46 protein-coding genes, 1 tRNA gene and 1 other RNA gene (1 of these 48 cut by a window edge) are annotated in these 57,671 nt (G+C 66.7%); 19 read left to right on the top strand and 29 right to left on the bottom strand.

Annotation, left to right across the window (positions count from 1 at the left end; translation table 11 throughout):
* Positions 1-134: 134 nt before the first annotated feature.
* The 9 genes from FVP33_RS02550 (at position 135) to FVP33_RS02510 (ending at position 12,883) form a co-directional block, all read left to right on the top strand.
* Positions 135-1,775: an alpha-L-fucosidase gene (locus tag FVP33_RS02550; protein ID WP_246142135.1), complete on the top strand. Its 1,641-nt coding sequence runs from the start codon at positions 135-137 to the stop codon at positions 1,773-1,775.
* A gap of 48 nt (positions 1,776-1,823) precedes the next feature.
* A complete protein-coding gene (locus FVP33_RS02545) occupies positions 1,824-2,975 on the top strand; it encodes an ROK family protein (protein ID WP_147782047.1) in 1,152 nt (383 codons plus the stop codon).
* A gap of 110 nt (positions 2,976-3,085) precedes the next feature.
* Positions 3,086-4,384 (top strand): ABC transporter substrate-binding protein, encoded by a 1,299-nt coding sequence (locus FVP33_RS02540; protein ID WP_246142134.1) that lies wholly within the window; start codon positions 3,086-3,088, stop codon positions 4,382-4,384.
* A 42-nt stretch (positions 4,385-4,426) separates the two neighbouring features.
* On the top strand, positions 4,427-5,386 hold the full coding sequence (locus FVP33_RS02535) for a carbohydrate ABC transporter permease (protein ID WP_246142133.1): 960 nt from the start codon (positions 4,427-4,429) through the stop codon (positions 5,384-5,386).
* Positions 5,383-6,264 (top strand): carbohydrate ABC transporter permease, encoded by an 882-nt coding sequence (locus FVP33_RS02530; protein ID WP_147782046.1) that lies wholly within the window; start codon positions 5,383-5,385, stop codon positions 6,262-6,264. Before FVP33_RS02535 ends, FVP33_RS02530 begins: the two co-directional genes overlap by 4 nt.
* Positions 6,261-8,267: a beta-galactosidase gene (locus tag FVP33_RS02525; protein ID WP_147782045.1), complete on the top strand. Its 2,007-nt coding sequence runs from the start codon at positions 6,261-6,263 to the stop codon at positions 8,265-8,267. Before FVP33_RS02530 ends, FVP33_RS02525 begins: the two co-directional genes overlap by 4 nt.
* Before the next feature lie 196 nt (positions 8,268-8,463).
* The gene (locus FVP33_RS02520) at positions 8,464-9,642 is read left to right on the top strand and encodes an ROK family transcriptional regulator (protein ID WP_187270545.1); all 1,179 of its coding nucleotides are present in this window, start codon (positions 8,464-8,466) and stop codon (positions 9,640-9,642) included.
* A 149-nt stretch (positions 9,643-9,791) separates the two neighbouring features.
* The gene (locus tag FVP33_RS02515) at positions 9,792-10,796 is read left to right on the top strand and encodes an aldo/keto reductase (protein ID WP_147782043.1); all 1,005 of its coding nucleotides are present in this window, start codon (positions 9,792-9,794) and stop codon (positions 10,794-10,796) included.
* On the top strand, positions 10,793-12,883 hold the full coding sequence (locus FVP33_RS02510) for a beta-galactosidase (RefSeq protein ID WP_147782042.1): 2,091 nt from the start codon (positions 10,793-10,795) through the stop codon (positions 12,881-12,883). Before FVP33_RS02515 ends, FVP33_RS02510 begins: the two co-directional genes overlap by 4 nt.
* 225 nt (positions 12,884-13,108) lie before the next feature.
* Here FVP33_RS02510 and FVP33_RS02505 read toward each other — a convergent pair whose 3' ends face one another.
* The 5 genes from FVP33_RS02505 to FVP33_RS02485 all read right to left on the bottom strand — a co-directional run bounded on the left by FVP33_RS02505 (position 13,109) and on the right by FVP33_RS02485 (position 18,578).
* Positions 13,109-13,906, bottom strand: coding sequence for a carbohydrate ABC transporter permease (locus FVP33_RS02505; protein ID WP_246142132.1), 798 nt, complete (start codon positions 13,904-13,906; stop codon positions 13,109-13,111).
* Between the two features lie 82 nt (positions 13,907-13,988).
* A complete protein-coding gene (locus FVP33_RS02500; RefSeq protein ID WP_147782040.1) occupies positions 13,989-14,942 on the bottom strand; it encodes a carbohydrate ABC transporter permease in 954 nt (317 codons plus the stop codon).
* A complete protein-coding gene (locus tag FVP33_RS02495; RefSeq protein ID WP_147782039.1) occupies positions 14,939-16,267 on the bottom strand; it encodes an ABC transporter substrate-binding protein in 1,329 nt (442 codons plus the stop codon). Before FVP33_RS02495 ends, FVP33_RS02500 begins: the two co-directional genes overlap by 4 nt.
* A 22-nt stretch (positions 16,268-16,289) precedes the next feature.
* Positions 16,290-17,504, bottom strand: coding sequence for a Gfo/Idh/MocA family protein (locus FVP33_RS02490; protein WP_147782038.1), 1,215 nt, complete (start codon positions 17,502-17,504; stop codon positions 16,290-16,292).
* A 222-nt stretch (positions 17,505-17,726) separates the two neighbouring features.
* A complete protein-coding gene (locus FVP33_RS02485; protein WP_246142131.1) occupies positions 17,727-18,578 on the bottom strand; it encodes a DeoR/GlpR family DNA-binding transcription regulator in 852 nt (283 codons plus the stop codon).
* Positions 18,579-18,682: 104 nt separating this feature from the next.
* Here FVP33_RS02485 and FVP33_RS02480 point away from each other — a divergent pair, with 104 nt between their 5' ends.
* From FVP33_RS02480 to FVP33_RS02460, 5 genes are read left to right on the top strand one after another with little or no spacing between them, the layout of a single operon-like run.
* Positions 18,683-19,564, top strand: a complete 882-nt coding sequence (locus FVP33_RS02480) for an SIS domain-containing protein (RefSeq protein ID WP_147782037.1) — start codon at positions 18,683-18,685, stop codon at positions 19,562-19,564.
* The gene (locus FVP33_RS02475; RefSeq protein ID WP_147782036.1) at positions 19,561-20,448 is read left to right on the top strand and encodes an ROK family protein; all 888 of its coding nucleotides are present in this window, start codon (positions 19,561-19,563) and stop codon (positions 20,446-20,448) included. The genes FVP33_RS02480 and FVP33_RS02475 overlap by 4 nt, the downstream gene beginning before the upstream one ends.
* Before the next feature lie 14 nt (positions 20,449-20,462).
* Entirely contained in the window at positions 20,463-21,608 is a 1,146-nt protein-coding gene (gene nagA, locus FVP33_RS02470) for an N-acetylglucosamine-6-phosphate deacetylase (protein WP_187270544.1), read from the top strand.
* Positions 21,596-22,522: a 1-phosphofructokinase family hexose kinase gene (locus FVP33_RS02465; protein ID WP_147782034.1), complete on the top strand. Its 927-nt coding sequence runs from the start codon at positions 21,596-21,598 to the stop codon at positions 22,520-22,522. The genes nagA and FVP33_RS02465 overlap by 13 nt, the downstream gene beginning before the upstream one ends.
* Positions 22,519-23,361 (top strand): class II fructose-bisphosphate aldolase, encoded by an 843-nt coding sequence (locus FVP33_RS02460; RefSeq protein WP_147782033.1) that lies wholly within the window; start codon positions 22,519-22,521, stop codon positions 23,359-23,361. Before FVP33_RS02465 ends, FVP33_RS02460 begins: the two co-directional genes overlap by 4 nt.
* Before the next feature lie 133 nt (positions 23,362-23,494).
* Here FVP33_RS02460 and FVP33_RS02455 read toward each other — a convergent pair whose 3' ends face one another.
* The 11 genes from FVP33_RS02455 to FVP33_RS02405 all read right to left on the bottom strand — a co-directional run bounded on the left by FVP33_RS02455 (position 23,495) and on the right by FVP33_RS02405 (position 37,007).
* Positions 23,495-24,172, bottom strand: coding sequence for a thymidine kinase (locus FVP33_RS02455; RefSeq protein WP_147782032.1), 678 nt, complete (start codon positions 24,170-24,172; stop codon positions 23,495-23,497).
* A complete protein-coding gene (locus FVP33_RS02450; protein ID WP_147782031.1) occupies positions 24,172-24,846 on the bottom strand; it encodes a response regulator transcription factor in 675 nt (224 codons plus the stop codon). The genes FVP33_RS02455 and FVP33_RS02450 overlap by 1 nt, the downstream gene beginning before the upstream one ends.
* Positions 24,833-25,993, bottom strand: coding sequence for a hypothetical protein (locus FVP33_RS02445; protein WP_147782030.1), 1,161 nt, complete (start codon positions 25,991-25,993; stop codon positions 24,833-24,835). The genes FVP33_RS02450 and FVP33_RS02445 overlap by 14 nt, the downstream gene beginning before the upstream one ends.
* Positions 25,990-27,201: a sensor histidine kinase gene (locus FVP33_RS02440; RefSeq protein ID WP_147782029.1), complete on the bottom strand. Its 1,212-nt coding sequence runs from the start codon at positions 27,199-27,201 to the stop codon at positions 25,990-25,992. The genes FVP33_RS02445 and FVP33_RS02440 overlap by 4 nt, the downstream gene beginning before the upstream one ends.
* 168 nt (positions 27,202-27,369) lie before the next feature.
* Positions 27,370-28,434: an Rv2578c family radical SAM protein gene (locus FVP33_RS02435; protein ID WP_147782028.1), complete on the bottom strand. Its 1,065-nt coding sequence runs from the start codon at positions 28,432-28,434 to the stop codon at positions 27,370-27,372.
* Positions 28,435-29,314: 880 nt separating this feature from the next.
* Positions 29,315-30,829 (bottom strand): malate:quinone oxidoreductase, encoded by a 1,515-nt coding sequence (locus FVP33_RS02430; protein WP_147782027.1) that lies wholly within the window; start codon positions 30,827-30,829, stop codon positions 29,315-29,317.
* Between the two features lie 363 nt (positions 30,830-31,192).
* On the bottom strand, positions 31,193-31,870 hold the full coding sequence (locus FVP33_RS02425) for an SGNH/GDSL hydrolase family protein (protein ID WP_147782026.1): 678 nt from the start codon (positions 31,868-31,870) through the stop codon (positions 31,193-31,195).
* A gap of 41 nt (positions 31,871-31,911) precedes the next feature.
* Positions 31,912-32,964 (bottom strand): aspartate-semialdehyde dehydrogenase, encoded by a 1,053-nt coding sequence (locus tag FVP33_RS02420; RefSeq protein ID WP_147782025.1) that lies wholly within the window; start codon positions 32,962-32,964, stop codon positions 31,912-31,914.
* Positions 32,961-34,226: an aspartate kinase gene (locus FVP33_RS02415; protein WP_147782024.1), complete on the bottom strand. Its 1,266-nt coding sequence runs from the start codon at positions 34,224-34,226 to the stop codon at positions 32,961-32,963. The genes FVP33_RS02420 and FVP33_RS02415 overlap by 4 nt, the downstream gene beginning before the upstream one ends.
* Positions 34,227-34,336: 110 nt before the next feature.
* Positions 34,337-34,936: a recombination mediator RecR gene (gene recR / locus FVP33_RS02410; protein ID WP_147782023.1), complete on the bottom strand. Its 600-nt coding sequence runs from the start codon at positions 34,934-34,936 to the stop codon at positions 34,337-34,339.
* A 1-nt stretch (position 34,937) separates the two neighbouring features.
* On the bottom strand, positions 34,938-37,007 hold the full coding sequence (locus tag FVP33_RS02405; protein ID WP_147782022.1) for a DNA polymerase III subunit gamma and tau: 2,070 nt from the start codon (positions 37,005-37,007) through the stop codon (positions 34,938-34,940).
* A gap of 93 nt (positions 37,008-37,100) precedes the next feature.
* Here FVP33_RS02405 and FVP33_RS02400 point away from each other — a divergent pair, with 93 nt between their 5' ends.
* The 3 genes from FVP33_RS02400 (at position 37,101) to FVP33_RS02390 (ending at position 40,603) form a co-directional block, all read left to right on the top strand.
* Entirely contained in the window at positions 37,101-39,284 is a 2,184-nt protein-coding gene (locus FVP33_RS02400) for an alpha-galactosidase (protein WP_147782021.1), read from the top strand.
* Positions 39,285-39,311: 27 nt separating this feature from the next.
* Complete coding sequence (locus FVP33_RS02395) at positions 39,312-39,959, top strand: SDR family oxidoreductase (protein ID WP_147782020.1); 648 nt, start codon at positions 39,312-39,314, stop codon at positions 39,957-39,959.
* Positions 39,960-40,045: 86 nt separating this feature from the next.
* Positions 40,046-40,603, top strand: a complete 558-nt coding sequence (locus FVP33_RS02390) for a hypothetical protein (protein ID WP_147782019.1) — start codon at positions 40,046-40,048, stop codon at positions 40,601-40,603.
* A 209-nt stretch (positions 40,604-40,812) separates the two neighbouring features.
* Here FVP33_RS02390 and FVP33_RS02385 read toward each other — a convergent pair whose 3' ends face one another.
* From FVP33_RS02385 to ffs, 3 genes are all read right to left on the bottom strand, one after another.
* Positions 40,813-41,937: an acetate/propionate family kinase gene (locus tag FVP33_RS02385; protein ID WP_147782018.1), complete on the bottom strand. Its 1,125-nt coding sequence runs from the start codon at positions 41,935-41,937 to the stop codon at positions 40,813-40,815.
* Positions 41,934-44,069, bottom strand: a complete 2,136-nt coding sequence (gene pta, locus FVP33_RS02380; protein ID WP_147782017.1) for a phosphate acetyltransferase — start codon at positions 44,067-44,069, stop codon at positions 41,934-41,936. The genes FVP33_RS02385 and pta overlap by 4 nt, the downstream gene beginning before the upstream one ends.
* 286 nt (positions 44,070-44,355) lie before the next feature.
* Positions 44,356-44,452, bottom strand: an RNA gene (gene ffs / locus FVP33_RS02375) — signal recognition particle sRNA small type.
* A 134-nt stretch (positions 44,453-44,586) separates the two neighbouring features.
* Between ffs and FVP33_RS02370 the strand changes: the two genes are divergently transcribed.
* Positions 44,587-44,674: transfer RNA gene (locus FVP33_RS02370), tRNA-Ser, on the top strand.
* Between the two features lie 215 nt (positions 44,675-44,889).
* Positions 44,890-45,525 carry a hypothetical protein gene (locus FVP33_RS02365; protein ID WP_147782016.1) on the top strand — a complete coding sequence of 212 codons (636 nt, stop codon included), beginning with the start codon at positions 44,890-44,892 and terminating at the stop codon, positions 45,523-45,525.
* A 20-nt stretch (positions 45,526-45,545) separates the two neighbouring features.
* Here the strand turns inward: FVP33_RS02365 and FVP33_RS02360 are convergent, their stop codons facing one another.
* From FVP33_RS02360 to FVP33_RS02315, 10 genes are all read right to left on the bottom strand, one after another.
* Positions 45,546-47,330 carry a helicase HerA-like domain-containing protein gene (locus FVP33_RS02360; protein WP_147782015.1) on the bottom strand — a complete coding sequence of 595 codons (1,785 nt, stop codon included), beginning with the start codon at positions 47,328-47,330 and terminating at the stop codon, positions 45,546-45,548.
* A 313-nt stretch (positions 47,331-47,643) separates the two neighbouring features.
* Complete coding sequence (gene menC, locus FVP33_RS02355) at positions 47,644-48,756, bottom strand: o-succinylbenzoate synthase (RefSeq protein WP_147782014.1); 1,113 nt, start codon at positions 48,754-48,756, stop codon at positions 47,644-47,646.
* Complete coding sequence (locus tag FVP33_RS02350; protein ID WP_147782013.1) at positions 48,753-50,051, bottom strand: saccharopine dehydrogenase family protein; 1,299 nt, start codon at positions 50,049-50,051, stop codon at positions 48,753-48,755. The genes menC and FVP33_RS02350 overlap by 4 nt, the downstream gene beginning before the upstream one ends.
* 69 nt (positions 50,052-50,120) lie before the next feature.
* A complete protein-coding gene (locus FVP33_RS02345; RefSeq protein WP_147782012.1) occupies positions 50,121-50,837 on the bottom strand; it encodes a phosphatase PAP2 family protein in 717 nt (238 codons plus the stop codon).
* Between the two features lie 36 nt (positions 50,838-50,873).
* Positions 50,874-52,379, bottom strand: coding sequence for an arabinosylfuranosidase ArfA (gene arfA / locus FVP33_RS02340; RefSeq protein WP_147782011.1), 1,506 nt, complete (start codon positions 52,377-52,379; stop codon positions 50,874-50,876).
* Between the two features lie 52 nt (positions 52,380-52,431).
* On the bottom strand, positions 52,432-53,349 hold the full coding sequence (locus tag FVP33_RS02335; protein WP_147782010.1) for a carbohydrate ABC transporter permease: 918 nt from the start codon (positions 53,347-53,349) through the stop codon (positions 52,432-52,434).
* Complete coding sequence (locus FVP33_RS02330) at positions 53,346-54,311, bottom strand: carbohydrate ABC transporter permease (protein WP_147782009.1); 966 nt, start codon at positions 54,309-54,311, stop codon at positions 53,346-53,348. Before FVP33_RS02330 ends, FVP33_RS02335 begins: the two co-directional genes overlap by 4 nt.
* A 110-nt stretch (positions 54,312-54,421) precedes the next feature.
* Entirely contained in the window at positions 54,422-55,789 is a 1,368-nt protein-coding gene (locus FVP33_RS02325; protein WP_187270543.1) for an extracellular solute-binding protein, read from the bottom strand.
* A gap of 371 nt (positions 55,790-56,160) precedes the next feature.
* The gene (locus FVP33_RS02320; protein WP_147782008.1) at positions 56,161-57,183 is read right to left on the bottom strand and encodes a LacI family DNA-binding transcriptional regulator; all 1,023 of its coding nucleotides are present in this window, start codon (positions 57,181-57,183) and stop codon (positions 56,161-56,163) included.
* An 84-nt stretch (positions 57,184-57,267) separates the two neighbouring features.
* Positions 57,268-57,671, bottom strand: the 3' end of a protein-coding gene (locus FVP33_RS02315) for a multidrug effflux MFS transporter (RefSeq protein ID WP_147782007.1). Its footprint extends 826 nt past the window's final position; 404 of the gene's 1,230 nt are visible here — the last part of the coding sequence; its start codon lies off the right edge, out of view; the stop codon is at positions 57,268-57,270.

Genomic DNA, 57,671 nt, shown 5'->3' with positions numbered 1-57,671 from the left:
CTCACCGGCCCTGCCCCGGCGCATTTCTACTGGCCAAATCCGGGAACGATCCAGAATTTCTCGGCAAACTCACCGTGGTCAGACCGGGATGACGAAGTAGCTCTCCCGGTCCTATTTTCGCCAGAAGGAGGCCAGTGCCGGCGGAGGGCTCGTTCGGCAGGTGGATTCTGATGGAGCCGGTTTCGCTGGCCATCAAACGGGGACGATTCACCATGGCTGCTTCGAATGTTCTAGTCTGTATTTTGTCATCTAACGTTACAAATACGGCAATGCCGCCAGGGAGACACATGACCATGAATTCGACCACCCCGACTCTCGGGGGCGACGATCCCCGACTCACCGCAGTACGACCGTCGGAACGGCAGTTGGCGTGGCAGGAGATGGAATTCTACTCGTTCGTCCATTTCGGCATGAATACGATGACGGACCGGGAGTGGGGTCTGGGCCAGGAGGATCCCGCCCTCTTCGACCCGTCCTCTCTCGACGTCGACCAATGGATGAGGACGTTCGTCGCTGCAGGCATGACCGGGGTGATCATCACCGCAAAGCATCATGACGGATTCTGCCTCTGGCCGAGCAAGGTGAGCACGCACTCGGTGGCCTCGTCGCCGTGGCTCGATGGACGCGGTGACCTGCTACGTCAGATCTCAGATTCCGCGGTCGCCCACGGCCTGAAACTCGGAATGTATCTCTCACCGTGGGACCGCACCGAGGCCAGCTACGGCTCAGGCGCCGCCTACGACGACTTCTTCGTGGCGCAGTTGGAAGAGGTACTTGGCGACTACGGTCCGGTCTTCTCAGTCTGGTTCGACGGCGCCAACGGCGAAGGCGCGAACGGGCGGGTGCAGGAGTACGACTGGGATCGCTACTATGCGACGATCCGACGGCTTCAACCGGGTGCGGTGATCAGTGTCTGCGGACCCGATGTTCGATGGTGCGGAAATGAGGCCGGTCAGACCCGGGTCAACGAGTGGAGCGTCGTGCCTGCGGGGTTGCGCGACATCGAACGGATCGCCGATAAGTCGCAGCGGGTCGACGATGGCGAGTTCTCCCGCGCGGTTCGCAGCGACGACGACGACCTCGGCAGCCGCGCGGCGCTCGAGGGGCATCTAGACGATCTCATCTGGTATCCGGCCGAGGTCAACACCTCGATCCGGCCCGGATGGTTCCATCACCGCAACGAGGACGATAAAGTGCGGTCCGCTGACGAGATCTTTGAGCTCTGGCGCAACGCTGTCGGCGGCAATTCCTGTTTGCTGCTCAACGTGCCACCCGACGCGCGCGGCCTTCTGGCGGCCGCGGACGTCCAAGCCCTGACGGGCGCCGGGCAACAGATCGCTGGACTTGCCGCACGCGTACTTCAGGCGCGGGCGGTGGTGTCTTCCGGGACGATCGAGTCGGACGAGGGCGTCTCCCGGATCGTCGGCCCGGAGCTCACTCGGGCGTTCGGTGCAGGCCTGACCGAGGCGGCGTGGCGCCCGTCGGAGGATGATCCGGAGCCCTCGGTCCTCCTCGAACTGGGTGAGACAGCTCTGGCAGATGCCGTCGTCCTGCGGGAGCGGATCACCCTCGGGCAACGGCTCGAACACGTCGCGGTGTTCGGGATTCTCGGCCGGAACGAGTTTCTCCTGGCCGAGACCTCAGCTGTGGGCTATCAGCGGATCCTCCGCTTCCCCGCTTCATTGGTCGATGCGGTGCGTGTGCAGATCACGGCGACCCGCGGTCGCCCCGCGCTGCAGTCCGTTGCTCTTGTGGAGGCCGTTGCGGCGCGCTGAAGCGAGTCGGTCGCGCGCAATCGTGTCATCGCGCGGTTGGATGGTCGCGTGACATCCACCCCCGATACCCACGCCGCGCCATCCTCGATCTCGCCGTGGCCCGCCCTGCACCCGACGGCGCAGGCGGCGTACAACCAGATCCTGTGGAATCGTGGCTTGGCCAAGGCTGACATAGCGCGCCGTCTCGGCGTTTCCCGCACGCGAATGACAGCCGTCGGTCGCGAGCTCGAAGTTGCCGGGCTCGTCGTGACAGCGGGCAGGGAGACGAGTTCGACGCGGGGGCGACCCGGGGACACCCTGGTCGCCGCGCCCAACAGTTATCACTTTCTGGGGATACACGTGAGGGGCCGTCAGTTGGTGGCGGCAGTGATCGACCTGGAGAACCGCGTTGTCTGGGAGGCCGAAGCAACGGTTCCGGAGCTCGGCGCGAAGGTGCTCTTCGAGCACTGCAGCCGCTGGCTATCGGACGCACGTTCTGCGGGCTTTCGGGTCGCCGCCATCGCCTTCTGCGGCTCGTTCCAGCAGCTGGATGACACGCCACTCGGAGTCGACCTGCGCAAGGTCATCGGCGAGGATGACCGCGCCCGGTTCTCCAAGCAGATGGGCGGCCCGGTCTGGGTGGAGGACGAAATGGTGGCCCTCACGGCCTTCGAGCAGTGGCCGCGCCTTGGCGAGGGCCAGGACAGCATGGCCCTGATCGCGGTTGGACCTCAGATCGGATTCGGCATCGTCACCGACCGCCGGATTGTCGTCGGCGCGCACAGGATGGCCGGCCGGTTCGCGCACGTTCCGGTCGCGCCCGACGGGCCCCCGTGTCCGCTCGGTCATCGAGGCTGCCTGTGGAGCGTCTCGTCCGTCTCGTCAATCCTCGCCCAAGCCTCGGACGCTGCCACTTTGGCGGAAGTTGTGGAGCGGGCGGAGAGCGAGCCTTCCATCGGGCTCATTCTGGCGGCCGCAGCCCGGGGGCTCGGCGCAGTCGTCGGGCACATCGCGAACCTGATCGACCCGGACAAGGTCGTACTGGCCGGGGAAGCGCGATACCTGTTGCAGGGTCGAGATGAGGACTTCCGAGCAGGTCTGTCCGCGGTATCCCTCGGTGCGGAGCCTCTCGTCGAGACAACCGATTTCGGATTCGTGGAATGGGCCAATGCGGCCGCGGCCCTGGCGCTCTACCGCACGCTCGGTGGGGACCGGACTTAGAAATTGTTTTGTTCCGTCACTTGACAAAGTCGGCGAAGTGGGGTGATGCTGGGACCTGTTCGCCGCGACTGTGCGGCGTTAATCCCCCGATTCGGGTCAAAGGAGACTCCATGCTTAAAACGAGGTTGTTGGCCGCCGCGGCGGCTTTGGCACTCGTCGCCACCGCGATGACAGGATGCGCAGCGGCTGGAAATAGCGGTGGCGACAAGGTCGTCACCCTGAAGTTCTGGAGCTGGGCACCCGGTTCGGCCGAAGAGGTGGCCGCGTTCAACAAGACCCATCCCAACATCAAGGTGGTTCACACAGATGCGGGTGGCGGCGACCAGTCAGCGGCCAAGCTGCTCACGGCCGTACGTGCCGGCAACGCCCCCGATGTTGCCGCCATCGAGAACACGTCGCTTCCTCGGCTGATCGTGGCCGGAGTGCCGATGGACATCACCCAGTACGTCTCCGACGTGAAGGACAAGTTCGCTCCGGGCACTTGGGCAGGGACCACCTTCGACGGCCACACCTATGGCGTGCCGCAGGACGTCGGGCCGATGGCCCTCCTGTACCGATACGACATCTTCAAGCAGTACGGGATCGACACGCCTCCGGTGACCTGGCAGGAGTACAAAGACGACGCGGCGAAGATCAAGGCGCAAAACCCGAAGCTCGTCATGGCCAACATCACGACCGACGGTTGGGGTTGGTATGCCTCGGTCGCCGCGCAAGCGGGTGACCAATGGTGGACCGTCAAAAATAACGTCTGGACGGTGAACATCAACGGAGCCGGCTCCCGCAAAATGATGGACTTCTTCCAGGGCATGTACAACGAAGGCCTGATCGGCACCGACCCGATCCTGTCGCCCACCTACAACCAGCAGCTGAACGACGGCACGATGCTGTCCTGGCCATCAGCGGTGTGGGCACCCGGCGTCATCTTCGGAGTGGCGCCGTCCACCGCGGGAAAGTGGCAGCTTTCTCCGCTTCCCCGCTGGTCTGCCGACAACCCCAAGGTGTCCTTCCAGGGCGGTTCATCCGTCGCCGTCATCAAGGGCAGCAAGCACCCCAAGGAAGCGGCCGAGTTTGCGAAGTGGCAGAACGCAACCGAAGCCGGAGCGAAGCTCATCCTGAATGTCGCCAACGGGTATCCGGCTGCACTCTCGGGTCAGAAGATCGCCACCGAGCAGAAGCCGCCTGCTCTGATGCCCCAGCAGACCGACTACTACCAGGTCGCCGCCGACATCGCCAAAGACACCAGTGCCGTGATCTGGGGGCCGAACACCGACGTCGCGCAAAGTGCCTTCACCGACGCGATGAATTCCGCGGTGCAGAACAAGACCTCATGGGCCGACGCCTTAGCTATCACGCAGAAGGCCGTGTTCGACGACCTGAAGAAGAAGGGGTTCAAGGTCAAGCAGGGCTGATGACGCCATCCCGATCCTGATCCCCTGAAAGGACACCACACCGTGACCGAGACCACCATCTCCACGGGAACCGGGCGGGCGACCTCACCGTCGCTCGCCCGGCGGCGGCGCCGTCCGACGGCCGCGCCCTACCTGCTGAGCGCACCCGCAATCGTGCTGTACGTCGCCTTCACCGTGATTCCCGTTTTGTACGCGATTGGAATCAGCTTCTTCGCCGAACGCCTCACCGGCGGTGGCATCCTGGGAGTCCGAGCCACGACATTCGTCTGGTTCGATAACTACCTCGATGTCATGTCCGACCCGCAGTTGCTCGCGGGATTTGGACGGTTGGCCATCTACGGCATCATCGCCGTGCCGATCACGTTGGGTCTCGCGCTTCTCTTTGCGCTGCTGCTCGACTCGCCAGGGGTCCGCCTCCAGAGATTCGGGCGCACCGCGATCTTCGTCCCCTACGCCGTGCCGGGAGTGGTATCGGCCCTCATGTGGGGCTTCATGTATCTGCCGAGCACGAGCCCCTTCTCGTACATTACCCGAAGCCTCGGTCTCGGCTCGATCCCCTTTCTCGAGCAGCAAGGCATTTACGGAGCGCTCGCGAACATCTCCATTTGGGGCGGCGTGGGGTTCAACATGCTTGTCATCTACACCGCGCTGCGCAGCATCCCGAACGAACTGATCGAGGCGGCGCGCCTAGACGGCGCAGGTGAGGTGCAGATCGCGCTGCGGGTAAAGGTGCCGCTCGTGGGTCCGGCTCTCGTGCTCACCGCCATCTTCTCCCTGCTCGGTGCGCTGCAGCTCTACGGTGAGCCCCTTGTTCTCAAGCCGCTCACCGTCACTATCTCGAGCACGTGGGCACCCCTTATGAAGATCTACCAGGACGCGTTCGCGCTCGACAATCTGCCCGTCGCAGCGGCCGCATCGATCGTCCTGGCCGTGGGCACGGCAGCCGTCTCGGTTGTCGTCCTGCTTCTCGTACGCTGGACCACCCGACGGGGGATGCGATGACCGCCACCATGCACCGCACGATTGCGCCGGCTCGCCGCACCTCGAGTCAAAACCGCGCACGCCTGATCCCCACGATCGTCATCGTCATCGGCGCCATCTACGCACTGATCCCGGTGGCCTGGGTGTTCGTCGCGTCGACCAAGGGGCCCGGGGAGCTCTTCAACTCCTTCACCTTCGCACCAGGAAGTGGCCTCTGGCAGAATCTCGGAGCCCTGTTTACTTACAGCGGCGGCGCCTACGGGATGTGGGCCGCGAACTCGCTTCTCTACGCCGGGCTCGGGGGGTTGCTGTCGACGCTGGTCTCCGCGTCGGCTGGCTACGCCCTCGCCAAGTTCCAATTCGTGGGCGGACGGATATTCTTCGCGGCGCTGCTCGCGGGCCTCCTGATCCCTGGCATCACGCTGGCCGTGCCGCAGTACCTGCTGTTGTCGGACCTTCACCTGGCCGGAACGCAGCTCTCGGTCCTGTTGCCATCGATCATCAGTCCGTTCGGCATCTACCTGTGCCGGGTGTACGCCCAGGGCTCGATCCCCGGCGAGATGCTGGAGGCGGCTCGGATCGACGGCGCGAGCGAGTTCAGGATCTTTCGCAGTGTCGTGCTTCCGCTCATGGTCCCGGGCATGGTCACGGTGTTCCTGCTCCAGTTCGTCGGCATCTGGAACAACTTCCTGCTGCCATACATCATGCTCTCCGACACGAACACCTTCCCCCTCACCGTCGGTCTGAACTCGCTCCTTGACCGTGGTTCGGGATCACCTGCACTCTATTCAGTCGCGATTATCGGCTCGGCTGTCGCGATTCTGCCCTTGATCGCCCTGGTGCTTACATTGCAGCGCTTCTGGCGTCTCGACCTTATTGCTGGAGGAGTAAAAGGATGACCTGGTCCCACCAAAACGGCCGTTGGCCGACAGACGGCCTGAGCTATGGAGCCGACTACAACCCGGAGCAATGGGGCGCGTCGGTGTGGCGGGAGGACGTGCGCCTGATGCGTGAAGCCGGCGTCAACATGGTGTCGCTCGGGATCTTCTCCTGGGGCCTCGTCGAAGTCGCCGACGGCGCGTATTCCTGGGAGTGGATGGACGAAATCGTCGACCTCCTTGGCGAGAATGGCATCGCGATCGACCTTGCCACACCCACGGCGGCGCCTCCAGGCTGGCTACTGTTCGAGCATCCCGAGGTCCGCCCCGTGGATCACGACATGCAGCCGCATTGGCCAGGTGCCCGCTTGGGTTGGTGCCCAAGTAGCGACGTCTTCCGGAACTATGCGGTGCGGATCGCCCGTGCGGTAGCCGAGCGCTACGGCAAGCGGGATCACGTCGTGATGTGGCACGTCGGCAACGAGTTCGGCGGCGGCAATGCCCGCTGCTATTGCGATGTCTCGGCGGTGGCGTTCCGGGGGTGGCTCCGCGAGAAGTATGGCACCCTCGATGTGCTCAACGCGGCGTGGGCGAGCGCGTTCTGGGGTCACACCTATCGGGACTTCGAGCACATCCTGCCGCCTCGGGGCAGCGACTCGAAGAATCCGTCGCTGGTGCTCGACTTCGATCGCTTCTCATCCAACGAGTTGCTGAAGCACTACCTCGCAGAGCGATCCGTGCTCAAGGAGGTGACGCCAGAACTGCCGGTGACCACCAACTTCATGGTGGGCGCAGAACCCGACGTGGTGGATTACGCGCGGTGGGCGCCATACATGGACATTGTGGCGAACGATCACTACACGCGCTCCCCCGATCCCACGCCCCAACAGGACGTAGCGTTCTCTGGCGACAGGATGCGGTCGATGACCTCCGAGCGTCGCCCGTGGCTGCTTCTGGAGCACTCGACCAGCGGAGTGAACTGGCAGCCGCGCAATCGTTCCAAGGATCCTGGCGAGATGATCAGGAACAGCCTCAGCCACATCGCGCACGGCGCGGACGGTGTGCTCTTCTTCCAGTGGCGTGCCTCTCGCGGAGGAGCCGAACAGTTTCACTCGGCAATGGTGCCTCATGCCGGCGAGGACACCCGTGTGTTCCGCGAAGCGCGCACCCTCGGCCGGCATTTGAAGGCCCTCGCACCCGTACAGGGGAGTCGCGCTCCGCAGGCGCGAGTCGGCATCCTCTTCGACGACGAAGCCGGCTGGGCCATGGCCAAGGGGGTCAAGCCCAACAACCTGCTCCCTTACGGCAAGCTGGTGCGTGACTGGCACAGGGCATTCTGGCGCCACAACGTCGGGATCGACGTGCTGCCCCCCTGGCACACCTTCGACGGGTACGAGGTGCTGGTCATTCCGGGGCTCTTTCTCGTGGACGACGACACGGCGCAGCGCGTGACCGAATTCGCGGAAGCCGGCGGCACGGTCGTGGTGGGCGTGGTCTCCGGAATCGTGGACGAAACCAACCAGGTTCGACTCGGCGGCTACCCAGGAGCGTTCCGCGCTCTGCTCGGGGCGTGGAGCGAGGAGATACTGCCGCTTCAGGAGGGCGATCGCTTCGAGCTGGACAACGGATGGGGCGGCTCCGAGTGGAGTGAGCACGTGCGCATTGAGGACGCGGATGTGCTGGCACGATACTCCGGCGGACCGCTCGACGGGCTCCCCGCGGTGACTTCCCGAACCATCACGAACGGGGGTCGCGCGCTCTACGTCTCAGGCGCCATCGACCAAGAATCGATAGACGGATTCGTGGCGACCCTGCTTGGGCCGGATTCACTGGCGGAGCTGCCTGCCGGAGTGGAGATGGCCGTCCGGGAGACTGCCGACGAGCGTTTCACCTTCTTCATCAACCACAGCCCGATGGACTCGAGCGTGTCCGCGCATGGCGCAGAGCTGTTGACCGGTCAGTCCGTAGATGGACGGCTCGAGCTGCTCGCAGGGGAGGTGCGAGTAGTGCAGTCGAGGAGATGAACCGATCAGGCAATGCGGCTGTCGATGACACACCATCGAGTACGATGTCATCGGCATCCCAGCCACGGCGCCGATCGGGTGCTCGTGAAACGGTTAGTATTTGTCAAAACTTGGAACAAATTCTTTTCGCGTTCGCGGTCCTGGCCGAATTGCCACCCCGTGAGACGAGTTCGAGATCGTGCGCGAGCACGTAGGGGTGACCATTACTACGGCACATCAGTGGGCCTGGCCCGAGCTCCATGACGGCCAACGCGCGGTGCTTCGAGAAGTTCTGGTGCACGGGTCGCGCTCTCGTGCGGACCTCGCGCGACGCACCGGATTCTCCCGCACCAGCCTCACCCGCCTGACGCGCGATCTGGTCGACCTGCAGTTCATTGTCGAGGGGGAAATCCGTTCCAAGGGCGGTCGCGGGCGCCCCTCTGAGATGCTGGACCTTCGGCCGGAGTCGGCCCAGTTCGCTGGCATCAAACTAACCGGAAGCGCCCTCTACGCCGTGGTGACTGATCTGCGCGCAAACGTCATCGAGAGCGTCGAGCACGAGTTGCCCCGGTCGAAGGCCGTTCCCGAGGTGGTGGCATTGATCGGCCGGGTCATCGACGACGTGCGCGCCCGTCATCATCGCCTCGCCGCTCTCGGAGTCTGCCTCGCCGGTGACGTCGAGGACGCCGATGGCGGAGCCGAAGTCGTGGATTCCCCGTTCCTCGGCTGGGACCGAGTGCCGCTCCAGCGTTTGGTCGAGGAGGTCACGAGCCTTCCGACTGTCGTCTCGAACGATGTGCAGGCGCTGACCGTGGGACATCACTGGTTCGGTGCCGGGGTTGGACGTAGTTCGCTGGTAGTCGTCGCATTCGGCGCCGGGATCGGCGCTGGGCTCGTCGTTCACGACGAGTTGGTGCGGGGCGCGCGAGGACACCCGGGGAAGGTCGGTCATCTGCTGGTGTCGAGCACCGAGTCCGGTCCTGTGTGTGAGCGCGGTCATCGCGGGTGCGTCTCCGCATGGGTGACGGTCCCCGCCGTCGTCGCCAACGCGGGCGCGATCGACCTTGACGATGCGATCCGACGAGCAGGGAGCGGGGATCCCCGCGCCCAGGCCGCCGTTCGAGGGGGTGCCCGCGCGCTCGGAGCCGCTGTCGCCTATCTCGTCGACCTTGTGGATCCGGAGAAGGTGATCGTGACCGGCGAGGGTTTGCCGACGGCCCGTGGAGCGGAGGACGCCTTTCTTGAGGGTCTCGGTGCGCGACTCGACCCCGCCTCCGGCGCTGTCCCGATCGACTTCTGTGACTTCGACTTCGCGGACTACGCCTGGGCGGCGTCGATCGCCGCGATTCGTCGTGTAGTTCAGCCCCTGGACGGGGAGCACGTGTCTGCGGCTTGACATTTTGTTCCGTAAGGTGACAAAATAGCTGAGTTCGAGATTCCGCGAACCTGCGATGACTTCGTTCCGGCCGAGTCTCGTCCCTACAAAGGAGTGAGCGTCATGAAGTTGTCCCTGCTCCGTGTGAATGCTCTCCGACGGCGAAGCCGGTGACGCCCGGCATCGAGTGGTCACCGAGAGTCCTCGGCGACGATGGTCCAAGCGTCTCCGCCCTCTCGCTCGGCACCTCGGCATGGAAGGATGCGATCGCCGCGGGCCGCGATCCGCGCACCGTGCTTGATCGCGTGCTTGCGGGGGGAACCGCACCACAGCTGACCACCATCGACACTTCCAACAACTACGGTCAGGGTCTCAGTGAGACGATCATCGGCACAGCGATCCGGGGCACCCCGCCCGAGGGGGTGCTGATCGCGAGCAAGCTCGACTGCGACCCGGAGACCGGCGACTTCTCGGCTGACAGGATGTGGCGATCCCTGGAGCAGAGCCTGGAACGACTCGGCGTGGATCGCCTACCCCTGCTGCATTTGCATGATCCAAACGAGCTCACTTATCGAGAGGCATTCGCGACCGGAGGGCCTTGCGAGGCGCTCATCCGGATGCGCCGCGAGGGGCTTGTCGATCGCATCGGCGTATCAGGAGCGTGGGCCCCGATGCTCGTGCAGTACGCCGCCACCGGACTTTTCGATGCCGTCGTGACCCACAATCGCTTCACGCTTGTCGATCGCTCAGCCGAAGTGCTTCTGCGGGTCTGCGCCGAACAGGGGGTAGCGGTGTTCAACGCCGCGCCGTATGGCTCTGCTCCGCTGGCGAAGTGGCCGGCGCCTGTCGATCGATACGCCTACGTGCCCGCGCACCCCGAACTTGCGGCGTCGGTTGAGGCTATGGGCCGCGTCGCGCAGGCCGCCGGGGTGCCGCTGGGTGCAGCCGCGCTTCAATTCTCCCTGCGCGACATTCGCGTCACCTCGACCATCGTGGGCATCAACACGCTCGACCAGCTCGAGCAGACCCTCGACTGGGCAACCCGCCCAGTGCCCGACGAGCTCTGGCCGCAGCTCGAGGCTCTCGTCCCTCCCGCCTACACCTGGCAAGAGGCCCCGGGGCTGAGCTCGTGGGATGACCTTCCCCCTGAGCTTTGGACGCATCTCATCGCATGAATGACCTCGTTTCGCACTCTGCTGATCTCGACGCCCCCACCACGTTTCCGGCGATCGCTGATGGCTTCGCCTTTGGCGGCGACTACAACCCTGAGCAGTGGCCCGAGAGCGTCTGGGCCGAGGACATCGAGCTCATGCGACGCGCGGGGGTCACGACGGCGACCGTAGGCGTGTTCTCATGGGGACTGCTCGAGCGGTCCGATGGTGTGTTCGATTGGGGCTGGCTCGACCGCGTGCTGGACCTCCTACATGAGAACGGCATCGGTGTCGCCCTCGCAACCCCGACCGCTGCACCCCCGATGTGGCTCATGAAAGCCCATCCCGACATAGCGACCGTCGACGAGAACGGGGTGCGCACCGCATCCGGTGGGCGCCTTGCCTGGTCGCCCAGCTCCGCGGTGTTTCGCCGTTATGCGCTTCGGATGGTGCGGGCTGTTGCCGAGCGTTACGGATCTCACCCTGCCCTGAAGCTCTGGCACGTGAGCAATGAGATCGGCAACGAGAACGCGATCTGCTACAGCGACGAGACTGGCGTTGCCTGGCAAAGCTGGCTCGCTGAGAAGTATTCGGATGTCGACGTGATCAACGACGCCTGGGGCACCGCATTCTGGGGCCATCACTTTGGCGCGATCGAGGAAATTCACTCTCCACGCTTTGCGCGAACCAACCACAACCCCGGTCTCTTGCTCGACTACTCGCGCTTCACCTCGGATGCCCTCCTCGGCCACTACATTGCCGAGCGCGCAGTACTGCGCGAGGTGACGCCGCACGTACCGATCACGACGAACTTCATGGTGATGGGCGAACCAGGCGCAGCCGACTACTCGCGCTGGGCGCGCGAAGTCGACATTGTCGCGAACGATCACTACCTCCGTCGCGACGACCCATACCCCAACAGCGATCTCTCCTTCAGCGCGGATCGTGTGCGTGGCATGGCCGGCGGTGGACCCTGGCTGCTGATGGAGCACTCCACCGGCGCGGTCAACTGGCAGGGCATAAACCTGGCCAAGACGCCGGGGCAGCTTGCTCGCAATAGCCTGGCGCACATCGCTCGCGGTTCGGAGGGCGCCCTGTATTTCCAGTGGCGTCAGTCCACCGCCGGCGCAGAGCAGTACCACTCCGGGATGCTCCCCCATGCGGGAGCCGAGAGTCGCATCTTTCGCGAGGTCGCCGATTTCGGTGCCCTTCTGAAACGCATCGCGCCAGCGGCCGGCACCGTCGTCGTGAAGGCCCGCGTCGCCATGCTGTTCGACGACCAGACCGCATGGCTGCTGCGCGCCACTCGCGGTCCGAGCGACGCCCTGCGCGCCGTTGACCTGCCCAAGGCTCTCCACCGCGCGTTCACGACACGAGGGATCGCCGTCGACGTCCTGCCGTCGGGTGCGCCACTCCAGGGGTACGACGTCATCCTCGCCCCGACTCTGCCCCTTGCCGATGCCACGACGGTGACAATTCTGGAGCGGGCTGCCGAGCGCGGCGCGCACGTGCTCGTGGGTTTCCATTCCGGCGTGATGAACCCCCACGGTCGGGTACTCACCGGAGGATATCCCGGTCGCTTCCGCGATATGCTCGGCATCCGCGTCACCGAGGTGCTCCCCCTGTTGCGCAAGGAGCGAGTGGCAACGAATGCCGGATGGCACGGCGAGATCTGGACCGAAGATCTTGAGGCCGGCGACGCCGAGGTCTTGGCCCACTACACCGAGGGTGTTCTCGCGGGGGTTCCCGCGCTGACACGGCGCCGGATCGGTTCGGGCACCGCGAGCTACCTCGCCACGCGCCCCGATGAGCGCGGACTCACCGCCGTGGTCGACAGCTACATCAAGCTAGCCGGACTGTCACCGGTCGCTCCCCTCGAGGAGGGACTCGAGGTGACACGCAGGACGGGAGAATCGGGTAGCTTCCTCTTCGCGATCAATCACGACCTCGATAGGCCGCGGGTGCTGAGCGCGGCGGGGCTCGATCTCGTCAGCGGCCGGGAGTGCGACGGAGACTTCGCGATTGCTGCCGGCGGCGTCGCTGTCATCCGGGAGCGTCTAGAGAGTTCAAAGGCCAACTCGATAGCTCCAGCCAAGGTCACGGCTGTGTAGAGCGCGGGCAAGCGCGATTCGGCCGACCAGTCCGGGTCCTCCGTCGAGCCATATCCCGGTGGGCAAGTCAACTGGTCGATAAGCTGATCCGACCCCCGGCCCACTGCACTCTCGTCATAAGCGCGCCAGTGCACTCCGCGAACCGCGTTCCGGAGGGACTGTGCGGGCGCTGTTCAACCGTCTCGAGTGCCGAGCGAAAGAACCGGGCTCGGCTGGCCGTGTGGCCTACTTCAGACCCGACGATGCCAACCCGTCGATGACACGACGCTGCAATGCGATGAACATGATGAGCACCGGTGCCATGGCCATCAGGCTCGCGGCCATCAGCACGGGGTAATTGACGGTGACATCACTTGCGAGTGTCGCGAGACCCGCGGAGAGGGGCATCGCGTTCGCATAGGTGGAGACGACCAGGGGCCAAAGCAACTCGTTCCACGACCACAACACGGTCGTGATTGCGAGCACGCTGATGCTGGGTCGCGCGAGCGGGAGCATGATGCTCCAGAACGTCTGGAGGGGAGAAGCCCCGTCGATGCGGGCGGCTTCCTCCAGTTCGGCCGGCATGTTCAGGAAGGCTGTGCGCATGAGAAAGGTGCCGAATGCGCTGAACAGGCCGGGTGCAACGATCCCCATCAGGGTGTTGAGCCATCCGAATGACTGCACGATTTGATATTGGGAGATGAGGTAGACCTGTGACGGTACAAGCAGGATCGAGAGCACGATCGCGAGGAGCACCGTTCGACCGAAGAATCTCATTCTGGCGAACGCATAGCCAGCCATTGTGCACAGGATGATCTGGGCCAGCGTGCGAATGGTGGTAACCAACACCGACGTTCCGAGCTGAGACAGGAACGGAAGGCGGTCGAACACCGCGGCATAGTTCTGCCACTGGAGCTGGGCTGGCCAGAACGTCGGGACGACGCTCTGCACCTCGGCATTGGTAGACAGCGACATGATGATCTGCCAGATGAAGGGAAAGGCCATGAGCAGGCCGCCTAGCCCGAGCACGATATGCACCAACACGTGGGAACCCCCGCGGCGCCCGCGCGAGCGCTTCGTCCGCACGAGCGCACGATTTCGGACTGCGCTGATTCCCGTTGCGGTACTAGTCATTGTTGACCCATCGCCTCTGCAGTCTGAATTGCCATACGGTCACGATGCCGATGAGCAGGAAGATGAACATTGCGATGGCGGCCGCGTAGCCCTTGTCATTGCTGACGAAGCCCTGGCTGTAGAAGTAGAAGACCAAAGACATCGTCTTGGGCATGACCGGGTTCTTGCTCCCCAGTAGGGCGTACAACAGATCGAACAGTTGGAAGCTCGAGATGATCGTGATGATGAGCACGAAGAAGATGCTCGGGGTGAGAAGCGGCACCGTCACGGACCGGAACTGCCGGGCCCGGGAGGCCCCGTCGAGCTCGGATGCCTCGTAGAGTTCGGGCGGGATGTTCTTGAGCCCCGCGCCGAGGATGATCATCGCGAATCCCAGAGAAGACCAGAGGCCGACGACGGCGACGGCCACCAGGGCGAAGCCTGGGGTGCTGATCCAGAACGGTCCGCGGATGCCGAAGATGGACAGTGCGTGATTGAGGATACCGAAGTCGCCGTTGAAGATGATGCGCCAGACGAGCGCAACAGCGGTCGGCATCGCGACGTAGGGAAGAAAGAAGAGCACGCGGTAGAAGCTCGCAAATCGGAGCCCAGGGGTGTTGATCAGACTGGCGAGCCAGACCGCCAACGGAACGCCGAGGAGCACGATGCCGGTATAGATGAGCGTGTTGGCGAGGGCCGTGTAGAGCTGGGGGTCGGCGAGCAATCGCAGATAGTTGTTGAGTCCGCTCCAGGTCGCCCCGCCGAACACTCCCCAGGTGGTGAAGGAGAAGTACGCGGTCTGCAGGATCGGCCAGATGTAGAAGAGACCGACGCCGGCCAGGAGCGGCAGCACGAATACCCACGGCCAGATACCGTCGCGGCGGGCAGCCGCCCCGCCCCGCCGAGAGCGCGTGCCGGGGGCAGCGATCGACGGGACGGAACGGCTGGGTGAGAGTTTGATCGTCATTCCTTTGCCAGTGCGCCGTTCATCTGGGTGGCGAGATCCTTCAGGGTTGCCGCAACGGGCTTGCTGCCGGAGAACGCGTCGGGCAACAGGGCCGCCTCGAACGCGTTCCATGCCGCGGTGTTCTTCGACGTTGGCAACGGCTGGGCATAGACGAGTTCATCAAGGAAGACCTGGAGGTCGACGCCCGGGAGCGACTTCGCGAAGGCTGCCTGGGTGCCGTTGAATGCCGGGATGATCGCGCCCATGTCTCCCTGCTGCTGTTGCGCCTTCTTGCTGGCGAGGAACACCTGAAGCGCCTGAGCGGCCTGCTTGTGCTTTCCCGCTGCCGCGACGACATTCGATACACCGTGGATGACGGTTGCCTTCTTCTCGCCGGCGGGCAACGGTGCCACGTTGACGCTCGAGGCGATCGGGGAAGCCGCAATTTCCGACCTCGCCCAGTCACCACCCCAGTACATCGCGGCCTTGCCGGAGACGAACCACTGGTCTGCCGCTGTATCAGTGAGCTGCTGCATGGTCGGAGAGCCCTTCGAGGCAATCAGATCGGTCCAGAACTGGATTCCCTTCTGCGTTGCGGCACTGTCGTACCCGGACTTCTTGCCGTCCGAGGCGAGCACGCTCCCGCCTGCCTGGAAGATCGTGTTGTAGTAGGTGGTCTGCCCATCCATGCCCGCGACCGCACCGTAGATGCCATCCTTCGATAGCTTCTGTGAGATCGTGCTGGCTGCGGTATTGAAATCCGCCCACGTCCAACTGCTCGTCGGCACAGACACCCCCGCCTTCTGGAACAGATCCTTGTTGTACCAAAGACCAATCGTGTCGAAGTCTTTCGGCACTCCGTATTCAACGCCATTCAGCGTGTAGAGCGCGTCGAGAGCCTTCGGATAGTTGGCGGGATCGATGGCTCCAGCCTTGACCACGGACGTGATCGGTTCGACCTTGCCGTTGCTCGCATAGAGCTGGAAGTTGGGGCCATTCAACCAGAACAGGTCGGGGAGCGTGTTGCTGGATGCCTCAGTTTGCAACTTCGTCCAGTAGTCCGTCCAGGGCGTGACATCGACGTTGACCTTGATCTTCGGGTAGGCCTTGTTGAATTCGACGATGTTCGCGTCGATCGCCTTCTTCTGAGTCTGGTCCCAGAGCGCGTAGGTGATGTTGGCAGACAGGTTCTTGTCTGGAGCCGTGTATGAACTGCTTGCCGTGGTGGTGCTCGAGCCCGAGTTCGCGCTGCAGCCGGCGACGAGCGCGGCCGTGCCGAGAACGCCCATGAACCCGAGAAGCAGTCGACGCCGTGTGGCTCTGCCACCGGAAGAGAGAATTTGCATTGCTGTGTCCTTTCGAGGGGCGCTACCGGCTGGCAGCATCGGTTTGTGATTCGAAATAGGCAGTGATTTTCGGGTCGAGCTGTGGAACATCGAACGGGGTGGAACCCGCCCGAAGTGAGGACGTCGCCAGCGCGCCGGCGGCAACCGCCTGGCGCGCGGCGACGGGGGAAAGCGCGGTACGGCGACCGGTGGCGACATGGGCGAGGAACTCGCTCATGGTGAGGAAGTCCGCATCGGCGTGCCCGCTCTCGACCCCCGTGATGGGATACTCGCGGTCCCCCGCCTCTCGCCATTCCCCGCGGGTGTTCCACACCTTCACCACACCGCCGCCCGTGTCGCCGAGGTTCTCGAGCCTGCCTTCCGTGCCGATGACGGTGTAGTTGCGCCAGTAGTCCGGGGTGAAGTGACACTGTTCGTAGCTGGCGAGGACGCCATTGTCGAGCGTCATCATCATCATCGACACATCTTCGACATCAACGACGGGATTCAACCCGGTCTGGCTCGCCGGCGGCCAGTTGCCGAACGAGAACCAGTCCGACATCGTTTCGCCCGTACGATCCCGGCGGTCGGCGATATCGCCGTAGACCATGAGCGCGCCCATCCCTACGACCCGACGTGTGTAGCCGCCTCCGAGCAGGTGGATGACGTCGATGTCGTGGCTCGCCTTCTGGAGCAAGAGCGAGTTGACCCGCCTCCTGTCGGCGTGCCAGTCCTTGAAGTAGTAGTCGCCGCCGTTTCCGACGAAGTGTCGGCACCAGACCGCTTTGACCCGCCCGATCTCACCGCGCTCGATGATCTCGCGCATGAGCCTCACGACAGCTGAATGCCTGAAATTGTGGCCGACGTATAACGGCGTTCGCGTCTCATAGGCCGCGGTGAGGATGGAGTCGCTGTCTTCGAGCGAGATGGCCATCGGCTTCTCGAGATACACGGCGATGCCGGCACGAAGCAGATCGATCGCGATCGCCGCGTGAGTCCAGTCGGGGGTCGTCACGATGGCGGCGTCGATCTTGCCGTGAGCAATGAGGTCGGCGTGCGAAGCGTAAACGGCCACGTCACTGCCGAAGAGCTGCGCGGCGCGGCGGCGCCCATCGTCGGTCGTGTCGGCGGCAGCGACGAGTGTGGCGTCAGTCGCGGCCGCCCGTACGTGCAAGGCGATCGTCGCGCGCTGTCCCACACCGATGACCCCGATCCGAAGCGGTGCTTCGACCGAGACTCGCGTTGGGTGAATCGTCATGCTTCGGCGCTCGCTTCTTTGCGTGATCTTGATCTATATGATGCCAAATCAATCATGAAATGACAATAGGGGATCTTTCCGGTGATCGGAACCGGATTGGAAGAACGGCGGTGAGTGTTTACACGGCCGAAACACCGCGCTCTCCGAATGGCCCGCGGCGCGCTCGATGAGCGCGAGGCGCGCTGAAGCTGCGGGTTGAGATCGTGCCGGGACGCCGGTCTGCTACTGCGCGACGATGACCCGTACGGACGCCGCCGCGAGGTCCTCGGCAAAAGCAGGGGCGAGGGGGGCATCAGTCACGAGGATGTCGATCTGGTCAAGGGGACAGATCCGCGCGAATGTCGATTTCATCATCTTGGTCGAATCCGCAACCACCACGACCCGCTTGGCCACCTTGGCGAACTGACGGCTCACGTCCGCCTCGCCTTCGTGCAGGGTGGTCGCACCGTATTGGGCGCTGAGCCCGTCGACTCCGAGAATGGCCACGTCGAGAACAACCTCGGAAAGGGTGTTCGACACCAGGGAGCCGACCAACTCGTAGGACTGCCGTCGAGCGATACCGCCAGTAACCACTATTTTCACGTGCGGTCGCACCGAGAGTTCAAAAGCGATGTTCAGCGCGTTGGTAACGATCGTGATGCCGAAATCACCGTCATCGCGAGTGAAGCGCTCACTGCGGCCAAGGGTTCGAGCGACCTCGCTTGTCGTTGTTCCGCCATTGAGCCCCACCGTGTCGCCGGGTGACACAAGGTCGGCGGCAGCTCGCGCAATCGCGACTTTCGCTTCGGCCTGACGTGCGATCTTGTACTGCAGTGGCAGCTCATAGCCGGTGCCGAGGGCAGATGCCCCGCCATGTGTGCGTGTGACGAGTCGCTGTTCCGCGAGCATCGTGAGGTCGCGGCGAGCCGTTGCGGCCGAAACCTCGAGCGCGTCGCTGATCTCGGAGATCGTGACGTTCCCGCGGTCGCTCACAAGTTCCAGCAAGGCGTTCAATCGCTGTTGCTGCGTCATGACTCTCGGCTCACGTTTCTCTCTAGGTGCCTTCTGTGCCCATCTTAGGGTGGCTTCTCCCAAAGTTCTCTGACTGACTTTGACGTTTTAGGCTAATGTTAATCAAAAATGATCTTGCATTTCCTCTGCGCTGATCATCGCCGGGACTACGCAATCGAAAGGCCTCAATGTCAGACACCTTTGTCGCAACGGAGTTGACGTCGCAACCCGCCACGTGGCGTGCAGTCGCGCAGCTTGCACCGACGTTCGCGGAGATGCTGCCCCAGAAGGGGGAACGGGTAGCCGCCGTGGGCTGTGGCACCAGTTGGTTCATGGCGATGAGTTACGCCGTTCTGCGCGAGCAGGCCGGGCACGGAATCACCGACGCGTTTGCCGGCTCCGAGTATCCAGCCGATCGATCATACGACCGGGTCGTCGCCATTTCCCGGTCTGGTACGACAACCGAAGTTGTCAATCTGCTTTCTGCTCTCACCGCGACGACCACTGTGCTGATCACGGCGGTCGAGGCTTCCCCCGCCGGGGAGCAGGCGGACCACGTGGTCGTGCTTCCCTTCGCCGACGAGCGTTCGGTGGTCCAGACGCGCTTCGCGACCACGACGCTCGCGCTTTTGCGGGCGAATCTTGGCCACGATATCGAAGCGCTCGCGGTGCAGGCTGAGCGGGCTCTTCTGGTCTCGATCGACGACCTCGTCGAGGCCGACCAGGTCACGTTCGTGGGACTGGGGTCCGCGATCGGACTCGCCTTTGAGGCTGCGCTCAAGACGCGTGAGGCCGCACAGTTCTGGGCTGAGTCGTACCCGGCGATGGACTACCGCCATGGTCCGATTGCCATCGCTCAGCCCGGTCGACTGGTGTGGTCGCTGGGACCAGCACCGGAGGGGCTCTCGGAGGAAGTCGCCCGAACAGGCGCCACCTTTGTGCAGCACGACCTGGACCCGCTCGCCGGACTCGTGGTCGCGCAGAGATTCGCTGTAGCTTTGGCCCATCGGCGCGGGCTCGACCCCGATAACCCGCGTGCCCTGACTCGCTCGGTGATCCTGACACCGTGATCTCTTCCGCTGTCCTCGGAATCGACGTTGGCGGCACGAGCATCAAGGCTCGACTTGCGGACGCCGCCGGGATCACCTGCGGGGAGTGGCGCGAGCCGACCCCGATTGGGGACTCGTCGGGGGAGCGCACGGCAGCGGTCATTCGAGGGATGCTCGAGGTGGCTCGTGGTGAACGCGCCGTCGAAGCCGTCGGCCTCGTCGTTCCCGGCATAGTCGACGAGCGATCCGGTGTCTGTATCCGAGCGGTCAACCTCGGCTGGCTGGACGTGCCAGTCCGAGACATCGTGCAATCACACATCGACGTCCCGCTCGCTTTCGGGCAGGACGTGCGCGCTGGCGCCCTGGCAGAGTGCCTGACCGGTGCGGCCGCTGGCGTCGCGGGCACGGTCGCGTTCATCCCGATCGGCACGGGACTCGCCAGCGCCCTCATCGTCGAGGGGTTCGTCATGAGTTCCGGCGGCTGGGCTGGGGAAATCGGCCAGGTTGTCATCTCGTCCGGGCCGCACACGGGGCACCGTGTCGAAGAGATCGCATCAGCCGGCGGCATGGCGCAACGCGCGGGCGAGGCGAGCGCCCTCGCCGTCGCCGAATTGGTGTTGCGAGGCGACGCAAGAGCCACCTCCATTTGGAACGACGGCGTCGCGGTGCTCGCCGAGGCCATGGCGTGGATCTTCGCGGTCGCCGCTCCGGACATGTTCGTGCTCGGCGGAGGGTTGACCGAGGCGGGCGGCCTGCTCCTCGATCCGCTCGAGCGCGAGTTCGCCGCACGACTGCCGCCTACCCGTCCGCCAGTGATTGCTCGGGCAGTTCACGGAGACGCGGCAGCCATGATCGGTGCGACATATCTGGCGCGGCGCTTGCTCGCGGCCGGCGATCTGCCATGAACGCCACTCGCATTGTGAGAGCGGATCGAATTGTCACCGGACAGTCCGCCTGGACTCCCGGCTGGATCGCCATCAGCGACGGCCGCATCCTCGATTGCGGCGAGGGTGAGCCGCCTGGCGAACGGAGCGACCTCGACGCCGAGCACGTGACGGGCACGGTGATCCCCGGCTTCGTCGACATTCATGCTCACGGCGCGGGCGGGTTCGACTTCGGATCGGCAGACGAAGACTCCGCACGTCGCATCGCCGGTTTTCACGCCACACGCGGCACGACGAGTCTCGTGGCATCCCTCGCCTCCGCGCCGCTCGACTCTCTCGAACAAAGCATCCGAACGCTTCGACCGCTGGTGGAGAACGGAACGCTCGCCGGAATCCACTTGGAGGGGCCCTACCTCTCGCCGCAGCGGCGTGGCGCGCACGACCAAGCGATGCTTCGATCGCCGAGCATGGGCGAAATCGCGCGTCTGGTGGGCGCCGGCGCCGGAGCCGTTCGAATGGTGACGATTGCGCCGGAACTCGCCGGGGCGGAAGCGACGGTACGTTGGCTCGTGTCCAACGGTGTCACTGTGGCACTCGGCCACACCGATTGCGACGCGGAAACCGCGCGGGAAGCTTTCGGCTGGGGCGCGAGCGTCGTCACGCATCTCTTCAACGGGATGCGCCCGCTGCACCACCGTGCTCCCGGGCTGGTCGGCGTTGCCCTCGTCGATGACAGGGTCACGATCGAACTGATACTCGACGGCCACCATGTCGGGGCTGAAGCCGCGGAAGTCGCGCGCCGATCCGCGCCGAACCGACTGGCGCTCGTGTCCGACGCCATGTCGGCGACGGGATGCGGGGACGGAGACTTCGAGATCGGCGGATCCGCTGTTCGGGTCACCGGCGGCGTGGCGATGCTCGCGGACGGCACGTCGCTCGCCGGAAGCACCACGACGTTGGCGGACGGCTTCGACCGTGTTCTCTCGTTTCCCGGAATGACGGTGTCCGAGGCGGTGCGACTGACATCGACGGCTGCGTCACGGGCCATCGCATTGGGGCAGTCCGGAATCCAACCGGGCGCCAGCGCGAACCTCGTGGTGCTCGATGTGGCGAGCGAGGACGAAAGTGGATTGTCCGCACGTGTCTCACGAGTCATGCGGGGCGGCTCATGGCTCGGATAGTCGTAGTCACGCCGAACCCCGCTATCGACGTCACCTATCGGGTCCAACGGCAGACGGTCGGCGACACGCACCGCGTTCTCGAGACCACCAGGCGGCCCGGCGGGAAGGGTGTAAACGTCGCACGCGTTCTCGATGCCCTCGGTCTCCCGGCGGTCTCGGTACTCCCTCTCGGCGGAGCATCCGGCGAGTGGATGCTCGCTGCGCTCCACGACCTCGGGCTTCGGGTGGCAAGCATCCCCCTCACTGGGGAGACGAGAACCACGGTCACCGTTGCAGACGATGAAGCGCACCCCACGGTGTTCTCCGAGCCCGGCCCCATCGTGACTCAGGCCGAGTGGGGGATGCTCGCGACCGAGTTGCGCCGCCAGCTCGATGGAGCATCCATGCTGATAATTTCCGGATCGCTGCCTCAGCGCTCAGACGCGACTCTCGTTGAGAGTTGGGTCGCCGAAGGTCACCGAGCGGGTGTTCCGGTGTTGGTCGATGCGACGGGGGACGCGCTGCTGGCCGGCGCCCGTGCTGGCGCCGAGATAGTGAAGCCGAACCTGCAGGAACTCCTCGATACCACCGGGGCAACCGCCGCGGAACCGGGTATTCGCGCCCTCCTCGACCTCGGCGCGCGCCTGGTGGTCGTGTCCCGTGGGGTTGACGGCATCACGGCGAGCGACCGCGACCGCGACTACACGGTGGACGCCATCGGTGGCGTGTCCGGAAGCCCGACCGGGGCGGGGGACGCGGCCACGGCGGGCCTTGCTGCGGCCCTGATCGACGGACGCGCCATAGGCGAGGCACTCCGGTGGGCCGCGGCCCTCGGGGCGTCGGCGGTGCTTCGCCCTGTCGCCGGCGAGGTCGATCTCGATGCCTTCCACCTCTTCCTCAGCAAAGACACCCACACCGATGGAGCAGAAGCATGATTACAGACGTCAGCCTTGTCGCGCTTCTCGGAGCGGCTCGATCGGATCGGCGCGGCCTCGGCGCATTCAATGTCGTGCTCCTGGAGCATGCCGAGGCCATCGTCGCGGGCGCCGAGCGCGCAGCCAGTCCCGTCGTCCTGCAGATCAGCGAAAACTGCATCGCGTATCACGGGGGTCTCGCCCCGATCACGCTCGCTTCTTTGGAGATCGCCCGGCGCTCATCCGTCGATGTGCTCGTGCACCTCGACCACATCGAGAACCCGGAACTCATCTACGAGGGAGTCGAACTCGGCGTGCACAGTGTCATGTTCGACGCGTCGAAGATGTCCTACGGCGACAACGTCACGGCGACGCGAGAGATGGCCGAATACTGCCATGCTCGCGGCGTCGCGATCGAGGCCGAACTCGGTGAAGTCGGCGGAAAGGACGGAGTGCACGCGCCCGGCGCCCGCACCGATCCCTCCGAGGCGGCAGCCTTCGTCGCTCAGACGGGAGTGGATGCGTTGGCCGTCGCCGTCGGGACCTCCCACGCGATGCAGACTCGCGTGGCTGCCGTCGACCATGATCTCATCCGCGCGCTCGCGGGAATCGTCCCGGTGCCACTGGTATTGCACGGCTCCTCCGGACTGCCCGACTCGGAACTTCGAGCGGCGGTTTCGAGCGGGATGACCAAGGTCAACATCTCCACGCACCTGAATGGCCTGTTCACCAAGTCGATTCGCCAAGCGCTCGATGAAGACCCTGAGGGCGTCGACCCGCGGATGTACGTGCGTCGCGGGAGGGACGCCATCGCTCTCGAGACCGCTCGACTCCTTCGGCTACTCGCCGACACGCGCTGAAGAGAGGGGTCGTCATCCCCGAAGGCGACGACGACAAGTCACGAATGCTTCTCCGAGACGAACACGTCTGCAACGCGCGAGAATCCATTCCGGTCCATCTTCGTGGACCCGCGGGCCGATCGCGGTTCGCTGCCTACTCGAAGTCGGGGTCCGGCGCCTCGCCGTAGGCCGTCTCCGCCGGCTCCACCAGCACGCGGCGGCGACCGCTGCCAAGGAGTCCCCGGCTCTCCTCGAGGTAGCACGCCCCGCAGAGTGACTCGTAGGTGACGGTAAGCCCGTCGATCGCGACCTGGTCGCCGTCGAAGATGAACTCCCCATCGATCTTGCGGGCGTTGAAGAGGGCCTTGCGCCCGCACCGGCAGATCGTCTTCAACTCTTCGAGCGAATGGGCGGTCTCGAGCAGCCGGCGGCTGCCCGGGAAGGCCACGGTCTGGAAGTCGGTGCGGATGCCGTAGGCGAGCACCGGAACCCCCTCGAGGATCGAGATGCGCAGCAGGTCATCCACCTGCTGCTCGGTGAGGAACTGCGCCTCGTCAATCAGCAGGCAGCTCACGTCCAGTCCGGTCGCGGCACGCACGCGGGCGCGTTCGCGCTCGAACGACTCGTAGATGTCGTCGCGAGGACCGACGACGAAGTCCACCGGCCGGCTCACGCCGAGGCGGGAGACGATGCTCGCGTCGCCCTTGGTGTCGATCTGCGGCTTCGCGAGCAGCACCTGCTGGCCGCGCTCCTCGTAGTTGTACGCGGCCTGCAGCATCGCCGTGCTCTTGCCACTGTTCATGGCGCCGTAGCGGAAGTAGAGCTTGGCCATTACTCGAGGTATCCGTCCTCGGCGGCCCGGCGGATCAACTCCGCCTTCTTGCTCGCCGGTCTGTTTGCTTTGGCGTACTTCTCGCGCACCCGACGCAGGTAGGTCTTGGCGGTCTCGTACTGGACATTCATCTGTCGTGCCACCTCGATCGTGCTGAGGCCGGACACATACAGCTTAAAGGCCTCCGCCTCGCCATGACTGAGCTTCGGCCTCGACTGCTGCGTCGCGCCGACGGGCAGCGGCCGCCAATCCTTCTGGAGGTTCTCGCCGGTCTCGACTCCCATCACCGCCCGCGCGGTGTCCATGACGTCGCGCATCGGCAGGGTCTTTGAGAGGAACGCGGATGCCCCAGCGTCGAGGGCGCGGTCCCTCGCCTCGCGGGTATCCAGGCTGCTCAGCACGATCACCTTCGCACCGGCGGCGCGGCAGGTGCGCACCCGAGCCTCGATCGATACCGGCTCCTTCAACTGGAAGTCGATGAAGACGAGCTCGGTCGGAAAATTGTCGCTGTGCACGAGCTGCAGCCAGGTGTGAGCGCTCAACACGAGGTCGAAGTCCGGCGCGTTCGCGCCGATCCAGCTGCTCAGGCTGTCGAGCAGAACCTCGTGGTCGTCGAGAATCGCGAGCCTCACCCGGCTGCCGGAACGGGGCGTCGGAGAATTACTGGTGCTCATAAGAAAACCTTAGGGTGAGGGTGGGCGCGTCGAAGTCGATCGACATGTCGGTGAATACCGAGCGGATGACCGCGAAGTATGGGGCGAAATTCGAGCGCAGCAGGAACTCGCTCAGGCTGAGGTTGGCCACGAGACGGCCGAGACACTGGCGCCCCGATGCCGTGAGCGAGATCCGCAGGTCGCTGCGGTCGAAGTTCGGCGTCTCGATCAGTGCCACGAGCAGCGCGCGCAGCGCCGTTCGCTGGTCGGCGGCCATTGACGCGGCCAGGCGGTCCTCGTCGTCGACCACGATCTTGGCGGCACCGGAACGACCCGGGCCCGTGCCGCCGGCGAGCTCGATCACGTTCTCCAGCCAGCTGCGGTCCACCTCCTCCACCATCACCCGGCGAATCGAATCGGCGATCTGCCTGGCCCTGGCGCGGTCCGGGTTGGAGATCGTACCGGTGGCGAGGAGTTCGGTGAAGAAGGGCAGCACATCGCGATTGAGGATCGTCACCCGGTCTTGCTGCACGCTGCGGGTCACGCCATCCCGCAGCTCCTTCACCAGGCCAACGGAGGCCTCGGAGGCTCGGCGTTGCCACCGGGCGGTCGACTCCACGATCTCGCGGGAGAAGACCGCCGAAGCGTAGCCGAGCGAGAGCAGCGGCACGATCGCCACGATCACGAAGGCGATCGGCGGCGCCTTCGTCGACAACTGGGGCGCCTGCAGCAGAGTGAGAAAGCCGAGAAGCAGGGCGGAGACGGTCGTCCCCACCACGATCTCCCGTGCCGGCCGGTAGGAGCCGAGGGCGACGAGCAGCACGCCGAGGCAGATCGCGCCCCAGTCATCCCGAATCCACTCATTGCGCGTCCAGTGTCCGAGCGCCTCGAACAGCGCCGCCCCGAGCGCGAGTCCTTGCACGACGAAGTGGGTGCGCGCGGTCAGCGGTGCGCGGTAGGGGCTCGCCATGGCGATGAGGATGCCACCGGCGGCGGCGAGGGCCACGAGCGCGCCCACCGTGAACACCGGGTTCGTCACCTCACTCGCCCCGAGCGCCGTCAAGACGAGAGCGTAGCCGAAGGCACCGACGCTGAGGGCGATCGTGACGATGCGGATGCCAGGGGTGCTCGCCGGATCGAGCTGCTGCCTGGTGCGCTCCCGCATCACGAGCCGCCTTCGATCAGGGATGCTCGAACGGCTGGCACCCGGATCATGATCGAGGTTCCGCGGCCGGGAGTCGACCAGACCTGGACGGCCCCGCCGACCGATTCAATACGGCGGCGAACCGAGTTGCGCAGGCCGAGCCGGTCGGCGCCCGTCTCGGCCTCGGAGAAGCCGCGGCCGGAGTCGATCACCATCACCGACACCTCCGCCTCCGATCCGTAGACGGCCACCTCGGCGCGATCCGTGCCAGAGTGGCGCAGCACGTTCACCAGGCACTGCTTCACCGCCAGGCCGAGCGCGGTTGAGGCCTCGCGGTCGAGCCGGGAGACCGCGGAGAGGTCGCCCGTCGACTCGATATCGAGGCCCATCGCGCGCGACTCCTGGATGGCGGAGAAGAGCCCGCTCTGCTGCCAGTCGGTGCGTGACCGGGAGTCGACCTCCGGCGACTCGTCGCTCAGCCATTCCTCGCCGATCAGAATCTGCAAGTCACGCTCGATCGGGTCCCTGAGCGATCCGATCGGGGTGCCCGGCGCGGCTCCCGCAATGGCGGCGAGGTGGCTGAGCACCGTGTCGTGCATGAGGGCCGCCGCCTTGAGCTCGATGCGGGAGCGCATCGCCGCGAGCTGCTCGTCGCGCGCCGCCCGGTAGAGCAGCGGCTGGGAGAGGCGCGAACGCCGTCGGCTGAGGTGGGCGAGAGAGAGGATGGCGACGGTGGCAACGAAGGTGAGAAGGGTCGTGGCATCGAACTCGTAGTGCCGCCCGCTTTGCAGGATGGCGAGAGTCGACGCGATCTCGGCCGCTGCGTACCCGGCCACACACCAGGCGATTCGCACCGAGACACCCCGGCCGACTCCGCCCACCATCACAAGCGCGATCTTGGGCAGGGCGATCGAGAACGCATCGCTCGACACGATCGGTTCGGTCTGCGAGTAGAAGGTCAGGATGTACCAGTACACGCAGGCGGCCCCGACGATCAGGTAGCTCGCCGCGTAGAACGATGATCGCCTGCGGTCGTCGAGCCACAAGAGAGCGAGCAGGGGAAGCACGGCGATCATCGCCGGCCAGAGCACGTCGTCGGGTTCCGCTGCCTGGAAGGCGATCGCCGCCAGGAGGCTGCCGATCAGGCTCGAGAAGCCGACGACGTGGATCGCCTTCGCGTATGACCGGTTGATCGATTGGGGCGCCAAGTGGGACGGCAAACCAAGGGTCATGCGTCCTCCCCTCGACGATCGGCAGCGTGTTCAGTATGACATCAGCGAGGCCGTGGTTGTCCCCCGATTTGTGCACAATTGGCGCAGGAATCCTCGGAATTCGGCCCGTTCTGTGCCCCGTCGGCTTGCTGGTCGGGCCAGGACAGCACGGACCGCACCCGCGCGCACTCAGAACAAGGTGGGCTGGAGTTCCGGAGGCAGCTCCTCCGCGATGAGGGAATCGGCGGCCCGCGGGCCACCGAGGGCTCGCGAGCGCACGGCGCCGGTCGAGGGGGCGGCCGTGCCTCGTTCCAGGCCGTGTGCCCGGATCAGCGGGGCGATCTTCGCGGCGAGCCACCGGCGATATCCCTTCGGAGCGTATGGACCGGCCGCGTAGAGTTCCCGGTACTGCGGAACGAGTTCCGGCCGCGCCCCCTCGAGCCACTGCATGAACCAGGCCTTCACGCCCGGGCGCAGGTGCAGCGCCGAGTAGAGCACCGACGTAGCCCCGGCTGCCCGAATCTGGGCGAGCGCCGAATCCAGGTGATCTCGAGTATCGGTCAGATGGGGCAGGATCGGCATCATGAAGACGGAGCACTCGAGCCCGAGCTCGCGCGCAGCGGTGACCGTCGCGAGCCTCGCGGAGGTCGTCGGCGTGCCTGGCTCGACGGTCTGCTGAAGCGCGTCGTCGAAGATCGCGATCGACATCGCCAGATCGACCGGAATGAGAGCGGCCGCCTCGGCCAGCAGAGGCAGGTCTCGCCGCAGGAGCGTCCCCTTGGTCAGGATACTGAACGCCGTGCCGGAGTCGGCGAGCGCCGCGATGATGCCGGGCATCAGGCGGTATCGGCCCTCCGCGCGCTGGTACGGGTCGGTGTTAGTGCCGAGAGCCACCGGATGCGCGCCCCAGGACGGCCGGCTGAGCTCCTTCGCCAGCACCTCGGCAACGTTGACCTTGACGATGATCTGGCTGTCGAAGTCCCGGCCGGAATCCAGGTCGAGATACTCGTGGGTGCTGCGGGCGAAGCAGTACACACAGGCGTGGCTGCAGCCGCGATACGGGTTGATGGTCCAGCCGAACGGCATCGCGCTGGCCCCCGGCACGCGATTGAGCGCCGACTTGGCGAGCACCTCGTGGAACGTGATCCCGGCGAAGTCGGGCGTCTGCACGCTGCGCACGAGGTTGGACAGCTTCGCGAGCCCGGGCAGGGCGGCGGACGCCTCCGACCCCAGCTCCTGTCCGCTCCACCGCATCCGGGTAGTCGAACATAGTTTCGAATGTGTGTCAAGTCGTGGAGCCCTCGTCGATACGGCCCCGACCAGGTTCAGCCGTTCACCCGTCCAACGGCGTCGCAGCCAGCGATCGCCCCGGGGTAGCCGCCCAGGGCCTCCTCGAGTTCGGTCATCGACGCTGACAGCGCATCCGGCCGCTGCAGAGTCCGCCGTGACGTGCGCGGTGATGTGCGCAGCCGAGCCGGCGCCCGGAACGACGCGTGTCCGGGCCACTGGTCGATGCCCGCCCGACGATGCCCGCCCGACGATGCCCGCCCCGCGTGCACAACTCCTGCAAATCTCTCCCGCGCGACCGCGCACCGCCGGAATTCCGGGCGCAGACTGGGCCCGCACGCAGAACTGCAGGAGTTGTGCACACGCGGCGGTAGACACGGCGGCCTGCGCTGCCGCCGGCTCCCACAGCCGGATGCCGCCGCCGACTCCCACACCGGATGCCTGCCGCCGACTCCCACACCGGATGCCCGCCGCCGACTCCCACACCGGATGCCGCCCCGCGAGCACAACTCCTGCAAATCCCTCCCGCGCGACCGCGCACCGCCGGAATTCCGGGCGCAGACCGGGCCCGCACGCAGAACTGCAGGAGTTATGCACACGCGGTAGACACGGCCTGCGCTGCCGCCAGCTCCCACAGCCGGATGCCCGCCGCCGACTCCCACACCGGATGCCCGCCCCGCGTGCACAACTCCTGCAAATCCCTCCCGCGCGACCGCGCACCGCCGGAATCCCGGGCGCAGACCGGGCCCGCACGCAGAACTGCAGGAGTTATGCACACGGCTGTCGGCGCTCAAGGCGGAGACGAGGAGGGGCGAAGACGAAATAGGACACCGAGGCGGCGCCCGACTCAGGACGCGGCGACGGCCTTGCGGGTGCGCGTTGGCGTCTCGCCGGCGAGCACGCGGCCGGTCGAATTGATGGTCTTGGCCGCGAGCGCCGCGTTCTCGGAGAGCTTCTTGCCGTAGGTCGGAATCATCTTCTTGATCTGCGGCGTCCACCCGGGAATGCTCTCGGGGAAGCACCGCTCGAGCACGTCGAGCATGATCGGCACCGCCGTCGAGGCCCCGGGGGATGCGCCGAGCAGCCCGGCGATGCTGCCGTCGGACGAGGTGATCACCTCAGTGCCGAACTGCAGCACGCCGCCCTTCTTCGCATCCTTCTTGATCACCTGAACGCGCTGGCCGGCGGTGATGCTGTACCAGTCCTTCGGGTCCGCCTCGGGCATGAACTCCCGCAACGCCTCGAACTTGGTGCGCTTGCTGGCCACGAGCTGCCCGATCAGGTAGCGCACGAGCCCGAGGTTGGATGCCCCAGCCGCGATCATCGGCACCAGGTTGTGCAGCCGGATCGTGGCGAACAGGTCGAACCACGACCCCTGCTTGAGGAACTTGGTGTTGAATCCGGCGTACGGACCGAACATCAGGCTTGATGCGCCGTTCACGACCCGCGTGTCGAGGTGCGGCACCGACATCGGCGGCGAGCCGACCGCGGCCTTGCCGTAGACCTTGGCGCTGTGCTTGGCCACCACCGCCGGGTTGTCGGTGCGCAGGAACTCGCCACTGACCGGGAATCCGCCGAAGCCCTTGATCTCCTCGATGCCCGACTTCTGCAGCAGGGTGAGTGCCCCACCGCCTGCGCCGACGAACACGAACCGGGCGCGAACGCTCGAGGGCGTTCCACCCACCTGGTGCCGCACGCGAAGGCGCCAGAGTCCGTCCTTCTGGCGGGTGAGGCCGGTGACCTTATGCTCCAGATGCAGCTGGGCGCCGTTCGCCGTGAGGTAGTGCAGAAGCTCGTGGGTGAGGGCGCCGAAGTCCACGTCGGTGCCGGCGTCGATGCGCGTCGCGGCGATCGGCTGGGATTTCTTGCGCCCGGGGATGAGGGCGGGAACCCAGGAGCGGATCACCCGCGGGTCTTCGCTGAACTCCATTCCGGCGAACAGGGGGTGGTCCTTGAGGGCCTCGTGGCGACGGCGCAGGTAGTCCACGTTGTCGTCGCCCCAGACGAAGCTCATGTGCGGCACCGGGTTGATGAATGCGTGCGGGTTCGGAAGCAGCTTCTTGCTCACGAAGTACGACCAGAACTGGCGGGACAGCTGGAACTGCTCGTTCACCTTCACCGCCGAGGCGATGTCGATCGTGCCATCCGGGCGCTCGGGCGTGTAATTGAGTTCACAGAGCGCGGAGTGGCCGGTGCCGGCGTTGTTCCACGGGTTGGAGCTCTCGAGCGCGACGTCGCCGAGGGTCTCGAAGATCTGGATGGACCAGTCCGGCTGGAGCTGCTTGATGAACGCTCCGAGGGTGGCACTCATGATGCCACCGCCGATGAGGACGACGTCGATGGGATTGGCTTGCTGGGTCACCCGTCCAGTTTACGGGGCGCCGACTGGCCGCCAGCCCGGAGCGCGGCTCAAGAACGGGTGGCTTTGATGCGTTGGTAGGTTGCGAGGAATTTATCGACCGGCACCGCCCGCACCGTCTCGGCGTCGCCGTAGAGCGCCGTGAGGTGGAGCGAGTTGTAGTTCTTCGTCGCGCTTCGTGTTGCGTCCAGCAGGCATGGCGTCGTTCACCACTTCCGAAATCCATGCATTTCGTCGACCTACTCGGCGCGTTGGTACCGCTGAGCGGCGTGGCGGGAAGGAATGCATGGATTTCGGAAGCGGGGAGGCGATCAGAGGGAGGGCGCCAGAGGGGGTCAGAGGGAGGGGATAGAGGGCGCCAGGGGGTCAGAGGCCGAGTTTCATCAGCGCGGCGTCCATCCGGGACGCGATCCTCGCGTAGCCGATGTCGTTGGGATGGAGGTGGTCGCTGGCCATCCACTCCGGATGGTGTTCGATCCAGTGCGAGGCGCCGGGGATGTAGTCCGCGCCGATGTCCGCGGCCGCCGCCTTCACCCAGCCGGCGATGATCCCGACGGATGCGGGTCGGGCATCGGTGTACCAGAACGGTTCCACCACCACGAAACGCGCCCGCGGCAGGGCGGTCTTCATGCGGCGCAGGTCCGCGCCGATCTGCTTGTGGATGGCGGACGCAGCCACCGGGTAGGCGAAGTTGTCGTTCAGCCCGAGGGTGACGATCACGATGTCCGGGTGCTGCCTGATGATCTGGTCTGGCAGGTCGCCCTGGCCGTACACCCGCCGGTTGTGCACGAAGCCCAGGCCGCTCACGCTCGGGTTGAATTCTCGCCAGCCGTGGTCGCGGCAGACGATCGTCGACCAGCGTTTGGCCGGTGAACTCGCCATTGCGCCCCGGGTGTACGAGTCGCCGTAGAACGCCACGAGCGAGCCCCGCGGCTGCGGCGGGTGGGCGGACGATGAGCCGACGACGACCGCTCCGGCCACCGCGAGGGCGATGGCGAGGAGCACCGAGGCGCCGAGGATGACCCGTGCGTTCACGAACCTCATTCGGCGCCGCCCTCTCCGGGGGTTTGGTAGAGGCTACCTCTCTAGGCGCGGACGAGGTCCGCGGCCACCAGCTCGGCGATCTGCACGGCGTTGAGGGCCGCGCCCTTGCGCAGGTTGTCGTTGCTGATGAAGAGCGCCAGCCCTCGGCCGTTCGGCACGCCCTCGTCCTGGCGGATGCGACCCACGAAGCTCGGGTCCTTGCCCGCGGCCTCGAGCGGGGTCGGCACGTCGGTGAGCACGACGCCGGGCGCGTCGGCGAGCAGCTGCTTCGCCCGCTCCACGCTCAGCGGAGAACGGAACTCGGCGTTGATCGAGAGCGAGTGACCGGTGAACACCGGAACGCGCACGCAGGTTCCGCTCACCAGCAGGTCGGGAAGTTCGAGGATCTTGCGGCTCTCGTTGCGCAGCTTCTTCTCCTCGTCGGTCTCGAAGAGGCCGTCGTCGACGAGGTTGCCCGCGAACGGCACCACGTCGAACGCGATGGTCTTCGGGAACGTCTCGGCCGCCGGGAACTGCACGGACGATCCATCGTGTACGAGTCCGCGCGGATCCTGCTCGATCGCGGCCTTCGTCTGCGCGTAGAGCTCTTCGCCGCCGACGAGACCCGCACCGGACACCGCCTGGTAGGTGCTGACGATGAGGCGCTCGAGACCGGCCTCGGCGTCGAGGACCTTGAGCACCGGCATGGCCGCCATCGTGGTGCAGTTGGGGTTGGCGATGATTCCCTTGCGCGCCTCGGCAATGGCGTGCGGGTTGACCTCGCTCACGACGAGCGGCACGTCCGGGTCCATCCGGAATCCGGAGGAGTTGTCGATCACGGTGACGCCGGCGGCGGCGAACCGCGGCGCCTGCGCCTTCGAGGTGGTGGCGCCGGCGGAGAAGATGGCGATGTCGAGTCCGGTGGGATCGGCGGTCGCCGTGTCCTCGACCACGACATCCGTCCCCCTCCAGGGAAGGGTCGTGCCGGCCGAGCGGGAGGACGCGAAGTAGCGGATCTCCGCGACCGGGAAGTCGCGCTCCTCGAGCAGTCGACGAACGACGGCTCCGACCTGGCCCGTGGCGCCGACGACGCCGATTCTGATTCCGTTGGTCATCGTCCGGTGCCTCCGTGTACCTGTGCTACCTCTTCGCCGTCCAGGTCGAACGCGCGGTGAACGACGCGCACGGCCTCGTTGATGGTGTCTGCCCGCGTCACGACGCTGATGCGGATCTCGCTGGTCGAGATCATCTCGATGTTGATTCCCGCCTCGAACAGCGCGGTGAACAGCTTCGCGGAGACGCCCGCGTTGGTGCGCATGCCGGCGCCGACGAGCGCGAGCTTGCCGATCTGGTCGTCGTACTGCAGCGAGTGGAACCCCACCTGCGCCTTGTTGTCCTCGAGCACCTTGAGCACCTTGGCCCCGTCGGACTTGGGCAGGGTGAAGGAGATGTCGGTGAGGCCGGTGGCGGCGGTCGACACGTTCTGCACGATCATGTCGATGTTCGCGTCGGTCGTGGCGACGATGGTGAAGATCTGCGCGGCCTTGCCCGGCACGTCCGGAACGCCGACAACCGTGATCTTCGCCTCGCTGAGGTCGGATGCGACCCCGGCGATGATTGGCTCTTCCACGCTCTCTCCATCCTTTGGATTGACCACCAGCGTGCCCACGTTGTTGTTGAACGAGGACCGTACATGAAGCGTAACGCCGTGTCGCCGCGCATATTCCACTGCGCGAATATAGAGGACCTTGGCACCGGCGGCGGCGAGTTCGAGCATCTCCTCGCTCGTGATCCTGTCGATCTTGCGCGCGGCGGGCACGACACGGGGGTCGGCGGTGAACACGCCGTCCACGTCGGTGTAGATCTCGCAGACGTCGGCGTCGAGGGCGGCGGCGAGGGCCACCGCCGTCGTGTCCGAGCCACCGCGGCCGAGGGTCGTGATGTCTCCGGTGCCCCGGTTGAAGCCCTGGAACCCGGCGACGATGGCGACCGCCCCCGCGTCGAGGGCGTCGCGCACTCGCTTGGGGGTGACATCCACGATCCGCGCGCTGCCATGCTTGGCGTCCGTGATGAGGCCGGCCTGGCTGCCCGTGTACGACCGCGCCTCCTGGCCGAGGCTCTTGATCGCCATGGCGAGGAGCGCCATCGAGATGCGTTCGCCGGCGGTGAGCAGCATGTCGAGTTCGCGACCGGTCGCGAGGGGGGTCACCTGGTTGGCGAGGTCGAGCAGTTCGTCGGTCGTGTCTCCCATGGCCGAGACCACCACCACGACCTCATTGCCCGCCTTGCGGGTCTCAACGATGCGCTTCGCGACGCGCTTGATGCTCTCCGCATCGGCCACGGAAGAGCCGCCGTACTTCTGTACGATCAAGCTCACGAGTCTCTCCTGGGGGTTCCTGGCCGGAGCTGCTCGTCCCCGGCGCGACTCTCAATTCTAAATGGTGCCCGGGGCAAGGGCTGGCCATGTGACGCCGCGGTACGTTGCGGCTAGTTCTCCACGAGGCGTCGGCCCTCGAAGGCCCGGCCCAGGGTGACCTCGTCGGCGTACTCGAGATCGCCCCCGACCGGCAGCCCGGAGGCGAGCCGGGTGACCCGCAGGTCGAGGTGCATGAGCATTCGCGACAGGTAGGTGGCCGTCGCTTCGCCCTCGAGGTTGGGGTCGGTCGCGATGATCACCTCGGTGACGGTGCCGTCCGCGAGTCGCTGCATGAGCTGGCGGATGCGGAGGTCGTCGGGTCCGATGCCGTCGATGGGGCTGATGGCGCCGCCGAGCACCTGGTAGAGGCCCTTGAACTCGCGGGTGCGCTCGATGGCCACGACATCCTTCGCCTCCTCGACGACGCAGATCGTCGCCGCGGAGCGTCGGGGGTCACGGCAGATGTTGCACAGTTCCTGCTCGGTGACGTTGCCACAGACGTCGCAGAATCGCACCTTCTCCTTCACGGTCATGAGCACCTCGGCGAGGTGGGTGACGTCGAAGGTCTCGGTCTGCAGGATGTGGAACGCGATGCGCTGGGCGGACTTCGGCCCGATTCCGGGCAGGCGGCCGAGCTCGTCGATCAGTTCCTGGACTATGCCGTCGTACACGCTAGAAGTCCCTCGCCTGCGGGGTCACCCGAGGGGTGACGGCCTGTTCCTCGATGAAGCTCGCGCCGAGGATTTCGCGCACCACGGACTCGCCGTAACGCTGCTTGCCGTCCGTGGTCGCGACCACGGGCCGCTTCTTCGGCGGCTCGGGCTCCGCCACCGGTTCGGCCTTCTTCACCGGAGCGGCGACGATCTTCGGGGCCGGCGGCACGGGCTTCGTCTCCGGCTCGGAGTCGGTGACGACGGCCGTGTACCAGGTGGTGCCGGAGGCGGGCTCGATGTCCGGCTCGGTCGGCTCCGGGGCCTCCCGCGCCTCGACCGGTGCGGCGCGCGAGGTCTCGACCTTCGCGATGAACTTCACGCGGATGCCGAGGACGTCGAAGATGCCCTTCTTGAGGTAGTCCGCGATTCCCTCGCCGGGCGCCGACTGCTGCTTGAGCGCCTCGACGTCGTTCTGGCTAGGGAAGGACAGGGTGAGCACGTTGTCCGCGCGCAGCTCGAGCGGCTTGGCCGTGTAGACGACCATCCAGGCGGTGAGCTTGGCCTTCTGCACGGACTCGAGGATCTCGGGCCACGCGTCGCGCACGTGCTGGAGGGTCACCGGGGCGGCGACCGCGGACTCGGCGGCGGGCTCCGGCGCGACCGGGACCTCGGCCGGGGCGGGAGCCGACACCGCGACCGGCGGCGTCTCGGCGACCGGCGGCTTCTCCACGATCACCGGCTTGTCGGCGACCGCCGGCTTCTCCACGGCGACCACTGGCTTGTCGATGACCGTCGGCTTCTCCACGACGACGGGCGCCTCCGCGACGGGGGGCCGTTGCGCGATGGGGGGCGCGGGCGCGGTGGTCGGCGGCGCGACGTTCTGCCGCGGCTCGGCCGGGGGCGCATCCTGTTGAACGCCGATGCGACGCTCGAGACGCTCGACCCGGGCCAGGGCTCCGCGTTCCGAGTCGTCACTCGAGGGGATGAGCACGCGCGCGATCATCAGCTCGAGGTGCAGCCGGGGCGAGGTCGCGCCGGTCATCTCGGTGAGGGCGGCGTTGGCGACATCCGCTGCCCGGCTGAGCTCGGCCGTGCCGAAGCGGGAGGCCTGGGCCGACATGCGGTCCAGTTCGTCTTGCTGGATGCCCCGGAGCACAGCGGCGACGCCGTCGGCCCCCGAGCCGCCGGAGAAGGCGCTCACGACGATGAGGTCGCGCAGTCGCTCGAGCAGGTCCTCGACGAAGCGGCGGGGGTCCTGCCCGGTCTGGATCACGCGGTCCACGGCGGCGAACGCCCCGGCGGCATCCCGGGCGCCGAGCGCGTCGACGACCTCGGAGAGCAGCGCTCCGTGTGTGTAGCCGAGCAGTGCGACGGCCCGCTCGTAGAGCACCGATGAGCCCTCGGAACCCGCGATGAGCTGGTCGAGCAGCGACAGCGTGTCGCGCACCGAGCCGCCGCCCGCCCGCACCACGAGTGGCAGCACGCCGGGTTCGACCTCCACCTTCTCGCTCTCGGAGAGCTGCTGCACGTACTCGAGCATCTGCGCCGGAGGAACGAGGCGGAACGGGTAGTGGTGGGTGCGCGAGCGGATCGTGCCGATGACCTTCTCGGGCTCGGTCGTCGCGAAGATGAACTTGACGTGCTCCGGCGGCTCCTCCACGATCTTGAGCAGCGCGTTGAAGCCCTGCGGCGTCACCATGTGCGCCTCGTCGAGGATGAAGATCTTGTACCGGTCGCGGGCCGGGGCGAAGACCGCCCGCTCGCGCAGGTCGCGGGCGTCGTCGACGCCGTTGTGGCTCGCGGCGTCGATCTCCACGACATCCATCGATCCGCCGCCGTCGCGGCTCAGTTCGATGCAGCTCGGGCAGACACCGCACGGGGTGTCGGTCGGGCCCTCGACGCAGTTGAGGCAGCGGGCGAGGATGCGGGCCGAGGTGGTCTTGCCGCAGCCGCGCGGGCCGCTGAAGAGGTAGGCGTGATTCACGCGATCGTTCCTGAGCGCGGTGCGCAGCGGATCGGTCACCTGGGACTGGCCGATCAGTTCGGCGAACGTTTCCGGACGGTACCGGCGATACAGGGCTGTGACCACTGATCAAGACTACCGGGAGCCACCGACCGGGGACTCAGCGGTAGTCCCCCTAGGCTCTTTCCGTCAAGTAATTCACAGACGGGAAGAAAAACGATGCAGAATCGCTCCGACGAGCTCATTCACCTGCGCGCGGCGGGTGTCTCGCTCGTCATGGACGCGACCGGCACGGTGCCCCGGGTGATCCATTGGGGAGGCGATCTCGGCCCGCTCGACGACGCCGGGCTCGAGGGAATTCGCCTCACCGCCTCCACCGCGCAGCTCAACAACGCCCCGGACGAGCCACGGGTCTTCTCGATCTGGCCCACCGAGTTCGAGGGCTGGTCGGGCACCCAGGCCCTCGGCGGCCACCTGGCCGGCACGGCCACCACGCCCCGACCGGTGCTGAGCCACACCAGGCTCGACGCGCAGGACGACGGCGGCGCGGTCACCTTCACGCTCGCCGACGCCGAGACCGGCCTCGACATCGACGTGGAGTACCGCCTCACCCCCGACGGCGTGCTGGAGGTGCAGTCGACGGTGACCCGGCCCGCCGCACCCGACGGCGTCTATGACCTCGCCTCCCTCAGCACCATGATGCCGGTCCCGTCCCGCGCCACCGAGATCGCGGACTTCACCGGCAAGTGGGCCCGCGAACGCTCGCCCCAACGGCTCCCGGTGCGGGATGGCGCGCACTCCCGCGAGGTGCGCCGAGGCAAGCCCGGTGTCGACTCGCCCTACCTGCTCATGGTCGGCACGCCGGCGTTCGGCTTCCGCCGGGGCGAGGTCTGGGCCATGCACGTGGCGTACAGCGGCGATCAACGCTGGTTCGTCGAACGCCTGCCCGAGGGCGCCGGCGCGCACTCGTCGGTGATCGGTGGGGGCGAGCTCCTGCGCGCGGGCGAGGTGCGGCTGCGCCCGGGAGAGTCATATGCCTCTCCGCGCATGCTCTTCGTCTGGTCGTCCGACGGCATGGATGGCGTGGCCGACCGGCTGCACGCCCGGCTGCGGAGGCGCGCCCAGCATCCTTCGTCGCCCCGCCCCCTCGTGCTCAACACTTGGGAGGCCGTGTACTTCGACCACCGGCTCGACCGCCTGGCCGAGCTCGTCGACCGGGCCGCGGCGATCGGCATCGAACGCGTCGTCCTCGACGACGGCTGGTTCGCCGGCCGCCGGGACGACTCCGCCGGGCTCGGCGACTGGACGGTCGATGACGACGTCTGGCCGCTCGGGCTGCGTCCCCTCGTCGACCGCATCCGCGACCGCGGGATGCAGTTCGGCCTGTGGTTCGAGCCCGAGATGACCAACCTGGACTCCGAGCTGGCCAGGACTCACCCCGACTGGCTGCTGGCGCCATCCAGCGGGGTCGGGCTCTCCTCCCGCCACCAGTACGTGGTCAACATCGCGCATCCCGAGGCGTGGGCCTACCTGCTCGAGCGGATCGATGCCCTGGTCACCGAGTACTCGATCGACTTCCTCAAGTGGGATCACAACCGTGACCTCAACGAGGCAGTTTCACGGACCGGGGGCGGCGACCGGCCGGGCGTGCGAGCCCAGACGATCGCCCTGTACGCCCTCATCGACGAGCTCAAGGCGCGTCATCCCGGGCTCGAGATCGAGACCTGCGCGTCGGGAGGCGGGCGCATCGACCTCGGAGTCCTCGAACGCACGGATCGGGTCTGGGCCTCGGACTGCAACGATCCGGTCGAGCGCCAGTCGATCCAGCAGTGGACCTCCCTCCTCCTCCCGCCCGAACTGATCGGGTCGCACGTGGGGGCACCGCGCTCCCACACGACCGGTCGGGTGGCCGACGCGCCGTTCCGTCTTGCGACGACCCTCTTCGCGCACGCCGGCGTCGAGTGGGACCTCACCGAGTGCACCGAGGACGAGCTCGAGACGCTGCGCGCCTGGTCGGCGCTCTACCGGGAGTTCCGGCCCCTCATCCACCACGGCCGCACCGTGCACGCCGACCTCGCCCACGAGGCGACCCTGCTGCACGGGAGCGTCGCCGTCGACGGTTCGCGCGCGCTCTACTGCTGGGCGCGGCTCGCCACCTCAGCGCCCGGTCAGTCCGGCCGGGTGCCGCTGCCGGGCCTCGACCCGGCGCGTGGCTACCGCATCCGTGTGCGGGAGGACCTCGGCCGGGCCTCACTGCACCAGGGCGGCGGGCCCGCGTGGTTCGACGCCGCCCGCGCCGGATGGGTCGATCTTCCGGGTTCCGTTCTCGCCGCCGCCGGGCTGCCGATGCCCACGCTCAACCCGGCGCAGGCGATCCTGTTCGAGGTCGACGAGGTGCGCTGACCGCCCGCAGGCACGTAGCGTATGGCCATGCGCATCGTCATCGCGGGAGGCCACGGCAGCATCGCCCTGCTCCTCTCCAGCCAGCTCGCCACCCTCGGCCACAATCCGGTCGGCCTCATCCGCAATGCGGCGCACGCCGCCGACGTGCGGGCCACGGGGGCGGAGCCCGTGGTGCTCGACCTCGAGCACAGCGACGTGCCCACCCTCGCCCTCGCCCTGGCCGGCGCGGACGCCGTCGTGTTCGCGGCCGGCGCCGGACCGGGCAGCAGCGCCGAGCGCAAGCTGACCGTCGACCGGGACGGCGCCATCCTGCTCGCGGACGCCGCGCTCGAGGCGGGGGTGCCCCGCATCGTCGTGGTCTCATCGATCGGCGCCGATGGGTTCGACCCCGAATCCGACGACGTGTTCCAGGTCTACCTTCGCGCGAAGAGCGAGGCGGATGCCGCGGTGCGGGCACGGGACCTCGACTGGACGATCGTGCGGCCGGGCGCCCTCACCGACGACGGCCCGACCGGTCTGGTGACGGTGGGCGAGTCCGTGGACCGCGGGAGCATCCCACGGGCGGATGTCGCGGCGGTCGTCACCCGACTGCTGCTCGACGGGTCGGCGATGCGCCGCCAGTTCGAGGTCACCTCGGGCGGCACGCCGATCTCCGCAGCCCTCGCGTCGCTCTAGGGAGCGTCGGACCGCTCGGGTCGCCCTCTCGAAATACCTCTCGCGACTGATGCCGTCGTGGCGCCGGCCGGCCTAGTGTTCGTGGCATGAGACGTGTACTTCCGTGGCTCGCCGGGGCGGTCGTCCTGACCGCCCTCTTCGGTTCGCTCTACATCGCCCTGCAGCAGGGGGAGCGCCTCGGGGCGGATGACGCCCCGGCGCGGCTCGCGAGTCAGGTGGCGAGCGAGTTGCGCGGCGGTTACCGGTCCGCGCTCTCCCCGCGCACGGTCGACCTGTCGTCGAGCCTCGCCGCCTTCGTCATCGTCTACGACTCCGGCGACCGGCCCGTCTCCGGCAACGGCGAACTCGACGGGCGGCTGGCATCCGTGCCCCGCGGGGTCCTCGACGACACGCGACGCGACCGATCAGTGCACCACGTGACCTGGCAGCCCGGGCCCGGACTTCGATTCTCGACCGTCGAGGTCGCGGTCGGCCAGCGCGTCGTGCTGGCCGGCCAGTCGCTCGCCCCCACCGAGGCCCGCATCGACTCGCTCGGCCTCCTCATCGCCGCCGGCTGGGCCGGCACGATGGTGCTCGGGGCCGCCTTCTGGCTGCTGTGGTGGCTCTTCGGCCGCTGGGAGCCGGTCGGCCGCTCGGTGCCCTGACCGGCCGCGTCGATCACGCGACCTCCGGACTCACGTTTCTCCGGAGGTTGCGTTTCTCCGGAGGTTGCGGCGCGAAATGCCCGATTGGGCCCGAAAACGGGCCGATTGTGCCGCGCGGACGCGAAACCTCCGGAGAAACGCGAACCCGGAGAAACGCGAGTCCGGAGAAACGCGAGTCGGAGATACGCGAATTCGGAGGCGGGCGGGGGCTAGGCGATCGCCGCGACGCACTGCCGAGCGATCTCGAGCTCCTCGTTGGTAGGGATCACGAGCACCGCCACCGGGGCGCCGTCCGGAGAAATGTACCTGGCCTTCCGGGAGGCTAGCTCGTTGCGATCCACGTCCACGGCGATCCCGAGGAACTCGAGACCGGCGAGCGTGCGACGGCGCAGCAGCGCGTTGTTCTCCCCGACCCCGGCCGTGAAGACGAGCGCGTCGAGGCCGCCCAGATGCGCGATGTAGGCGCCGATATAGCGCCGGATGCGGTGCCGGTAGACGGCGAGCGCTCCCTCCGCGACCTCGTCGCCGCGAGACGCCGCCTCCTGCACGTCGCGCATGTCGCCATTGCCGGTGAGGCCGAGGAGCCCGCTCTGGCGGTTGAGCATCGTGTCGAGCTCGTCGAAGTCGAGGCCGGCCTGCCGGTGCAGGTGGATGAGCACCGCCGCGTCGATGTCGCCAGACCTGGTGCCCATCACCAGCCCCTCGAGGGGGGTCATTCCCATGCTCGTCTCCACGGAGACTCCCCCGTCGATCGCCGAGACGGATGCCCCGTTGCCGAGGTGCAGAACGATCGTCTTGAGGTCGGTCAGCGGTCGGCCGAGGAAGCGCGCGGTCTCCTGCGACACGTACTTGTGGGAGGTGCCGTGGAATCCGTAGCGCCGCACGCCGTGCCTCTCGGCGAGTTCCCTGTCGATGGCGTAGGTGTAGGCGGCGGGGGGCAGCGTCTGGTGGAACGCGGTGTCGAAGACCGCGACGTGCGGCACCGTCGGCAGGGCGTGCCTGGCCGCCCGGATGCCGAGCAGATTCGCCGGGTTATGCAGCGGCGCGAGCGCAGACAGCTCGGCGATCTCCGCCTCCACCTCGTCGGTGACGATCGCCGCGGCGCTGAACAGCGACCCGCCGTGCACGACGCGATGACCGACCGCGGTGATCTCGTGGCCGGTTCCGAGCGTCTCGAGCACCCGCCGCATCCCGGCCTCATGGTCCGGGATGCCCGAACCGGGCTCGCCCACCCGCTCGAGGATGCCACTGAGCACCGCCTCCTCGGTCTCGAGGTCCACGAGCTGGTACTTAATGGACGACGAGCCCGAGTTGACCACGAAGATCTGCGTCACCGGGCTACCGTCCCCGCCTTGGCTGCCTCCGTCGTGCTGGCCTCCGCCTTGATCGTTTGGGCCTGGATGGCCGTGATCGCCACCGTGTTGACGATGTCCTGCACGAGCGCGCCGCGGGACAGGTCGTTCACCGGCTTGCGCAGGCCCTGCAGCACCGGCCCGATCGCCACGGCCCCCGCGCTGCGCTGCACCGCCTTGTAGGTGTTGTTGCCGGTGTTGAGGTCGGGGAAGATAAACACCGTCGCACGGCCGGCCACCTCGGAGCCCGGCATCTTGCTCGTGCCGACCGAGGCATCCACCGCGGCGTCGTACTGGATGGGTCCGTCGACAGCGAGGTCCGGGCGGCGGGAGCGCACAAGCTCGGTCGCCGCGCGCACCTTCTCCACGTCCGCGCCGGCCCCCGACTCGCCCGTGGAGTAGGAGAGCATGGCGATCCGCTGTTCGATTCCGAACTGGGCGGCCGTCGCGGCGGAGGAGATCGCGATGTCGGCGAGTTGTTCGGCGTTCGGGTCCGGGTTGATCGCGCAATCGCCGTAGATGAGCACGCGATCCGCGAGGCACATCAGGAACACGCTCGAGACCACCGAGACGCCGGGGTTGGTCTTGATGATCTCGAAGGCCGGGCGGATGGTGTGCGCCGTCGTGTGCGCGGCCCCGGACACCATGCCGTCGGCGAGTCCCAGGTGCACCATCATCGTGCCGAAGTAGGAGACGTCGGTGACGGTGTCGCGGGCCACCTCGATGGTCATCCCCTTGTGGGCGCGCAGCCGGGTGTACTCCTCGGCGAAACGCTCGCGCAACTCGGGGTCGAGCGGGCTCAGGATGTCCGCCTTGGCGATGTCAGTGCCGAGCTCCGTCGCGCGCGCCCGCACCTCGCTCTCCACCCCGAGGATCGTGAGCCTGGCGACTCCCCGGCGCAGCAGCGTGCTCGCCGCGCGCAGGATCCGGTCGTCGTCGCCCTCCGGCAGCACGATGTGCTGCGGGCTCGACCTCGCCCGGTCGAGCAGGTCGTACTCGAACATCAGCGGAGTCACGACGTCGGAACGGCTCACGTCGAGCATCCGCAGCAGCACCTCCGAGTCGACGTGCTCCTCGAAGAGCGCGAGGGCGGTGTCGTACTTGCGCTGGGAGTCCACCGCGAACCGGCCGCGGGTCTGGGTGATGCGCAGGGCCGTGTCATAGGTGCCCAGGCCGTTGCGGATGATCGGCAGCGAGTTGTCGAAGCCGTCGATGAGCAACTCGATCTGCGGCAACAGGTCGAAACCACCGTTGAGAATGATGCCGGCGAGCGACGGGAAGGTGCCGGCCGAGTGCGCCATGAGCATCGCGAGGATGACGTCGGACCGGTCGCCGGCGACCACCACGACTCCGCCCTCGATCAGCCGGGTGAGCACGTTCTCCATCGACATCCCGGCGACGACGACGCCGAGCACTTCGCGGCCGAGGAGCTCCGGGTCGCCCTTGATCAGGGTGCCTTCCGTTGCCTCCATGAGCGAGGTGAGGGTGGGCGCGATCATGAACTTGTTCTCGGGGATCGCCCACGCCACGAGGCCCGGTTCGGTGCCGGTGATGGCCTTGGCGATCTCGTCCAGCGCCGCCGGGTCCGCGCGGTTGACCACGACGCCGAGCACCTTCGCGTGGGCGCTGTCCAGCTCCTGGCGGGCGACGGTGAAGACCTGGCGCATCTCATCCGGAGTCCGGTTGCCGACATCGTCCGTCTGCTGGCCGCCGAGCACGAGAAGCACCGGTGCGCCGAGGTTGGCGGCGATCCGTGCGTTGAAGCCGAGTTCGGTCGGACTGCCGACGTCGGTGTAGTCGGAGCCGAGGATCACCACTGCGTTGCACTGGCGCTCCACCGCCTTGTAGCGGGAGACGATCTCGCTGAGAGCAGCCTCCGGGTCGTTGTGCACGTCCTCGTAGCTCACGCCGACGCACTCGTCGTAGTCGAGATCCACGCCGTCGTGGGCGAGCAGCATCTCGAGCACGTAGTCGCGTTCGCTGCTCGACCGGGCCACGGGGCGGAACACGCCGACGCGGTCGGTCTCGTGACTCAGGGTGTCGAGGATGCCGAGCGCGACAGTCGACTTGCCAGCGTGTCCTTCGACGGAGGTGATGTAGATGCTTCGAGCCACGACCTCAGCCTAGGCCGCGGCGCCGAATCCCGCGCCGTTCGTCCGTCCGCTCTCTCGACTCGCACCCGTTTCTCCGCGCTCACGCGTTTCTCCGCGCACACCCGTTTCTCCGGAGCTTCCGGCTCCCGCACACCCGTTTCTCCGCGCATACGCGTTTCTCCGCGCATGCGCGTTTCTCCGGAGCTTCCGGCTCCGCGCGTGCCCCTCCGCCCGCAATTCCGCCCCACGTCCCCGGCCGATGGCCGAAACCTCCGGAGAAACGCGTGGCCCACGGGTGTCCGGGCAAAGAAAAGACCCCTCGCGCACCCGCCAGAGCCCGGTTACCCTTGCTACGTTTCCGTCCTGGGGGAGTTGGCCTGGATGGCGCCACGCGAGGAGCCTCGAGTAGTTTAGCGCGAGATCCGTCTCAGCGAGAAAGCAGGGGTGGATGCTCGCGGGCGCGGTTTCGTCGTCGGCCGCCGGAACATCCCGTAAGATTCATGATGGCCGTTCCCGAACTCGTCGGATCGGCCCGCCAGGAGAATTCGCCTAGTGGCCTATGGCGCACGCTTGGAAAGCGTGTTGGGTGCAAGCCCTCGGGGGTTCGAATCCCCCATTCTCCGCCAAACCACCCCACCCACGGGTGCCAGCACAGCCGGAGTCACACGGTCCCGGTGACGGCAGGAAAGTACCGGTAATCCCCTTAGACCGACCTGTTCGCCAACGATGCTTTTGTACGTATGATTAGCGAACAATTATCGGGGGAATTCCGTCGGCGGCAACGCTTGGTGCCCAGTCCCCGTCTCGCCGCATTGACGTGGCCGCATCCTCGGGGAGAACAGTGACTACGGAAACGCGTGCGCTTGAACTCCGCGTGCGAGTGCGCCCGAAGTCCGGAATCGTGCGCAGCGGACTCCTGATCCTGTTGATCGTGCCCCTCCCGATCTTCGGCTCCCTCGCGCTGCTCAGCGCCCAAAACGGGCCATGGCCCTTCGCGGCGTTCGGCGAAGCCCTCTGCCTGCTGCTCTGCTGGCTCGGCCTTGCGCTCTACCGGCGCGTCTTCATCGGAGTCACGTCGAAGTCGATCGAGGAACGGGGATTGCTGGGGCGCCACACCTCGCATCGAACGGCGGACGTCGCCACCATCGTGCTCGCCCATACCTTCGGCGCCTCGTCGGCCGACACCCTCCCGCAGTTGATCGTGAGGGATCGGGCCGGCACCCGGATGCTGCGGATGCGCGGCCTCTACTGGACCGAGGAATCCATGCTCGCTGTGGCGAACGCCATCGGTGAGGAAGTGCAGGTGGTGAAGGAGCCGATGACCAGCGCGGAGTTCTTCGCCCGGTATCCCGGCTCCGCCTACTGGTTCGAGAACCGACGGGGACTGGCCATCGCGGCTCTTGCCGCTGCCCTCCTGGTCTGCGTGGGCGTCGTCCTGGGTCTGATGCAGCTGCTCGGCCTCCCGATCGACTCGTAGCCCGCCGACTCGGCGGTCGGCTAGCGGCGCCGCAGCGTGCCGAAGATCCCTCTCACGACGGCGGTCATCACGGACTTGCCGGCTGAGGAGTCGAGGAAGTCCTCCACCGGGTTCGTCTCCGCGCGCTGGGCCGGTCGTCGCGTGCTCGCCCGCGGGGCCGCCGGCTGCGACTTCTTGGCCTGTCGCAGCAACCGCTCGTATTCGGCCTGCTGGGCCTTCGCCGCCTGAGCCTGTTCTTCCGCGGACTCCGCCGCCGCGGCGGCCACAGCCGCGGCCTCGAGCTTGCGCCCCAGAATCTCCCTCGCCGACTCGTTGTCGATTGCGGCGCCGTACTTCGTCAGCAGCGAGGATGCGGCGACGGCCGCGTCGATGCGCTCCGGCGGCGTGGGCGACATCGAGCCCTGCGGCGCGCGCAGCCGGGTCCACGCGACCGGCGTCGGGGCGCCCTTCTCGTTCATCACCGTGACGATCGCCTCGCCGGTCGCGAGCTGGGTGAGCACCCCGCCGAGTTCGTATTCGGATGTCGGGTAGGTGGACACCGTCGCCTTGAGGGCGCGGGCGTCATCCGGGGTGAAGGCGCGCAACTGGTGCTGCACGCGCGAACCGAGCTGGGCGAGCACGTCGCCCGGAACGTCCTTGGGGGTCTGGGTGACGAACACGATTCCCACCCCCTTGGACCGGATGAGTCGCACCGTCTGGGTGATCGAATCCAGGAAGTCCTTCGACGCATTCTTGAAGAGCAGGTGCGCCTCGTCGAAGAAGAAGACCAGCTTGGGCTTGTCGACGTCGCCGACCTCAGGCAGGTCGTTGAAGAGGTCGGCGAGCAACCACATGAGAAACGTGGAGTAGAGCTCGGGCTTGTCCTGAACGCCGGGGACCTCGAGCAGGCTGATGATGCCGCGCCCGTCCGCGTGCGTGCGAAGGAAGTCGGCCGTGTCGATCTCCGGTTCGCCGAAGAACACGTCGGCGCCCTGGTCGGCGAAGGTGACCAGCTCGCGAAGGATCACGCCGACCGTGGCCGCCGAAAGCCCGCCGAGTTCCTTGAGCTGCACCTTGCCGTCGTCGGTGGTGAGGTAGCTGAGCACGGCGCGCAGATCGCTGAGGTCGACGAGCGGCAGTCCGGCCTTCGACGCGTAGTGGAAGACGAGTCCGAGCGAGGACTCCTGCGTGTTGTTGAGGCCAAGCACCTTCGACAACAGCAGCGGCCCGAAACCGGAGACCGTCGCGCGCACCGGGACGCCGCGCCCCACCCCGCCGAGGGCGAAGTACTCAGTGGGGAAGGATGCCGCGACCCACGGTTGCCCGATGCCCTTCGTGCGCTCGTCGAGCTTCGCGCTCTCGGCGCCCGGCGTCGCGACACCGGACAGGTCGCCCTTGATGTCGGCGGCGAAGACCGGAACGCCGGCCGCGGAGAGCTGCTCGGCAAGCACCTGGAGGGTGCGGGTCTTGCCCGTGCCGGTGGCGCCGGCGACGAGTCCGTGCCGATTGAGCATCGCGACCGGAATGCGCACCTGCACTCCGGGCAGGGCGTCCCCGTTGACGAGGGCGCCGATCTCGAGCACCTCGCCGGTGAACGCATACCCCGCGCGGATCGTCTCGACTCCCGCGTCACTCAGCGGTCCGCGAGTCGCCGTCGCCTGGGGCGTCGGCGACGGGGTCGGCCGACTCGCGGCGGCCTCCGCCGCGGCCTGCTGGGCGGCCTGCTCGGCGGCGGCCTGCTGGGCGGCTTCCTCGGCAGCGAGGGCGGCTTCCGCCTCCTGGAGGGCCCGCTTGGCGGCTTCGACCTGGGCAGCAGCATCCGACATGTGGCCAGCCTAGTTCGAGGCGACGTGCCGGTCACGCGACCGGTGGCGCGCCCTCCCTCTCACCCGACGCCGCCCGCGCACTCGCCGCGTTGCCCGCCGGCCCCGCCCGCGAGCCAGCCAGCCAGCCCGCCTGCCCGCCTGCCGCCCACTCCACCTCGACTCATCCGTCAGTAGGTGCTCGCTGAAACCGCCCAGCGAGCACTTACTGACGGATTAGCGGGATGGCGGGGACGAAATGGCGGGGGCCGGGACAGCAGGGCCGGATGGCGGAACAGTGCGGCGGAGCGCCGGCGAGACCGAGCCCCGAATCGGATCAGCCGCGGAGCAGCGTCTCGACCGGGCGCATCGCCCACGCGGCGACGAGCTCGGCGCGCACAGTGACCCCGCTGCCGGCACCGGTCGGCACGTCGAGTGTGCCGTCCCGCAGAACGAACGGCTCGGTGAGGTCCTCGGCGAAGTAGCGGTCAGAGGCCGAAGTGTCCCCCGGCAGGGTGAAGCCGGGCAGCGCCGCGAGGGCCACGTTGGCGGCGCGGCCGATGCCGGTCTCGAGCATCCCGCCACACCAGACCGCAACATTCCGCTCCAGGCAGGCGTCGTGCAACCGAACGGCCTCGAGATAGCCGCCGACGCGCCCGGCCTTGATGTTGATGATGCTGGTCGCCCGGCGCTCTATCGCGTCGATCGCGACCTCCGTGGTCACGATCGACTCGTCGAGGCACACCGGCGTAGAGATTGCCGCCGCGAGCGCGACGTGCGACCGGATGTCCTCCTCGACGAACGGCTGCTCGATGAGCAGGAGGTCGAACGCGTCGAGTTCGCGCAGGTGGTCGAGATCGTCGAGGGTGTACGCGGTGTTCGCATCGACCTGGAGCAGGGCGCCCGGCTCGAGCAACTCCCGCACGGCCGCGACCGGCTCGAGGTCCCAGCCCGGCTTGATCTTGAGTTTGATGCGCCGGTAGCCCTGGTCGACATAGCCGGAGACCTCATCGAGCAACTGCGCGATCGACGGCGCGATGCCCACGGAGACGCCGCAGTCCACCGAGGCCCGCACGGCGCCGAAGTAGGATCCGAAGCTCCGCCCGGCCGCTCGCAGCTGCGCGTCGAGCAGCGCCGTCTCGATGGCGGCCTTCGCCATCCGATGCCCGACGACGAAGGAGAAGAGGCCGGCGGCCGACTCGGCGGTCACGTCCCCCGCCGCCAGAACGGCAGGCGCGAGATAGTGGCGGATCACGTCCTCGCAGCCGGAGACGAACTCACTCGAATAGAACGGGTCGACCATGGCGACGCATTCGCCCCAGCCGTCGCCGACATCAGTGCGTACGCGCACCAGCAGCACCACCCGGCCCGTCTGACGGCCGAACGACGTCTCGAACGGGCGCACGAGCGGAATCGCGAGCCTGTGCAGTTCGACCGCATCGACTCTCATGTCGCGGGCGTGCGGTCCTCGAGCCCCCAGGGCTGACCGTAGCCGCCCTCAGACTCCGACCGGGCCATCAGGTCGAGGAAGAGTTCGGCGTCGAATGCCTCGGGGCCGAGGACTCCGCGCCCGCTCCAGGCGCCGGTGGAGAGCAGTTCGAGCGCGATCACCGGGTTGAGGGCCGTCTGCCAGACCACGCACTGGCACTCGTACTCGGCCATTGTCCACTCGTTGTCGGCCACGTGATAGAGGTAGACCTCCCGGCGGGCGCCGTCCGGGCCCAGCCCGGTCACCCACAACCCGGCGCAGGTCTTGCCGGTCATCCGCGGGCCGAGGGTGGCCGGATCGGGGAGCCCCGCAGCGACGACGTCTCGAGGCGCGACTTCGACTGGTCCGTTCGCCGACCGTACTCGGAGCGGCTGGGTCTTGTCGAGGCCGAGTTGGTGCAGCGTCTTGAGGATGCCGATGAACTCGTTTCCGAGACCGTACTTGAACGTCGCGCGCTTGGCATCCACCCAGCGCGGCATGAGCAGCACCTCCTCGTGCTCCACGTTGACGCACTCGACCGGGCCGATTCCCGCCGGGAAGTCGAAGATCTCCGGCTCGCTGAACGGCTCCGTCGTGTACCAGCCCTTGTCCTTCTCCCAGATCACTGGCGGGTTGAGGCACTCCTCGATCGTGGTCCAGATGCTGAAGGATGGCGCGAAGATCTCGTTGCCGACCTCGTCGCGCACGACCAGGTTCGCCCCGTCGCGCACGCCAAGTTCGTCGATCTCGCTGAAGAGGTGGTCGGCCGCGTAGCGCGCGAAGACGTCGCTGAGCCCGGGCTCGACGCCCATGCCCACGAGGGCGAGCCGCCCCGCGGTCTCCCAGTCCGGCGCCTGGGCGAACTGGTCGTCGCCGAGCTTGACCCCGGTCTGGTGGTGCGGATCCGTGGGGTGCGGCTCGGAGAGGCTCATGGCCATGTCGAGGTAGTCGGCACCGGCGGCGAGGGCCCCGGCGAAAATGGTCGGCACGAACTTGGGCTCGACCGCGTTCATCACGTGAGTGATGCCGTGGTCACGCGCGACCGTCTCGACGTTGTCCGGATCTGAGGCATCGATGCGGGCCGCGACGAAACGGCCGTTCTCGAGGCCAGGGATGCCCGGGCCGCTCGCGGTGCTCGCCTCGATCCACTCCACGGTGCGCTCCGCGCGGGCGAGGTCGTAGTCACTCACAACGAAGAGTTCGAAGAAGGTTCGGCGAGCCGCGATCTTGGCAATGGCATCGCCGACGCCGCCGGCGCCAACCAGGAGGATTCTCATGACAGCAGGCTAGCGCGTGCGCACGAAAGAGCTCGCGGAGGGAGTCCCGCCTCCCGTCGGGACGCGGAGTCAGGTGGTGCGCGCGCGCCGAGCCGCCGCGCGGGTGGTCTGCTCCAGTCGCAGCCGATAGGCGAGCGGGGCCCAGATGATCACCGCCACCGCCGCGCCGAGCACGAGTCCGCCGACGGTATCGCTCAGCCAGTGCGCCCCGAGATAGGTGCGCGAGACGAGCATCGCGAGGGTGTACACGATGCCGGCGATCCATACCCATGCCCGCACGAGCATGATGCCGAGCACCACCGCCATGGTCGCCGCGTTGGCGACGTGGCCGGAGGGGAACGAGCCGAGATCGGAGGTGACCAGGATGTCCGTGGGGCGCGGACGCCCGTAGACATACTTCAGCAGCTGGACGATCCCGGCGCTCACGATCGTCGCCGACGCGAAATACAGCGCGGCCCACGGCCTCCTGAGCACGAGGAAGGTGACGGTGATCAGCACCGGGATGACGAGGGCGCCGAGCACTCCGCCGCCCACGTTGTTCATCACGAGGGCCGGCACGGTCCAGAACGGACTGCGGTGCTCGAGAATCTCGCCCATCCAGGCGAGATCGAACGAGAACGGCAGGTTCTTGTCGCGGTAGGCGATGATCGCGCCGAGCCCGGCGACGAGAAGCACCGCGGCGGCGCCGCTGTAGAGCGGCCAGCGCCGCGCGATCCGGGCCGCCCCCTGCTTGCGTTCGGCCTCGGTCGCACGTGCCTCGCGTTCGGAGTCGGGTTCCTGCCTCATCTCCCCTACGCTACCCGCGCCCCGCGGTGGCAGACCTCAGCCGAGGCTGACCGCCGTCCAGGAGACGGGCGGCAGGGTGATCGAGATCGTGCCATCGGCGAAGACCAGGGTGTCGTTCGCGGAGAGCCCCACCCGGTTCTGGTCGGCGAGGGTGTTCGCCGCGTTGATGTCGTCGTCCGCGAGCGTCAGCGCCGTCGCGGTGGACACCGAGCCGAGGGCCCGCGCGTCGATCGTCACCGTCGCGGGCTCGGTCTGGCTCCTGTTCACCAGAAAGACACTGCCGGTCGCGCCATCGAAGGTGGCCGCCGCATCGACCACGTTCACGGTCCCGTAGTCCTTCGTCTCGTAGGTGTCTGATGCGAGTTTCACCGACAGGGCGGTGCCGGATGCCAGCCGAGACGTGACGGAGAACGGATAGAACGTGGTCTGCCTCCAGGCATCGCCGCCCGGCTCCGTCATGATCGGCGCGATCACGTTCACGAGCTGGGCGAGGGACGCCGACGTCACCCGGTCCGCGTGGTTGAGCAGGGAGATGAGCAGGCTTCCGAACACCACCGCGTCCGCGACGGAGTACACGTCCTCGAGCAGGCGCGGCGCCTCCGGCCAGTTGTCCAGCCCTTCGATCTTGTCGATGCTGTGATACCGGTCGATGTACCAGACGTTCCATTCGTCGAATGAGATGTTGATCGTCTTGTCGGACCCCCGCACCGCCTTCACGTGGTCGGCCGTCGCGACGACCGACTCGATGAAGTGGTCCATGTCCACGGCGGAGGCAAGAAAGCTGCCCGTGTCGCCGCCCTTCTCCTCGTAGTAGGCGTGGCAGGAGATGAAGTCCACGTCGTCGTAGGTGTGCTCGAGTACCGTGCGCTCCCATGATCCGAAGGTGGGCATGTGGGCGCTCGAGCTGCCGCAGACGACGAGTTCCAGGGACGGGTCGACCTGCCGCATCGCCTTCGCGGTCTGGGAGGCGAGCTTGCCGTAGTCGTCGGCGCTGCGATGGCCGAGCTGCCACGGCCCGTCCATTTCGTTGCCGAGGCACCACATCCGCACGTCGTACGGTTCGACGCGGCCGTTCGCGACCCGCTCGTCCGAGAGCTTCGTGCCCGAGCGGATGTTGCTGTACTCGAGCACGTCCAGCGCCTCCTGCACGCCCCGGGTGCCGAGGTTGACGGCATACATGAGATCGCTGCCGGCCTTCTCGAGCCAGACCGAGAACTCCTCGAGCCCGACCTGGTTGCTCTCGGTGGAGTGCCACGCGAGGTCGAGCCGTTTCGGGCGCTCGGCGCGCGGGCCGACGGAATCCTCCCAGCGGAATCCGGAGACGAAGTTGCCGCCTGGGTAGCGGATGGTGGACACGCCGAGTTCGCGCACGAGGTCGAGCACATCCTCGCGGAATCCGTTCTCGTCCGCCGTCGCGTGGCCCGGTTCGTAGATGCCGTCGTAGACGCAACGCCCCAGGTGTTCGACGAAGGAGCCGAAGAGTCGGCGATTGACCGCGCCGACCGTGAAGGACGGGTCGAGGGTGAGGTGGGCTGTAGGCATGGTTGTCTTTCGGTCAGGTCGAACGGGAGGTGAGTTGTGGTGTGTCGGGGGGTTACTTGAGGCTGCCGATGGCGAGCCCGCCGCGCCAGTACTTCTGGAGGGAGAGGAACGCGATCACGAGCGGGATCACCGAGACGAGGGATCCGACGATGATGAGCCCCCACAGAGAGTGGCCGCCGCTGTTGTTCCCGGCCGCGAGCCCCTCCCAGAGACCGATTCCGACCGTGATCGGAAACAACTGCGTGTTGGAGAGCATGGCGAGGGGAAGGAAGTAGTTGTTCCAGCTGCCGACGATCGAGAGCAGGAGCACGGTAATGAACGCCGGCCGCAGAAGCGGAAACGCCACCTGGAAGAAGGTGCGGAACTCGCCCGCCCCGTCGACGCGGGCGGCGTCGAGCAACTCGTCCGGCACGGCATCCGCGGCGTAGACCTGCATGAGGTACACCCCGAACGGGTTGAGGAGCGACGGCAGGATCACCGCCCAGATCGTGTCGGTCAGCTTGAGCTCCGAGAGGAGCACGAAGGTGGGGATCACGAGTGCGGTCAGGGGGACCATCACGGAGCCGAGCAGCAGGGCGAAGGAAAAGTTGCGGCCCCTGAACTGGAACTTCGCGAACCCATAGCCCGCGAGGACGGCAAGCACGGTCGCCCCGATGCCGCCGGCGAGCGCGTAGAACAGGGAGTTGCCGAGCCAGCGGAGGTAGATGCCGTCGTTGTACGTGAACAGTTCGGCGAGGTTCGGCCAGAGCGCGAAGTTCTTGTCGAACCACAGGGCGCCGGCGCTTCCGTTGAACAGGCCCCCCACATCCTTCGTGCTGGCCACGAAGAGCCACCAGATGGGGATGAGGAAGTACACGACGAGAGCCCCGAGGAACAGGTGCGGAACCAGATGGCTTCCGGAGCGGGCGCGCCTGCCCTCCCGTGCCGTGCGGGCGGTGCGGTTCGCCGAGGAGATGCGTGCAGTTGTCATGACAGGATGCTCCCGCGCTTGCGAGTGAAGAAGAGGAAGATGTAGACGGCGATGAAGACGATGATGCCGAGGGCGAACGAGATCGCCGACGCGTAGTTGAAGTTCGCGTAGGAGAAGGCCTGGTTGTAGGCGTACAGGTTCGGGGTGAAGTCCGGGGTTATCGATCCGTTCGACACGAGCCGCAGGATGGCGGGTTCGGTGAAGAACTGCAGCGTGCCGATAAGGGCGAAGACGAGGATCAGCACGAGCGCCGAGCTCACCAGGGGAACCTTGATCCGCATCGCGACCTGCCAGGAGTTGGCCCCGTCGATCTTCGCCGCTTCGTAGAGGGCCGGGTCGATTCCCTGCAGGGCCGCATAGATGATGATCATGTAGTACCCGGCCCACTGCCAGGTCACCACGTTCATCAGCCCGCCGAAGACGTTGTCCGGGCTGAGCGGGAACGGTGCATTGGCACCGAAGAGCCCGAACAACTGTTGGAGCGGTCCGAACGTCGGGCTGTAGAGGAAGCCCCACATGAGGGCCCCGATGACGGCCGGGATGGCGTACGGCAGGAAGATCATGAGCCGGGCGAAGCGGGCGAAACGGGTCGTGATGGCGTCGAGCACGAGGGCCGCCGAGAGCGACACGGCCATCTGCACGGGGATGAGCACGAGGGCGAAGCGCAGTACGAACCAGATTCCGCCCAGGAACGACGGGTCGGTGAAGGCCTTGACGTAGTTGTCGATGCCGGTGAAGGTCGTGCCGGTCGCGAGCCCCTTGCTGAAGAGGCTGAGGTAGAACGCGTACGCGAGCGGTGCAACGAGGAAGATGATGAAAACGATCGCGAACGGACCGATGAACAGCCATCCCGTGGCTGAGCGTCTCCGTTGGCTGGAGCCGCGCCTCGTTCGACTTGGGGAGCCTGTCGCCCCCGTGCCGCGGAGCGGCGGCCGTGCCGCGACCGCTGTTTCGTTTGCCATTCGCCAGTCCTTAGTGGTGTCGGTGTTGGGCGTTCCGGTCCCGGAGTCCGATGGGACCCCGGGACCGGATGGTGACCGGTTCGGTCAGGCTAGGCCGCTTCGGGCCGCCGCTACTCGGTGACCGTGAAGCCCTGCGATTTGGCGTACTTCACGATGTTCGCCTGCAGCTCGGTGGCCGCATCCGAACCGCTGATCTTGCCCGCGTTGATCTTCACGGTCTCCGCCTGGAGCTGCGCGTAGTAGTACACGGTGATCGGCGCGTAGACAAAGCCCTTGTAGGCGTTCTCCGCGGGGATGTAGACGTCCTTGTTCGCCGTCTGCCCGTTGAAGAATTCAGACTTGTTGTTGATGAAGTCGGCGGACTTGAGCACTCCCTGGTTGAGCGGGAAGATGACCTGGTTCTTCCAGCCGTCGGCGAGCGAGTCCGGGTCGGCGTACAGTCCAAGGGCAACTTCGGCGGCGAGCTTCTTGTCGGTCGCCTGAGTCGTGACCGCGAACGCGGACCCACCCCAGTTGACGGAGACCGGGTTTGCCGCGTCCCATTGCGGCAGCGGGGCGACCGCCCAGACGCCCTTCGAGTCACCCTTGCCGACACCGGCGCCGGTCAGGTAGCCGGGAGCCCACGCCGCCGAGGTGTACGTGGCGTATTTGCCGCCGACGACGCCCGAGATGTAGTCCGTCGTGAACTGGTCCTGCGTACCGACGAGACCCTTCTTGACGAGTCCGGCCCAGTAGTCGAGCACGTCCTTGGACGCCTGGTCGGCGAGGTTGACCGTGAGCTTCTTCGGGTCCTTCAGGTCGTACTTGTACGGCACGGCACCCTTCTGGATCTGGAGGGCCATGAGGTTGGCCGGCACGTTGGCGCCGAGGTCGCCGAACATCGGTCCGCCCGCCGCCTTCACCTTGGCCGCATCGGCGGCGTATTCGTCCCACGTGGCAGGCGGGGTGGTGATGCCGTACTTCTGGAACACGTCGGTGCGATAGATGAGAGCCATCGGACCGCCGTCGACGGGAGCGGCGTAGACCGCGCTGCCCTGCGAGACATCCTTCCAGGCGCCCGCGCTGAAGTTGGACTTGACCTTGTCGGCGCCGAGCTTGCTGATGTCGACGAGCGCATTCTGGATCTCGTACCCGGCCAAGTGGTCGGCCTCGAGCATCACGACGTCCGGCAGGCCCTTGCCGGCGGAGATGCCGGTCTGGAACTTGGTGTACTCGTCGCCGCCCTGGCCGACATTGGTCCAGCAGACCTGAACGTCCTTGTGGCCGTTGTTGAAGTTGTCGACGACCTTCGCCATGTTGGGGTACCACGCCCAGACGGAGACCTCCGGGGCGCTCTTGTTGACGATCTTGTTGGTGCAGTTGGTGAGCTTGGGGCTCGTTCCGGACGAGGTGGTGCTGCCGCCTCCGCTGCTGCAGGCGGCGAGCATGGCCGCGAGAGCGAGCGCGGACACCGCTGCGACGATGGTCTTTTTCTTCACTGTGTGTTCCCTTCGATGGTGCGTTGGACTTCGTTGTCTGAAGGTGGTGCCAGCTATCAGGACCGCTGTGAGTCCGGGCCGCCGATGCCACCGACGCCCGGCGCGGAGCGTCGGGGCGGGGCGGCTGACGGAAGGTACGCGCACGAACAACGCGGTGACAATGCGTGGGGGGCCTGCCGGCGGCAGGAGGGCTTGAAGCGGAGGGTGCGCGAAGGCAACACTCCCATCTCGAATCCTCCTTGACTCGTCGTCCACCCGGCATGACACGCTGCGGTATGCCTGCGATTTACAACGTTGTAGGTAAACGTTGTAGGAACATGATGCAGTCACCGGGTTCGCGTGTCAAGCGTTCTGGCGAAGGTGTCAGAAACTCAGGGTGCGACGATCGTCGTGGACTCGCGCTGCACCACCGTGAAACCCGCCAGATACTCGCGAGGAGGGATCTCGGCCTCGGGATTCGAGATCCGCTCCACGAGGTAGTCCACCGCCACCCGGGCGATCTCGTCCCGGCCCGGATTGATGGTGGAGAGCGTGGGGAGGGTGTATCGCGTCTCGTCGATGTCGTCGAAGCCGATGACCGCGACGTCATCAGGGATGCGCAGCCCGGCCTCCTGCAGAATGCGCATGGCGCCGAGCGCGATCGAGTCGTTGAACGCGACAACCCCGTCGAACGGCACCCCGGAGTCCAGCAGGAGCTTCATCGCCTGCGCGCCGCCGGACCTGAACCAGCCCCCCACTTCGCCGATGAGCGCGTCGTCAACCGGGATGCCGGCCTCCGCCAGCGCCTCCGCATAGCCCGTGAGCCGGAGGCCCGCCGAACCGATCACCTCGCCTCGGTGGGCGCCCAGAGCGACGATCCGACGCCGCCCGAGCGAGAGGAGATGTTCGGTGGCCGCCCTCGCCCCCTCGGTGTTGCGCATGGTCACGTGGTCGGTCGGGCCGTGGAAGATGCGCTCGCCGAGAAGCACCATCGGGGTGCGGATGTCGTCGAGCAGATGGGCGTCGTCCTCGCCGAGGGCGAGCACGCTGTACAGGATCCCGTCCACCATCTGCATCCGCGGGCCGCGGAGAAGGGCGAGCTCGGTTTCCCTGTCGTCCCCCGACTGTTCGATGATCACCGAGAGGTTCTTGGTCGCCGCGGCGCGCATGACCGAGTCGGCCAGCTCGGCGAAGTACGCGTTGCGCAGGTCCGGGATGATGAGGCTGATCACCCCGGTGCGGCCAGACCTGAGACCGCGCGCCGACAGGTTGGGTCGATAGCCGAGGGAATCGATGGCGTCGAGGACACGCTGGCGGGTCTCGGCCCGGATGTACGGGTAGTCGTTGATCACATTCGACACCGTCTTGATGGACACGCCGGCGACCCGCGCGACGTCATGCATCGTGATGGACATGCCTGCGGCTCCTGGTCCTCAGCGTTTCCGGGTGGCTGAGATCGTTCCCTGCTGCGACTTTACAACGTTGTGAAGCCGAACGGCTCAGCGCGCGAGCGCGGGCACCGTGCGCGGCCGAACGATCAGCCAGAGCGCGCCGATCGACACGAGCGCCGTGAAGGCCATGACCGTGCCCATCGGCACCGCATTGTGGATGCCGAAAAGTCCGACGATTGGCGAGATCAGGCCGGCGAGCCCGAAGTTCACCGCCCCGAGAACCGACGCGGCCGTCGCGGCCTCGCCCGCGTGGTTGACCAGCCCGAGAACCTGCAGCAGCGGGAAGGAGAATCCGCACGCCATGATGAAGAACCAGAGCGGGATCAGGATGCCGAACAGACCGAGGTGCAGCGAGTCGAGCAGCACGATCGCGACAGACGCCACGAACATCACGGCTGTCGATACCGCCAGGATCCACTGGGGACCGATCCGGCGCGCGAGCCGCGAACTGG

Source organism: Lacisediminihabitans profunda (genome assembly GCF_008040105.1).
Taxonomy (GTDB): Bacteria; Actinomycetota; Actinomycetes; order Actinomycetales; family Microbacteriaceae; genus Lacisediminihabitans; species Lacisediminihabitans profunda.
Note: the sequence above shows the minus strand (reverse complement) of the source record. Positions and strands in the feature narration are given on the sequence as shown.

What these genes read in the sequence shown, in the direction of transcription:
- FVP33_RS02450 (WP_147782031.1), bottom strand. Translation starts at nt 24,846, where the DNA reads ATGAGCACCAGTAATTCTCCGACGCCCCGTTCCGGCAGCCGGGTGAGG.
- menC (WP_147782014.1), bottom strand. Translation starts at nt 48,756, where the DNA reads ATGAGAGTCGATGCGGTCGAACTGCACAGGCTCGCGATTCCGCTCGTG.
- FVP33_RS02360 (WP_147782015.1), bottom strand. Translation starts at nt 47,330, where the DNA reads ATGTCGGATGCTGCTGCCCAGGTCGAAGCCGCCAAGCGGGCCCTCCAG.
- FVP33_RS02390 (WP_147782019.1), top strand. Translation starts at nt 40,046, where the DNA reads ATGAGACGTGTACTTCCGTGGCTCGCCGGGGCGGTCGTCCTGACCGCC.
- FVP33_RS02335 (WP_147782010.1), bottom strand. Translation starts at nt 53,349, where the DNA reads ATGACAACTGCACGCATCTCCTCGGCGAACCGCACCGCCCGCACGGCA.
- FVP33_RS02490 (WP_147782038.1), bottom strand. Translation starts at nt 17,504, where the DNA reads ATGACGATTCACCCAACGCGAGTCTCGGTCGAAGCACCGCTTCGGATC.
- FVP33_RS02465 (WP_147782034.1), top strand. Translation starts at nt 21,596, where the DNA reads ATGGCTCGGATAGTCGTAGTCACGCCGAACCCCGCTATCGACGTCACC.
- FVP33_RS02425 (WP_147782026.1), bottom strand. Translation starts at nt 31,870, where the DNA reads ATGAGGTTCGTGAACGCACGGGTCATCCTCGGCGCCTCGGTGCTCCTC.
- FVP33_RS02525 (WP_147782045.1), top strand. Translation starts at nt 6,261, where the DNA reads ATGACCTGGTCCCACCAAAACGGCCGTTGGCCGACAGACGGCCTGAGC.
- FVP33_RS02350 (WP_147782013.1), bottom strand. Translation starts at nt 50,051, where the DNA reads ATGAGAATCCTCCTGGTTGGCGCCGGCGGCGTCGGCGATGCCATTGCC.
- FVP33_RS02495 (WP_147782039.1), bottom strand. Translation starts at nt 16,267, where the DNA reads ATGCAAATTCTCTCTTCCGGTGGCAGAGCCACACGGCGTCGACTGCTT.
- FVP33_RS02500 (WP_147782040.1), bottom strand. Translation starts at nt 14,942, where the DNA reads ATGACGATCAAACTCTCACCCAGCCGTTCCGTCCCGTCGATCGCTGCC.
- FVP33_RS02540 (WP_246142134.1), top strand. Translation starts at nt 3,086, where the DNA reads ATGCTTAAAACGAGGTTGTTGGCCGCCGCGGCGGCTTTGGCACTCGTC.
- FVP33_RS02420 (WP_147782025.1), bottom strand. Translation starts at nt 32,964, where the DNA reads ATGACCAACGGAATCAGAATCGGCGTCGTCGGCGCCACGGGCCAGGTC.
- FVP33_RS02480 (WP_147782037.1), top strand. Translation starts at nt 18,683, where the DNA reads ATGTCAGACACCTTTGTCGCAACGGAGTTGACGTCGCAACCCGCCACG.
- arfA (WP_147782011.1), bottom strand. Translation starts at nt 52,379, where the DNA reads ATGCCTACAGCCCACCTCACCCTCGACCCGTCCTTCACGGTCGGCGCG.
- FVP33_RS02455 (WP_147782032.1), bottom strand. Translation starts at nt 24,172, where the DNA reads ATGGCCAAGCTCTACTTCCGCTACGGCGCCATGAACAGTGGCAAGAGC.
- FVP33_RS02400 (WP_147782021.1), top strand. Translation starts at nt 37,101, where the DNA reads ATGCAGAATCGCTCCGACGAGCTCATTCACCTGCGCGCGGCGGGTGTC.
- FVP33_RS02510 (WP_147782042.1), top strand. Translation starts at nt 10,793, where the DNA reads ATGAATGACCTCGTTTCGCACTCTGCTGATCTCGACGCCCCCACCACG.
- FVP33_RS02460 (WP_147782033.1), top strand. Translation starts at nt 22,519, where the DNA reads ATGATTACAGACGTCAGCCTTGTCGCGCTTCTCGGAGCGGCTCGATCG.
- FVP33_RS02435 (WP_147782028.1), bottom strand. Translation starts at nt 28,434, where the DNA reads ATGCGGTGGAGCGGACAGGAGCTGGGGTCGGAGGCGTCCGCCGCCCTG.
- FVP33_RS02320 (WP_147782008.1), bottom strand. Translation starts at nt 57,183, where the DNA reads ATGTCCATCACGATGCATGACGTCGCGCGGGTCGCCGGCGTGTCCATC.
- FVP33_RS02395 (WP_147782020.1), top strand. Translation starts at nt 39,312, where the DNA reads ATGCGCATCGTCATCGCGGGAGGCCACGGCAGCATCGCCCTGCTCCTC.
- FVP33_RS02330 (WP_147782009.1), bottom strand. Translation starts at nt 54,311, where the DNA reads ATGGCAAACGAAACAGCGGTCGCGGCACGGCCGCCGCTCCGCGGCACG.
- FVP33_RS02345 (WP_147782012.1), bottom strand. Translation starts at nt 50,837, where the DNA reads ATGAGGCAGGAACCCGACTCCGAACGCGAGGCACGTGCGACCGAGGCC.
- FVP33_RS02440 (WP_147782029.1), bottom strand. Translation starts at nt 27,201, where the DNA reads ATGACCCTTGGTTTGCCGTCCCACTTGGCGCCCCAATCGATCAACCGG.
- FVP33_RS02530 (WP_147782046.1), top strand. Translation starts at nt 5,383, where the DNA reads ATGACCGCCACCATGCACCGCACGATTGCGCCGGCTCGCCGCACCTCG.